Raw genomic sequence first — 55423 nt, forward strand, 5'->3', positions numbered from 1 at the left:
GCTCTGGTACGAGCCGCATCTGGAGCGCATCCACGAGGACGCGATCACGCGCCGGGCCGACCTGTTGCAGCTCGAGCAGATCGCGTCGGGCTATCCCTCGCGCGAGCGTTTCCTGACCGAGCTGACGCTCGACCCGCCCGACGCCACCAGCGACCAGGCCGGCCCGCCGCATCGCGACGAGGATTACCTGATCCTGTCCACGATCCATTCGGCCAAGGGCCAGGAGTGGAAGAACGTCTTCGTGCTCAACACGGTCGACGGCTGCATCCCGGCCGATCTCGGCGTCGGTACCAAGGAGGATATCGAGGAGGAGCGGCGGCTGCTCTATGTGGCGATGACGCGCGCCAAGGACAGCCTGCACCTGGTGGTGCCGCAGCGCTTTTATCCGCACAATCAGCCGGCCCGCGGCGACCGTCACGTCTATGCCTCGCGCACCCGCTTTATCCCGGCCTCGATGCTTTCGGCTTTCGAACAGTCATCCTGGGCGAGCGCGGCGATCACGGACGACCCGCGCCAAAAGCCGGGCGTCAAGGTCGATCTCGGCGCGCGCATGCGCGGCATGTGGAAATAGACGCCTACCCAAAGGCGGGACGACACTCCTACTCAGCCCCACCGCTGGTGAGGGCGCTCCGTTCCCTGCTGCGCGGGTTCGTTCAGTGGAACGTGCCGGCGGCCTCGCCGGATAGCCTGCTGCGCGGGCTTTCGAAGCTCACCTGGTCGCGTCCGTTCGACTTCGCCTTGTAAAGATGCCTGTCCGCGACCCGAAACATGTGGTGATAGGTGGTGGGCCCGCTGAACGCGACGCCGCCGATGCTGACCGAAAGCGGGCACGGCTGCCCGCCCGGCGCGAACTCGGCCTCGCGGATACGCAGTCTGATCGACTCGGCGACCAGGAAGGAGCGCGTCGCGTCGGCGCCCGGAAGGAAGACCGCGAATTCCTCGCCGCCGATGCGTCCGACGATGTCGGCGCCGTGGAGCTGGCTCCGGATCGTGCTCGCGATCAGCTTCAGCGCCTGGTCGCCGCAATCGTGGCCGAGCCGGTCGTTGATCGACTTGAAATGGTCGGCATCGACGATCAGCAGCGCGCCGGCTTCGGCGACCGCATGGCTGCGAGCCTTGTCGAGATAGGCCTCGACCAGCATCGAGAAAGCGCCGCGGTTGAAGACCGCCGTCAGGCTGTCGGTCGCGGCAATGATGCTGAGCTCCTTCTGGGCGATGGCCAGCTGGCGCATCTTCCACATCAGGAAGAACAGGAAGGAGCCGCCAAGGATGAGCGGCAGGAACAGGTCGGTGAGCTTGGCCCAGAGCAGCGCTTCGGGTGACAGCGAGGGAAAGTTGAAGGAATCGACGAAGAAGGCCGCGGCAATGAAGAATGCCGTGCCGGCAACGGTGACCAGCGCGACCCTGCCCCAACTGGTGGGGGACAAATCGATGCGCATGGCATTGCTCCCACTACAACTGGCCTATTGTGGAGCGCGAGCGCAAACGAAGTCCTAATATACTGGCTTCAATGGGAATGTGGTTAACCAGGCGTCGAGCACGCCGCACCGCGATACCAGCTGAAAGAAGGCCCGCCGACGCAGCGGCGGGCTTTGCAATTGGCCAGAGGCGCTCGTTGCGCGCCGTCAACGACGCGAAATCATCAGGCAGAGCGCCCTCAGATCACGATCATAGGTGCCTTCGCTGCTGAGCACATCGACGCAGCGCTTCTTCATCCGCGACAACTGGCTGCTCGACATTTGAGCGACGGCGGAAGACAGGTTCGTCGTTCCCGGCGTCGCGCCGACGGTTCCAGGAACGGCGGCGCCAGCGCCGAGGGCGACGCCAGCGCCGTTCGCGCCGCCCGTCGTCACGTTGAGCGCGCTATTGGTGCCGTTGCCCAAAGTCGCATCGGCTCCAGCCCCGTTTGTCCCGCCGATCGATGCCGTGGCCGTGGAACTGCTGCCGCCGATGGTGGCGGTTCCGCTGCCGCCGCTTGCGCCGCCGATCGAAACCCTGGCGCTGCTGTTGCTGCCGCCGAAGGATGCATTGCCGTCAGCCCCATTTGGGCCGCCCGCATTGGCGTCGGCGCTGTTGCCGCCTACGGATACGCCGCCGAGGCCGCCGACCCCGACGCTCTGGGCGTTCGCCGGCATGGCAAGAGCAACGACGATTGCACCACTCGCCAATGTGCTGGCGAACCTTTTTACGATACTGGCCATGACACTCTCCCTGTGGTTGTGTATTTCCGCCTTGCATCATTTGTTGCGCTTTTCTAGAGGTAGTTTTTGAGACAGAAATAGGCCGAGAGTGCCCTTTCGGTTTCTTTAGCTATTTCGCATATGACGAATTATAGTTTTCAAAAACGATGCTTCTGCTTTAAAAATATAGACGAAATTGTCGTGTTTTTTGTTTTCCGGAATTGGCCAACCGGAATCCCTGCAAGCTTCAGGCGTAGGCGCGGCCTTCTTCGGAGCGCTGGAACTGCATCAGGTCAAGCGACACCGAGGGTCTGCCGAGGACGGTAAGGCACATATGCGCCTGGCCGCGATGGTGGGTCTGGTGATTGAAGAGATGGCTGAGCGCCGGCGCCAGCCGCTGCGAAACGGTGCGCATGTCGGTGGTCATATAGGAAAATCGCCCGGTGAGCGCCTTATCGGTCATGCCGCCCATCCAGTCGACGATCCTCCTGTCCTCGGCCTCGCGTGCCAGGCGCAAGCCCGGGAAGGCGCGATAGAGGATCGTCGCAAGGTTTGAGGGCGCGTCCCCCTCGCCCGTAAAGCGCTTCATCCAGACGCGGTCGGTGACGAGCAGGTGATTGAGCGTGCCCAGCGTCGAGCCGAAGAAGGCGCCGACATCGCGGCCGAGTTCCTCTTCGCTGAGATCGGCGGCGGCATCATAGATGCGCGTGTTGGCCCATTGATTGTAGGCCGCAAACATCATGAAATGCTGTTTCATTCTTCCACCCGGCTCGCAACGAATCCCGGCTCTTCGTAACCCGCAGGAACCGTAATGACCATTCTGTTCTATGATCTCGTCGGCCACGACGCAAAACGCCCCTTCAGTCCGCATTGCTGGAAGACGAAGATGGCGCTGGCCCACAAAGGGCTCGATGCCACCAAGGTGCCGACGCGCTTTCTGGAAGTCCCCAAGGTGGAAGGCGGCGCGTCGAAGACGGTGCCGGTGATCCGCGATGGCGAGCGCGTGGTGGCCGATTCCTTCGCCATCGCCCTTTATCTCGACGAAGCCTACCCCGAGCGGCCGACGTTGTTCGGCGGCGAAGGCGGCAAGGCGACGGCGCGCTTCATCGAACGCTGGTCGCAGCTCACCATCCATCCTTACCTCATGACGGTGCTGCTCACCGATCTGCACAGCATGCAGGACGAGGCGAACCGCGCCTATTTCCGCGAGAGCCGCGAGCAGCGGCTCGGCAAGCGGCTCGAAGAGGTGGTGGCCGGCCGCGACGAGGGGCTTGCCGGCTTTCGTGCCTCGCTCGAGCCGCTGCGCTCGATGCTCAGCTATCAGCCTTTCATCGGCGGGACATCGCCGCTGTTTGCCGACTACATCGTGTTCGGGGCGCTGCAATGGGCGCGCGTCGCCTCGCCCTACCAGCTGCTCGAGACGGGCGACGGCGTTGCCGAATGGTTCGAACGCTGCCTCGACCTGCATGGCGGAATCGGCCGGCAGGTCGCCGCGGCGGCGTAAGCGCTAATCTTCCTCTTGTGGGAAGATGTCGCCGAAGGTGACAGAGTGGGCGCCTCAACAGCTGCGGCGCCTACTTGCGAAAGAAGAAGTCGGCGTTTCACGCGCGGCGCCCCGCTCTGTGCTGCCGGCCATCTCCCCCTCAAGGCGGGAATTTTCCGGCTTCATCCTTTTCGACCAGCCTGACGCAGATCGGATCGCCCTCTCCCATGCGGGCGCATTGCCATTCCGGGCCGAAGCCGAAATTCTGCTGTCCGGTTTGTGGAAAGAACAGCAGGACGAAGACGATCACGGCAAGGACCACGGCCATCAAGAAAATGCCGGCGATATCGTCGCGTTTGAGGTAGAGCCGGTTCATCGCCTCCTGCTCCGCTGCCGCGGCGCTCCGGACTGCACGCGAAGCGCGCTCTCAGCCGTCCAATTATCCCGCAAACAGCCGGCCTTGACCAGAAGCCGCCTCCCCTTGGCAAGCCGCCAAGCGGCTTGTATAGAGCCCGCCACTCCAATTTCCATTCCCAGAACAAGGACGACCCAATGGCGATCGAACGCACCTTCTCCATGATCAAGCCGGATGCCACCAAGCGCAATCTGACCGGCGCCATCACCAAGATGCTGGAAGACGCGGGCCTCAGCGTCGTCGCGTCGCGTCGCGTATGGATGAGCCGCCGCGAGGCCGAAGGCTTCTACGCCGTCCACAAGGATCGTCCTTTCTTCGGCGAGCTGGTCGAATTCATGTCGTCGGGCCCGACCGTCGTGCAGGTGCTGGAGGGCGAGAACGCCATCGCCAAGAACCGCGAAGTGATGGGCGCCACCAACCCGGCCAATGCGGCCGAGGGCACCATCCGCAAGGTGCATGCGCTGTCGATCGGCGAAAATTCGGTGCACGGCTCGGACGCGCCGGAGACCGCCGCGCAGGAGATCAGGTACTGGTTCTCCGACACCGAGATCGTCGGCTGAGACGCTTCGGTCCCGGCAAGGCGGCTCTCGGGCCGCCTTTTTGTTGGAGCGGGCCGGCCGTGCAGGCTTTAGGAACGGGCGATGCCCGCGGCTGCGCCGGAGGCCTCCGAGCCGGCGAGAAGTGCCATGCTCTCCTCCCTGATCACCTGGTGATCGGCAAGCGGTTGAACCTGGTCGCCATGAGATAGCCGAGCCAGGCCGACGCAAGCGACAGCACCACCACACTGACAAGATAGGTCGCCGCAAGGCCGAGGTCGCCCTCGAGAAGCAGGATGAAGGTGTCGAGGCTCATCGACGAAAAGGTGGTGAGACCGCCGCAGAAGCCGCCGGTCACGAACTGGCGGACGGCCGGGCCGACCATCAAGCGTCCATCCGGCCGGGTCAGCGTGGAAAAGAACATGATGACCCAGGAGCCGACGACGTTGACGAACGCCGTTGCAAGCAGCGCGCTCCAGCCCAGCAGCGAGACGACGACGTAGCCGCATAAAAAGCGCGCCAGCGAACCGATGGCCGCGCCGCAGCCCACCGCCAGATAAAGCCGCATGGCTGTCTGTCTATCGTTTCCAAACATGCGCCCTACCCCGCCATCCGCACGACGGTCCAAAACCCAAAGGCGACGGCAAGCACGCAGAGCGCCGCCGAAGCCACGATGTTGAGAGCGGCGAGCCGCCGCTCGCCGTCGAGCGCGAGGTTGAGCGTCTGCAGGCAGAAGGACGAAACCGTGGTGTAGCCGCCGAACAGACCGACCACGATCAGGTCGCGCACGAGTTCGGCGGAAAAGATGCCGCCGACGGCCCGCGCCGCGCCTGCGAAGGCGCCGATGGCAAGCGCGCCGGAGACGTTGACCACCAGCGTGCCCCAGGGAAAGGTCTCGCCGACGCTGCGGCCGAAAAGGCCCGACAGGAAGAAGCGGGAAACACCGCCGAGGAAGCCGCCGATCAGGACCAGGGCGCAGGCCGCAAGGCTCATCGCTTCTTTGCCTTTCCACAAAGCGATTCCTCGCGGGAATCGCGCCATCAAGACAGGCGTGTGCGAGCGGAAAAAGAAATCCTGCCGCGCGAAAGCACGCCTGGCAGGAGTCATCAGCCCAGATGCGAAAAGCTCGGGCGGTTTCGGGGGAACCCCATCCCCATTTGACGAGGGAAACTAGGTGGTCGCGGGGTCGCGGTCAATCGGGGCCACTATGGTTGCGACGCGCTTCTTCGCGCCCCGTTAACATTTGCCGAATCCGTTATGGTGGCGGACGCGGTGGCGGACGAGAGACCGGAACTCCCGGGGCTGACGCAGAAGCGGCCGCGATCCCTCGTCTCTATGCGTTTCCGGCGTGTCGGAAATTTTGCGAACCAGGCTACGACGTGACCTTCTTCAGCACGATGGTCTGCGGCTTGCCGTCCAGCGGATCGACCTGGTGGCGAGTGTCGGTGAGGAAGATCAGCCGGTCATCGACCGTTATGCGGGCCTGCAGCGCGTAGGCCCTGCCGGGCTGGATTGCCTTGGGATCGAAGCCGATCTCGAATTTGATCGGCACCTGGCCGGCCACGACGATCTTGCGCTGGCCGACGAGCGTCGCCGGCGCGCCGGCCAGCGAGATGTCGGCGAGTTCGACCGAAAGCACGGCATTGGGCGGCAGCGCGATGCGCTCGCGATAGGTCACCTCGCCGGCAATCGTCTTTTCGGCGGCACTGGTGAACTCCGGCACGGCAAGCACGCCGACCACCAGCGGCACAAGGCCGAAGATGAAAAATTCCGCGATCCTGTCCAGCATAAGATTGCTCCCGCCCAGCAAATCAAACCGATTTGCAAGGTCGGGAAGGATTGCGGTCGTTCGATGGCCTTGGGGAGGAAATTCGCCGGCTTGTCCCTCAGGCGGATTGCCAACCGAAATTGCGAAGAGCAGTTCGGGGCGACCCTCTTCTCCCCAAGGGGAGAAGGTGCTGCGAAGCGCGCCGGATGGGGCGATCGCCAAGGCAATGCCGTCCTGGCTTACTTGTCCGGGGTCTTCCAACGATCCGCGGCTTCGTCGTCGGCTTCCTTGGCCTCGACCCAGCCGCCTTCGGAGCCGTCGGCACGGTGCTCCTTCTTCCAGAAGGGCGCGCGCGACTTCAGGTAATCCATCAGGAAATTCGCCGCCTCGAAGGCCGCCTGGCGATGCGCGGAGGCCGCGACCACCAGCACGATGTTTTCGCCCGGCGCGATTTTTCCATGGCGGTGGACGACAGTGAGCCCCTGCAGCGGCCAACGCCCGATGGCCTCAGTGGCGATGCGGCCGATCTCGGCCTCGGCCATGCCGGGATAGTGCTCGAGCTCGAGGGCGGCGAGCGCGCCTTGCTCGTCACGGCAGAGGCCGGAGAAGGTGACCACGGCGCCGATGTCGGCACGGCCTTCGGTCAGCGCGGCAATCTCGGCGGCGACGTCGAAATCCTCCCGCTGGACGCGGATGGCCGGCACGACCGTGCTCGCCATCTCAGCCCCCGGTCATCGGCGGAAACAGCGCGATCTCGCGCGCGCCCGCGATTTTCTCGCGGTGGCCGACATGTTCCTGGTTGATGGCGACGCGGATGACGTCCGGATATTGCAGCGCGTTTTCGTATTCCTCGCCGCGCGACTTCAGCCAGCGCAACAGGTCGGCGACGGTCTCGACGCCGGCGGGCAGCTCGACATGCTCTTCCGGCTTGCCGATCCGCTCGCGCACCCAGGCGAAATAGATGAGCTTGGTCGACATCTCACTCGTCCATGATGTGTTTCAGGCCGGCCCGGAAATAGTCGTAGCCGGTGTAGAGGGTGACAAGTGCCGCGATCCACAAGAGCACCAGGCCGATTTGGGTGGTCAGCGGGAAGATCTTGTCGCCGGCCGGGCCGACGAGCAGGAAGGCGATGGCGACCATCTGGATGGTCGTCTTCCATTTGGCGAGTTGGGTCACCGGAACCGAGACCTTCAGCGCGGCCAAATATTCGCGCAGGCCCGAGACAAGAATCTCGCGGCACAGGATGATAATCGCCGCCCATAGCGACCAACCGGCAATGCCGGCATGGCGGTCGGTGTCGGCGGCGAGCAAGAGCAGGCAGGTGGCGACCAGGAGCTTGTCGGCGATCGGGTCCAGCATCTTGCCGATGTTGGAGGTCTGCTGCCAGGCGCGCGCGAAATAGCCGTCGAAATAGTCGGTGATGGAGGCGAGCAGGAAGATGGCGAGCGCCGACCAGCGGGCAAAGTCGGAGGACTTCAGATGGCCTTCGAGAAAAAAGCACAGCACCACCAGCGGCACCGCGATGATGCGGGCGTAGGTGAGGATGTTCGGCAGGTTGAAAGCGCGCTGGGCCATATCTGATCGGGATCTCTCTCCGCCTGCCTACTCAAATCAGAAGCCAATGTGGGGGGTCAACAGGCGAGATTCGATTGGTCAACCCAAAATAGGCGCAAGAATGGTCAGCTGTCATGAAAATGGTTGTAGACCAGCTTCGCCACGTGCTCGGAAATGCCATCGACCTTGACTAGGTCCTCGACCGCGGCGCGGCTGACCGCCTTGGCGGTGCCGAAATGGTGAAGCAGCGCCCGCTTGCGGCCTGGGCCGATGCCGACGATCTCGTCGAGCGGGCTCTTGACCATCTCCTTCTTGCGGCGGGCGCGGTGCGAGCCGATGGCGAAGCGATGCACCTCGTCGCGCAGGCGCTGGACGAAATAGAGCACCGGGTCGCGCACCGGCAGCGTGAAAGAGTCCCTGCCCTTGACGAAGAAGCGCTCGCGCCCGGCGTCGCGGTCCTGGCCCTTGGCGATGCCGATGGCGACGACCCGGTCCTCGATGCCGAGATCGGACAGGATCTTGCGCACCGCCGTCATTTGCCCCTGGCCGCCGTCGATCAGGATGACGTCCGGCCATGCCGGGAAGCTGCCGATTCCCTCGACAAGATCCTCGGCCGCATCGTCCTCGGCCTCCGCGCCCGCTCCGATTGAAGGCTGGACGTCGCCGTGCTCCCTGAGCAGCCGCGAGAAGCGGCGCTCCATCACCTCGCGCATCATGCCGAAATCGTCGCCGGGCGTGATCTCGGTCGAGCGGATGTTGAACTTTCGGTACTGGTTCTTCACAAAACCTTCCGGCCCGGCGACGACCATGGCGCCGACCGCATTGGTGCCCATGATGTGCGAGTTGTCGTAGACCTCGATGCGCACAGGCGGCCTTGGGAGGCCGAAGGTCTCGGCAAAACCTTGCAATAGCCGCACCTGCGTCGACGTTTCCGCCAGCCTGCGGCCGAGCGCCTCACGCGCGTTCTGCAGCGCGTGATCTGTGAGATCCTTCTTCTCGCCGCGCTGCGGCACCGAGATCGCTATCCTGCGCCCGGCACGGGTGGAGAGCGCCTCGGCGAGCAGCTCCTGCTCCTGCACCGCCTGGGAGAGAAGCAGCGTACGCGCCGGCAGCTTGTCGTCATAGAACTGCGCGAGGAAGGAGCCCAGCACCTCGGCCGGCTCCAGCGCCGGATCGGCCTTGGGAAAATAGGCGCGGTTGCCCCAGTTCTGGCCGGTGCGGAAGAAGAACACCTGGATGCAGGTCTGGCCGCCTTCCTGGTGGATGGCAAAGACATCCGCCTCTTCCACAGTCTGCGGGTTGATGCCCTGATGCGCCTGCACATGCGACAGCGCCGCCAGGCGATCCCGGTAGATAGCGGCCCGCTCGAAATCGAGCTCTTCGGAGGCTTGTTGCATAGCGGCCGAGATCTCGGTCTTCACCTTCTGGCTGCGGCCGGAGAGAAAATCCTTCGCCTCGGCAACCAGCTCGGCATAGCCACGATGCGATATCTCGCCGGTGCAGGGACCGGCGCAACGCTTGATCTGGTAGAGCAGGCAAGGTCGCGTGCGGTTCTCGTAGAAGGAATCCGTGCAGCTTCGCAGCAGGAAGGCGCGCTGCAGCGAATTGATGGTGCGCCCGACCGCGCCGGCGGAAGCGAAGGGCCCAAAATAGTCGCCCTTGCGCGAGCGCGCGCCGCGATGCTTGTAGATGCCGGGCGAAACATGGTCGCCGGTAACCAGGATGTAAGGGAACGACTTGTCGTCCCGCATCAGCACGTTGAAGCGGGGCCTCAGCCGCTTGATGAGGTTGGCCTCGAGCAGCAGCGCCTCGATCTCGGTGCGGGTGACGACGAATTCCATCGTCGCCGTCTCGCGCACCATGCGGCCGATGCGGGCGGTGTGGAAGCGCCCCTGCGCATAGTTGGTGACGCGCTTCTTCAGGCTGCGCGCCTTGCCGACATAGAGCACGTCGCCGGCGGCGTTCATCATTCGGTAGACGCCCGGCTGGTTGGGCAGCCGCTTGACCAAAGTCTGGATCACCTCGGCGCCGACCATGCCGTCGGCGTCGCCGGCATGCGGCGTCCAGTCGATAGCGGTGAAAGCGACGTCGGGACCGGCGGCAACCGCCTCCGGCTCGACGATTTCCTCCGACGCCTCGTCCTCGATGTCGAGATCGGGCGGCAAATCATCGGCGGCGCCGAGGGGGCTGTGTTTATGGGCAGGACTCATTCCACCATGCCTGTCACATCGGGCGTCTGCCATGCAAGATGCTGGCCGCCGTCGAGCGCGATCATCTGGCCGGTGACGGAGCGCGCTTCCCAAAGATAGCGGATGGTGGCGCCGAATTCCGGCAATTGCGGGCCGCGCTTCAGAATCAGTCCTTCGACCTGCCTGCCGAAATCATCGTCGTCCTGGCGCTTGTTCTTCAGCGTCGGGCCGGGGCCGATGGCATTGACGCGAATGCGCGGCCCCAGCGCCTGCGCCAGCATCTGGGTTTGCGTCCACAGGGCCGATTTCGACAGCGCGTAAGAGAAATAGCGCGGCGTCGGCCGCCAGACACGCTGGTCGATGACGTTGACGATCAGTCCCTCCGCGCCTTCCGGCAAGGCGCGAGCAAAGTTCTGCGCCAGCAGCGCCGGCGCCTTCAGATGAATGGCGAAATGGCGGTCCCAGGCCTGCCAGTCGAAATCCTCGATACGGTCGTCGACGAACAAGGAGGCGTTGTTGACGAGGAGCGTGACCGGGCCAAGGGCAGCTTCGGAGCGGCCAACCAGATCGCCGACGGCTTTCATATCGGTGAGGTCGGCGGCGAGCACGGCGGCACGGCCGCCCTGGTTCCTGATGCGGCTGGCCAGCGCCTCGGCCTCGGCTCCGGAACGATTGGCATGGATGGCCACGGCAAAGCCATGCGCGGCAAGGTCCTCGACGATCGCCTTGCCGATCCTTTTCGCTCCACCCGTCACCAGCACCACGCCAAAGGCTTCTTTCATGTCGTCAATCCTCTATCGGCTTCACGATTCCGGGAAGCCGGCACAATATGACGGGCCAAGCGTTAAATGCCATTTCTACCTGGGGCAGGAATGTGGCGAAGCGGCCCGTACGCACGCTGCCGACCCGGATTGCGGAAGTTTCATAATGCAATATATGTCCCCGAACCCCTTGACCCAAGCGGTGTGCAGCGCAACATGGCTAGCGTGCTGACATTCGCTGTTGCGAAGATGCAACGTCACCTTTTGGCCTCATTCGCGCCAGGGAATTACCCAAGTTCAGGTTCGCTTCAGCCGTATTTCAGCACGACATTTGGAACCGTTGAACGCCAGGCCCGTTTATCCCCCCGGACGGGCCGGGGGCATTCATGAACATAAAAAGCCTCGTGTCTTGTGGCTTAAGGAGTAAACAACAATGCAAGCTAATCTCAAGTTTGCGCGGCCGCTGGCGGTTGCGCTCGGGCTCTTCGCCCTCGGTGGTACCGCTTATGCCGCAGACGCCGTCACCGAAGAGCCGCCGGCACCGGCCCCGGTCGCCGAACTCCCCGTCGCTTCCTGGGCCGGCCCCTATGCCGGTATCAGCCTCGGCTACGGCTTCAGCGGCCATGCCGACGCCCGCGACATCGGCGTCAATGTGAAGACCAAGGGCTTCATCGGCGGCGTCTTCGGCGGCTACCAGTGGCAGCAGGACAACTTCGTCTACGGCGCTGAAGCCGATCTCGGCTACAATGGCGTCAAGGGCGACAGCGCGGGCATCGATGCGAAGGGCGGCCTCGAAGGCTCGCTGCGCGCTCGCCTCGGCTATGCCGTGACCCCGGAAATCCTGCTCTATGGCACCGGCGGTCTCGCCGCCAAGAACCAGAAGATCGACGACGGCGTCAGCAGCGACAGCAAGGCGATGCTGGGCTGGACGGCCGGTGTCGGCACCGACATCAAGATCACCGACAACGTGTTCGGTCGTGTCGAGTACCGCTACACCGACTACGGCGACAAGAATTTCGACAATGTCGGCAACGTCAAGTCGAAGGACAACCGCGTCCTCTTCGGCGTCGGTATGAAGTTCTAAGTCGTCCAAGCCACGACACGGAAAAAGCCGGGCCGCGCGCCCGGCTTTTTTTGTGGTTGGCGTTGCCCCAGGCCGACACGTTTGGCCACGCCTTCAACGCAACCCGGTGGATGGCGCCTGCTGGAAAGCCTCATGGGCTGAAATCGACTGCAGCTGGTCGAGCCAATTCGCGCGCGAGCGCGAGAAGACCTGGGCGTCCGGACGGTAGTCGGCCGGGTCGGTCATGGTCGCGGCGTGAACGTGGATCTCGCCGGGCCATCTGTCGGAGCGGAAGTAGAGCCTGGTGCCGCAGGACGGGCAGAACCCGCGAAAGGTGTTCGGGCTGCTTTCATAGTGCCTGATGACGCCGGCCCAGTTCAGCTGCTCCGGCCTCATGCCGAGGAAAGCAGTGAAGGGAGCGGACGTGGCGCGCTGGCAATCGGCGCAGTGACAGACAAGATTTCGCGTGAGCTCTCCGGAATAGATCCAGGTGACCGCGCCGAACATGCAACGTCCCGCCAGAGATGCCATCGCTTCCTCCGCCGACTGCGTGCCCGGGCCGACCCCCGCCGACACGGCCGATGTGAAGGATAGGCGGCGCGATCTGTTCAGGCTGGCCGCTTTGCGACCTTGGCGGGTTTGACCTTCGGCGGCAGTGTCTCGACGAAAGCCAGCGCACGATCGATCCACTCGGCGAGATCTGCCTCGGTTGCAGTGCCTTCCGGCGCGACGTGGATATAGCCTTCCATCGAACGCCCGCCCATTTCCATCGGCCGCGCATGGGGCCGTGCGGCTGCGGCCGCGTGCCCGTCCTTGCCGACACGCACCAGCAAGCCGCGCTTCGAGGTGCCGACCAGCATATTGCCGTTGATCATGAAGCAGGTGCCGCCGAACATTTTCTGTTCCGTGAAAGCGCGCCGGCCAAGGGCCGCGCGCAAGCGCTCGACCATCGGGTCGGGGGCGACGATTGTTTGGGTGACCGACTTCGCCATGCGAACCACTTCGTAATTGCACGGCCTATGCAATCACGAATCCGGGCGACAATTCAATATGGGGAGGCGCGGCGGCGAGGCTGCCGATCTCCCCCACAAGGGTGGAGATGAGCTGTTTACCCCGGCACGCAGCCCTTCAGTTCCGGAAACTTTTCGTCGAAGCGCGCGGCCCAACGTGTAAGCCGGCCGCGGCCCTTTTCCCACTGGCCGCCGAAACGCAGCGCGAGATAGCCGAGGGTGGCACGCAGCGCCAGCTGGCCGGCGGTGATCTTCTTGGGCAGTTTCGGCGGGTTGGCGTTGAGCAGGTCGAGCGCGGCGGTGATCTTCGCCCACTGGCGGTCGAGCCAGGGTTGATAAACCATGGCGTCGGGGCGCGTGCGCCGCTCATAGACCATCGACAGCGCGCAGTCGCAGATGCCGTCGGCCAGCGCCTCCAGCACCTCGGCCTCGAGCCGCTTGTCGGGGTTGCGCGGGAACAGCACGTTCTTCGACAGCCGGTTGAGATGCTGGGTGATCGCCCGGCTGTCGTGGATCGTGCGGCCGTCCTCCAGCACCAGCACCGGGATCTTGCCCAGCGGATTGGCCGAGATCAGCTCCGCCGGCTTGTCCTCCGTCTTGACCGGCACGAGGTCGATGGCGATGCCGGCATAGGCGGCGGCCATGCGGACCTTCGAACTATAGGGAGAGGTGGAGGCGTAGAGCAGCTTCGGCATGGATCGGGTTCCTGATTGTCCGCGCGCACTGTTGACCGAATGCTCTTGCCAGAGCAACGGCCAGCGTCGCCAAAACCTACCGCCAATTGGCCGCACCTTGTTCGAGCGGCGCGTGCCGCCGCTACTTCAGGGACCGCTCCATGATGATGGTTCGTTCGTCGTCGTGGAAGGAGTCCCGGAGCGCGCGGAAGCCAAGTCTGAAATAAAATCGCTCCGCGGTGACCGAGGACGGCACCGTCAGCACCGTCGCGCCGTTTGCCCGCGCTGCTTCCTCGATCTCCAGCATCAGCCGGCTGCCGACGCCGCGTCCCTGAAATTCAGGATCGACGAACACAGATCGAACCATTGTTCCGTCCAGCCCCGCGGTACCGACAATTTTGTCGCCGCAAACGGCGACAAAGACTTGGCGCTTCTTGAAAAGTTGCAGCACGGCCGAGGGGCTGAAGCTCTGCTCAACGCGGGCGATGATTTCCGGCCCGTAATCCCTGGCGTTGTTTTTCCGCAGAGCGGCAACAATGACCCGGCTTACCGCTTCGGCATCGCCTCGCCTGCCCGTCGAATTCCAAGCCACAAAGCCATGATCAACCCTTTCTACCTGATCGACGTGCGGCAGCAGCCGACATCGCCCGGACCAGAACGGATCGTGACGATGCGAGCCGGTCGCGCAATAAAAAAGCTCCCGGAAGTTTGCCGGGCGGCAAATTTCCAGGAGCTTTCAGGACAGGCCTTTACCGATCCACTTCGCCCGCTGTCACGCCGAACTGGCGAGAGGGGCGCCTCGACGGCACCCACCCTCGCCTGTTCAGGCTCGCGAGCGAAGTTACGCGATTACTTCTTGGCCGGCGCCTTCTTGGCAGGCGCTGCCTTCTTCACGGCTGCCGTCGACTTGGCGGCTGCTGCTTTCATCGGCGCCTTGGCGGCGGGCTTGGCCGCTGCCTTCGCTGCCGGCTTCTTGGCGGCGGGCTTCGCTGCCGCCTTCGCGGCGGGCTTGGCTGCCGCCTTCGCGGCCGGCTTAGCCGCAGCCTTCGCCGCAGGCTTTGCCGCTGCCTTGGCCGGAGCCTTGGCCGGAGCCTTGGCTGCTGCCTTCGGTGCCGCTGCCTTCTTCGCTGCTGCAGGTTTCGCGGCAGCCTTCGGTGCCGCTTTCTTTGCCGGCGCTTTCGCCGCCGGCGCCTTGGTTGTCGTCTTTGCCATGCGATGCCCCTTGCGTTTTGCCCAAGGTCGTGAGTGACCCGGCGTGCTCATGCATATCTGACTCGCGGCTATCTAGCCAGCGAAGCAACACAATGAATTTCAGTTATTGAATTTTGGTTACGCAAGACGCGTTGACAAGGGCATCGGCAAAAAAAACGACAGAGAATCTTTGCTCGTCGAAGTGAAATTGCGCCGTCGAGAATTCCCGATGCTCTCTATCGCCGGATCATCCAGACATCTTGATGCCGCGCAGAGCGTAGATGTGAGCGTATTGCTCATAATGGACAACGCACACCATACAAAGCACCTCATCTTGTCCAGCGGAAAGATTTACAAGTCAAGGCGGAGCAGAACCGAACCGGCGAAGGGGCAAAGCTTGCGCGGCAAAAAGCGAGCTTACAGCTCACATTCAAAAAACTGCCGCTGGAGAGCTTGATCCGCTCAGGCTCCACTGCAGACGGCGTGAGGACTCCGCCGTTCCATGCTCCTCGCAAGTTCGGAGGGGAGAAAACCGTTGCGCATAGTCCTGGAATTGCGGTTCTTCCTTGGTCGCAATTCCGGACGGAAAACCGCTTCGCACTTCCTGGAATTGCTCTCAGGCCAAATGTGAGTATCCTGCTTATATTCTCGGGAGGCAGGTTGGGGATGTCTACTCGCATTGCAAAGCCAGCCCCGCGCATGCGCAAGGAGCCGCGCCAGGCGCGCTCGGTCGCCACCGTCGAGGCGATAATCGAAGCAGGTGCCCGCGTTCTAAGCGAGATCGGCTGGGCGGGCTTCAGCACCAACAAGGTGGCCGAGACCGCGGGCGTGAGCATCGGGTCGCTCTATCAATATTTCCCCGACAAGCTTGCGCTGGTCGACGCCATCCGACGCCGCCACTTCGACCATGTGCTGTCCGTCATTCGCGAAGCCGCGGCCGAGGAGAAGCCGCTCAGGCAATTCGCGCGCGAACTGGTGCGCGGCATGATCGCCGCGCACAGCATTCACCCGACGCTGCATCAGGTGCTGCTCGACGAGACGCCGGGCGACCGCGGCTCGCGCGCCGCGCATGCCTCGTTCCAGGCCCACTATCTCGAGCACTATGCGGCGGCCGTCGCGCAATACCGCCGGCGCCTGAAAAATACCGAGACCGTGGCGCGCGTGCTCTCCTCAGCCGTCGAGGGCGTGATCCACAATGCGGCGCGCCGCAACATGCTCGATGCGCCGGAGCTGCAGAAGCAGCTCGGCGAGCTGATCTGCGCCTATCTGTCCGGCCAGGGCGCGCGAGCGTGACGATCGCGAGACCGACGCCGTCAGGGTCGATAGCCGAGGCAGATCGCGCCCAGCGCGACGACGGCACAGGCTCCGATACGGCGCGGCGTCAACTGCTCGCCGAGGAAAAAGCGGCCGATGAAGGCCGCGAAGACGACACTGGTCTCACGGATGGCGGTGATCGGCCCGGCCGGCCCCAGCGCGAAGGCGGCGACCACCGCGCCATAGGCCAGCAGCGCGAATAGACCGCCGCTCAAGGCCTTGCGTGTTTCCGGCGCACGCAGGTCGACAGTGAGCCTGCCGCGCAGGCCGACGAAAGCCGCCGGCAGCAGGGCACCGTAAATCAGCAGCACCCAGGCGGTGTAGGCGGCGCTGTCGCCGGCGACGCGCACGCCGATCGCGTCGACCGTCGCATAGACCGCGATGATGATGCCGGTGGCCAATGCGTAGAGGATCGATGTCACTGAGGCCCTGCCCCGCCCGACTGACAGAGCCATAATGCCGCAGGCGACCAGCGCGACGCCGATGAGTTCCGGCGCGGCGAGCCGCTGGCCGGCCAACAGGAAGCCGCCGAGCGCCACCAACGGCGGCACGCTGCCGCGCACGATCGGATAAACCTGCCCGAGCTCGCCATGGCGGTAGGCCGCAACCAGGAACACGCTGTAGCCGACCTGAAGGACGGCCGACAGCACGACATAGGGCCAGGCAGCCGCAGCCGGCAGCGGATGGAAGAGCGCCAGGACAATAGCAGCGGCAGTGCTCGAGAAGCTCATGACTGTGACCGTCCACAGCCTGTCGGCCCCGGTCCGTAGGAAGGCGTTCCAGCTGGCATGCAAAATGGCCGCGGACAGCGCGAGCCCGACGACCGTCGCGTTCATTGGGGGCCCCGCGCGCCGGCGAGGATGGCGGAAGCCGCCTTGCGCGCATTGGCGACGGCGGCATCAGCCTCCCCCATCTGGGCCATCAGCGTCGCGCCCTCGATCAGCATCAGCAGCGCCGTGGCGACGCCCTCGGCCCGCTCCGGCGGCATCTCTTCTTCCAGGATGGCGCGCAGGCGCGCCCGCAAACCCTTCTTCTGGCGGCTGGCTGCCTTGAACACCGGATGATCGGGATCGCCGAACTCGGCGAGCGCGTGCGCGAACAGGCAGCCGTGGAAAGCCGGATCGCGAAACCAGCGTTCGTGCCAGTCCAGTATCGTGAAGATCTTCGCTTCCGCCGTGTCCGCCGCCGCGGCCAGCCGGTCGAGCTGGCGTTCGAAACGCGCCGCGCGGTGCTCCAGCACCGCGACGATCAGATCGTCCTTCGCCGGGAAGTGGCGGTACATCGTCATCTTGGCGATGTCGGCCTCGGCGATAATGCGGTCGATGCCGGTGGCGTGGAAGCCGTCGCGCTTGAACAGCGAATACGCGGTGTCGACAACATGCTGGCGTTTGGCGGAGGGCGATGAGGGCATTCTGCTGCCTGGTGATGAGACAGGTTTGTCTCTTTAGGCGACAGTTCGACAGTTGTCAATTGGCGGCCGATTAGCCGATTTGCTTCCGGCGATAGCCGGCAAGCTCACAATATTCGCGATCGGACTGATGCGGTCGGCGGGCCGCACTGAGTGTCCTGGGGCCTGAAGGCCGCAGGCCGGGGAATGGATCGGCGGCTTCTTACCGAAGCACGCGGCAGCGGCCGTTATAAACCATCCAGCGGTCGAAGCCGGAGACGCAGAACTCGACATTGTCGCCGATCGAGGCGAAGCCCTGGCCTTCCTCGATCAGGTAGAAGATCGAGCGGTCGCGGCCGTCCGACAGGCTGACGGTGGCGCGGCAATAGTGCCGGCCGATCGGCCATCTCTCGCTCGACGGCAGATAACGATGCAGGCGGATGTTATGGAAATCGGTGATCGCGACATCCGGCAGGTGCGGCACATGATGAACCTGATAGCTGAAGCGGTCGGTGATCTTGCTCAGCACCCAGGCCTCGCCGCAGACGCTGCCGTCATCCTCGGTGTAAACGGCAAGGTCGGCGGCCTGCGCTGCCTGGGTGAAACCAAGCGACGTGCCAAGCGGCGTCAGAAGCGAAATCAGCGCGGCAAGGGCGGAACGGGCGAAGCGAGTCATGACAGCCTCTCAAGGTCGGTTGCGCGCACTGTGCGGATTCGCTTGGCGGCGGTCAAGCGGTTGTGAAGACAATGGTTTCCCAAATCATCGTTCCAGATGCGGTCCGGCTGTCAGACGGTTCCCGCCACCAGCAGTCCGCCGACGACGGCCAGGTTGATCAGCAAGGCGTTGCGCAGCACCTGCCGCTCCGGCTCTTCGGACTCCCAGAAGCGCAGCAGCGCGACGTTCGTCGACAGCGTGAACAGGACAAGCGCGCCGGCGGCGAAAGGCACGGCACGGCCGAGCGCAAGGATCAGGCCGGCGACGACTTCGAGGGCTGAGCCGGCTGCCAGCATGACAACGGGAGCCGGAAACTTCCGGCTCGCCAGATAGTCGCACATAGCCTTGAATTTCAGGAAGTGCTCGATGCCGGCGAAGACGAACACGCCGCCGATGAGAAGCGCGCCTATCGCCTGAATGGTATCGATCGACATGTCGACCTCCTGCAGGCTTCCGGGTCAATCCTTCGGGATGAAAGCGGGGTTGTAGACGACTTCCCAGAGATGATCGTCGGGATCCTGGAAATAGCCGGCATAGCCGCCCCAGAAGGTCTTTTGCGCCGGCTTGGCGACGCGCGCGCCGGCCTTGACGGCCTCGGCCATGGTCGCGTCGACCTCGGCCTCGCTCGCCACGTTGTGGCCGATGGTGAACTCGGTCGGGCTGCGGCCGCTCTGCGGCACGGTGGCGTCGAGGGCGATGTTCGCGCGCTCGAAGATCGCGAATTTCAAGCCGCCGGCAAGCTCGAAGAAGGCGACGGCGCCATGCTCGAACTCGCGGCCGATGATGCCTTCGGTCGGCAGGCCCAGGCCGTCGCGGTAGAATTTGAGCGACGCCTCCAGATCGTCGACGCCAAGGGTGAAGACGGTGATGCGAGCTTTCATTTCTCTCACTCCCTTCTATATTCGTCACCACATCCGCGACCGGATGCGGCGCAGTGAAGGCGCTGGACGCGCCAAGAGGCTGCATCTGTTTTGCCACGGCGGACGCGACCCGCATTGAAGATTTCGGCCAAAATGGCCGAAGCGGATCCGCCAGAGGACGCCGAAGCAGATCGGAGAAGATATGGAAGCGGTCCTGGCGCAGACCACCGGCTTCTTTCGGGAACGGCCCGTCCCGCGAGGCCTGGCCGGCGCCTTCTCCGTCGTCTGGGTGCATCGCATGGCGAAGCAGGACGTCCCGCCAATCGTCGTCACGCCGGACGCGACCATCGATCTGCAATGGATCGAAGGTCGCTTCCGCGTGGCCGGACCGGACAAGGAGCCGCAGATCGAGCGCCTTCCCCCCGGGTCGGTGATCATCGGCTTCCGTTTCCGGCCGGGCGCGGCCGCCGGGTGGCTCGGCCTGCCGGCCGGCGAAATCGTCGGCGGGCGGCTGAGCCTCCAGGACTTATGGGGTACGCGTGCCCGCGAACTGTCGGATCGCGTCAAGGCCGCGCCCGACCTCGCCGGCATGGTGCGGCAGTTGGAAAATGAAGTCGGCGCGCATACAGAGGGGCGCGATGCGCTCGATGCGCTGATGGGCAGGGCCTTCGACCTCATTGATGAAGGCCTGTCGCCGGAGATGCCGCTGGTTCCCTGTCTGCTCAACCGCCTCAACATGAGCGAGCGGACGCTGCGCCGGCGTTTCGAGGACGCTTTCGGCTATGGTCCGAAGACGCTCGACCGCATCCTGCGCTTCCACCGCTTCCGGCGCCTGCAGCGACGGCATAGCGATGCCTCGACCGCGCTGCTCGCCATCGAGGCCGGCTACGCCGACCAGGCGCATCTGATCCGCGAAACCCGGCGGCTGACCGGCGTGACACCCTCGGCGCTGGCGTAGGTCAGTCTTCGGCTGGTCCCGGTCTCACTCACCGGCCAGCCATTCGATCGTCCAGCGCGACGGCTGTTCGACGGCAAGCACTCCATGCAAGGCCGGCAGCATCAGCCGCAATTTCGGCCTCCAGCGTGAAGGGCGGGTTCACCACCACAAGGCCACTGCCGTCGAGGCTCGGTTCGCTCGAGGCAGGCCGGATCTCGAAGCCGATGTCGAGCAGTTTTGGAATGCCTGTCTCCTTCAGCGCGGCGCGGAAGGCGGCGACCGCCTTGCGATCCTTGATCGGATACCAGAGCGCGTAGATGCCGCCCGGCCAGCGCCGGTGCGCTCGGCGCAGGTTCTCGACGAGACGCTGGAACTCGCCCTCCTCCTCGAAGGGCGGATCGACAAGCACGAGCCCGCGCTTTTCCTTCGGCGGCAGATGCGCGCCGAGCGCCAACCAGCCGTCGAGCTCGATCACCCTGGTCTGGATGTCGCCGGCGAAGACGGCTTTGAGCCGCGCAGCGTCCTCGGAATGCAACTCGATCGCCGTAAGCCGATCCTGCTTGCGCAGGAGATGGCGCACGATCAGCGGTGAGCCGGGATAGCGGCGCAGACCGCCGTCGGGATTTTCCAAGCGCACCGCTTCCAGATAGGGCTGAAGCAGCGCCGCCGTCCGAGGCTCGAGCGCGGCCTCGGACACCCGGCCGATGCCGCCCTGCCATTCACCCGTCTTGCCGGCCTCCACCGACGCGAGATCGTAGCGGCCGATGCCGGCGTGAGTGTCGATAGCGCGAAAGGCCTTGTCCTTCTGCTTCAGATACTCGACCAGCCGGCTGAGCACCGCGTGCTTGACGACATCGGCGAAATTGCCGGCGTGGTAGGCGTGGCGATAATTCATGCCGCCTTCACCTTTGCGAACCGCCGCGGCCCCAGCGCGGCGGCGGGGGCTGCGAGTTGGGATTCTGCGGCGGCTTGTTGCCGCGCCCAAAGACCAGCGAAAGCACCAGTCCAGCCAAGCCGACTCCCATCAGCGTGTAACCGGCCGGCTGCGCGCGTTCGTCGACCGAGCCGGTGCCCGCACGCAAGATCAGGTCGACGGCGCGCATGTCGATCCCGTCCGCATCGCCCGGACCGACAGTGAAGACGTAAGCGCCCGGCGTGACCGTCTCTATCACACCGGCCTCGTCGCGAAAGATCTTGTCGGGCAGCTGCGGGCTCACCTGGCGTGGATTGTCGGTGTGGTTGAAGGAGAGCGTCGAGGCGAGCGCCGTGCGGCCGCCGCTTGCCGCGGTCAGCGTCAGCACCGTGTGCTGCTGCGAGGCGACGCGCTCGGCACGCGCGGTGAGGTCGACCAGCACGCGAACAGGCGCGTCGCGCGCAGCGAGCCGTACGGTCGCCGGCCGGAAGCGGCCGCCCTCGTAGACGCGCCAGGTGCCGATCGCATGGCCGGAGAAATTGCTCACCGCCCAGGGATAAAAGACCCCGATGGCAGCGCCGGCGATGAGGACAAGAACCGAGAGGAAGCGCATTGAAAGCCCTGGTTAGAGTTTCTTGCGGGCGCGATCGCCACTTTTGGCGGCCTCGTCCCGGGCAGCGTCGCGAATCCGCTCCATCTCGTCCAGAAACATCTCCAGGCCAAGCTCGAAAGTCTTGTCGAAACCGCTTGTGCCAAAATAAGCCGCGGCCGCCACGACACTGGGATAGTCGCGCTGCAATTCTTCGTCGCTGACCGTGGTGACCGCCGACGGCCCCTTGGCGTAGCCGGCGGTCTCGTCGAGGATCGCGCCCATCAGATAATAACCGGCGGCGCGGAACAGACGGGCGCTGAGCTCAGGTCCGAAGCCGCCATCGTCGAACAGGCCGATGATGGCGTTCAACTTGGCGAGGCAGGGCGGCGAGTTCATGCGATAGACGACGATGAACGGCGCGAAGGCCGGATGCTCGGTCGCCACACGCCGGAATTCCTGCATACCGATGCGCGCCCGCTCACGCCAAGGAAGGCTGTGATCGGGGATCACGAGCCCGCTCATCTGGCGATCGACCAGCGCCTCGTAGAGATGCGCCTGCGAGGGAAAGTGATGGTAGATGCTCATCGCCTCGCAGCCGAGCCTGGCGGCGAGCTTGCGCATCGAGAAGCCGGAGAGCCCTTCCCGCTCGATTACCTCAAAGGCCGCGTCCTCGATCATCTCGCGGGACAATTTTCCGCGGGTTCGGATTTTCTTGCTCGGTGAGTCCATGGCGCCGCTTGACAACTTACACTGTAAGGTTCATGTTCAAATCACCTTACACCGTAAGGCTAACAAAAACCAGAGGAGAACACCATGCCTGTCATTCGCATTATCTCAAGCGCGCATTCCTACCTTCGTTCCGCCTCGCTGCTCGCCGCTATCGCGTTCACCGCGGCCTTGACCGTGCCTGCCGGCGCCGACGACTATGACGCCGCCATCAAGGACATCCAGTCGACCATCGGGGGCGTACCCGGCTTCATGAAGCAGTTCCCGAAAGCCGGTCTGCCCGGCGCGTGGGCAGAGGTCAAGGCAATCGAGATCAGCGACAAGACGGCGCTGCCGCCGAAGGTGAAGTCGCTGATCTCGCTGGCGGTCGCGGCGCAAATCCCCTGCAATTATTGTGTTTGGTCGGACACCGAGAACGCCAAACGCGCCGGCGCCACCGACGAGGAGATCCAGGAGGCAGTCGCCTTGGCCGCCTTGACCCGCCACTGGAGCACCATCTTCAACGGCATGCAGGTCGACTTCGCCCAGTTCAAGAAGGAGATGGGCGGAGAATAAGGAGGGCAATGAGGAGTAGAAACGGGAATGCACGGCGTCCAGTTGTCCAACCTGCGCTACTCCTTGTGCTCCCCCTTTTTAAGCACCTCAGAGTGGTGGCGATGCCGGGAGGCCATCTCGGCGTGCCGGACAGCACGGCTGCGGAGCCGTCGTCACCACGGCCGCCTAGCCCCGATCAATTCGGAAAGCGCGTTTCGCGGACAGGGCCTACAGGCTCGCCAGATCTACCTGTTGGCGAACTAAGATATACTTGCGCAATTTTCTAGCCCGAAAGACCGGCCGCAAGAAATGCCAGAGGCCGAGAGACGGCGCCAGACGCGTTCCTTGTCTTCACCTTGAAGCCTTCCGCCCCTAACGCTCGACAAGCTTTGCGTAGGCCGCGGCACGCGATGCTTTACCGCGGGAAAACCGGCCGGAACCGACCCCTTCTATGACTCAAAGGCGCGCCTGCCTACGCTTACAGTTAACCAACCGCAAAAGACTGAAGTTAATGAATCCCTAAATTAGTTGACTATGCCGCGCACAGGTATATCTTTCTATACGTTGGGTGTGCAATTTGGGCGAGCAGTCCGCGGTGGTGGCAACCATGTTCGTGGATCGCGACTTAGGGGCAAAGGGACGCTGAGCGGCAGCACATAAGCCGTACGGCAACGACCCCGCTTACTCAGACAAAACACATCGTGTTTTTGGCGACTTCGCGCATGCGGAGGGGATCGCCATGATTTCACCTGGTCGGGCAACGCTGTTGCCCCGGCCCGGAACGACGATGCGTGGGTGTGTGCGAGTATGAGGTCGCCATGGGTAGGGTCATCAAAGTTCTGAAGCTGGACACCAAGCCGGGACGGAGGCGTGCCGATCAAGGACGCGCGCTGGTCGCCGGCGGAGCAGGATTTCTGGGTTCTCATCTGTGCCAAAGGCTGCTTGCCGATGGATATGAAGTTATCGCGCTGGACAATTTCCACACGGGCAAGCGCTACAACCTGTCAGCGATAGCGCGTGACGCGACTTTCACCTGCATCAGGCACGACATCGTCGAGGAACTGCCGACGGACCTTGCTGTCGACGAGATCTACAATCTCGCCTGCCCGGCTTCTCCGCCGCATTATCAGGCCGATCCGATCCACACCTTCAAGACCAGCGTGCTCGGCTCGATCAACCTTCTGGAGCTCGCGCGGCGACACAACGCCAAGATCTTCCAAGCCTCGACTTCGGAGGTCTATGGCGATCCGCTGGTGCATCCGCAACCCGAAGGTTACTTCGGCAATGTCAACACGCACGGTCCGCGCTCCTGCTACGACGAGGGCAAGCGCTCAGCCGAGACGCTGTTCTTCGATTACTCGCGGACATACGGCATCGATGTCCGCGTCGCGCGCATCTTCAACACCTACGGTCCGCGCATGCGGCCCGACGACGGCCGCGTGGTGTCGAACTTCATCGTCCAGGCCCTGCGCGGCGACGACATCACCGTCTACGGCAGCGGCGCGCAGACGCGCTCCTTCTGCTTCGTCGACGACCTGATCGAAGGCTTCGTGCGCCTGATGAACGCCGACGTGGCCCCCCAGCACCCGGTCAATCTCGGCAACCCCGTCGAGTTCACCGTCATGGAATTGGCCGAGCTGGTCATCGACTATACGAATTCACGCTCGCGCATCGTGCACCGGCCGCTGCCGGTCGACGACCCCAGGCAGCGCAAGCCCGATATCTCGTTTGCCAGGCAGCATCTCGGCTGGGAGCCGAAGGTTGCGCTGAGCGAAGGCCTCGCCCACACCACTGCCTATTTCGACGCCGTCCTGGGCGGACGCCGGTTCATCGCCCCGCGCGCCGTCCAGGCATCAACCGCCAGGGAGGCAACGGCATGATGACCCGCCGCCCCGTTCTGGTGACGGGTGGCGCCGGCTTCATCGGTAGCCATGCCTGCAAGCTGCTGTCGGCGGCGGGCTACTTGCCGGTGGTCTACGACAATTTGAGCCGCGGCAACGAGAAAGCCGTCGCCTGGGGGCCGCTGGTCGTCGGCGACATCCGCGACCCCGAAGCGTTGCGGCGGGCGATCGAGACTCACAGACCACAGGCGATCATCCATTTCGCCGCCCTTGCCTATGTCGGCGAGTCGGTCAGCGCGCCGGCGGATTACTATGCGACCAATGTCGGCGGCACCATCGCCGTACTGGACGCCGCGCGGGCAAGCGGCATCGACAAGGTGATCTTTTCCTCGAGCTGCGCGACCTATGGCGTGCCGGAAGCATTGCCGGTGAGCGAGGCCTCGCCGCAGAAGCCGATCAGCCCCTATGGCCGCAGCAAGCTGATGGGCGAAGAAATCATCAGGGACTATGCCGCTGCCTATGGAACGAGATACGCGATCCTTCGCTACTTCAACGCCTGCGGCGCCGATCCCGAAGGCGAGCTTGGCGAGTGGCATACACCCGAAACCCACCTCATTCCGAGGGTGCTGATGGCGGCGTCCGGCATGATCGAGGCGATCGAGGTCTTCGGCGCCGATTACGAGACGGCGGACGGCACATGCGTGCGCGACTACATCCACGTCAGCGACCTCGCGCGCGCGCATCTCATGGCATTGATGCATCTCGAGGCCGGCGGCGACAGCCTGTCCGTCAATCTCGGCACCGGCCGAGGCATCTCGATAAAGGAGATCCTCGAGGCCGTCGGCCGCGTCACCGGCCGGACGGTCCCGGTCGCCTATAAACCGCGCCGGCCCGGCGACCCGGCCGGGCTGTTCGCCGATCCCAGCCTAGCACAAGAGCAATTGGGCTTTGTGGCGGAACTTTCCGATCTAGACACCATCGTCAGGACGGCAGCGCCCTTCTTCGGGCTCCGACCGGCCCTGAAGCCGAAGGTTTTCAAAGCGTCCGCCGGCGTCTCGCGCGCGGAGCGCGCGCCGCGCGGCATGAACGCCGCGGAAAAACGCCAGCCTGCACGGCTGGCAGTCGTCCCTGTGAGTACTGTGTCGGGGCGTGGGCTCGCTGAGCTGGGTTGACGGCTTGTCTCAGCGAGCCTCTTAGATTTGATACGCCGGGACAATTCCGAGCGGAAACTGCTAGAGCAATTCCAGGACGTGTGCAGCGGTTTTCCGTCCGGAAATTGCGTGAGCAAAGAGATAGAGCGGGTCGGCGTTTCCGTGAAACGGCCAGCCGCTCTAGGCATTTTTCTGGACGTGCGCCAGCAGCGACTAACTCTTGGGATCGACCAACTTGCGGGCCTTTTCGAAATCGACGCTCCTGGTATCGCCCGCCTGAATTTTCTTGAACTCGTCGGCCGAATTGTCCGAAGCGTGCCTGAAGCTGTACCACCGGCCATCCGGATCCCTCCGTTGCTGGACGGTCCCGTTCAGGACGCGATGGCTGAAACAGGTGCGGATGGGCTGTGCCGTATAGGCCGTGGACCGCCAGACGAGCTCCATGCACATCTTGCCATCATTGCTGAGATGCCATGTACCTTCGGCGAAGGACGTTGAACCAGGCTTGGACGTCCAGGCACGCATGCGCCTGTCCTGGGCGAAATAGGCGGCTCCGTCCTCCCAGTTCCAGGTGCGGTCGGCATAGAACAACTGCAACTCAAATGCCGTCGGCGTGGTGCCTGCTTGTGCCGCTGCCGGAGACCCAGCGCCGGCTGCGTGAGCAACGCCGGACAGCGCCACTCCACCGCAGAAGAGCAGAAGCATCAGGTCCGCGCGCCGCGCAGAACGACGGCACCTCACGCTCCGCGCTGGTCTGGACGGCAATATTTTTCGAACTGCAGGAATGATGAGCGATAACATTTCGACGACGCCTTTCGATCTGGCGTCACTACCCAGATTGGGTATTCGATCCCAATGCGCAGCTACCGCCCCCACGTGATATTAACTGCCGCTCGAGGAATGGTGTCAACCTTCCCGTCGCAGCGAGCCAAGATCGCCCGCGGACGGTGATTGCGGCCGCGCCAAAGCTTGTGGATGGGCAAGCCGCTGGTTATAGGATCGGCCGCTTATGATGGAGCAGAAACGTTGAACGGGCCGGCGACCACGGAAGGGCTCGGAATCTTGGCGCCTCGCCAGGCCATTGGAAGCCGGCAAGGGAGCCGGCGGCCTGGAGCGGTCCCCTGCCGTGCGGCCGATTTGGAAATCGAAGCAATTACCCGGAATGCGGCGGTCGACGCCATTCGGAGAACTGGTTGAAAAGAGCATTCTCGATAATCGTCACACTGGCGCTGCTGGCCTGGCTTGCGGCAGACTCGCGCTGGAAGATGGTGGGCGACGCCTTCGCCAGCATCACGCCCGGCGCCTTCGCTGCGGTGACGCTGGCGCTGTTCGTCACTTATGTGCTGCGCGCGCTGCGGGTCTGCGACGAGTTCCGCGACGAGGTGAACGGCCGCTTCGGCGCCTGCCTGCGCGTCATCCTGATTCACAACGCCATGATCAACGTCGTGCCGTTCCGCGGCGGCGAGACCGCCTTCCCGCTGCTGTTGCGGCAGGTGTTCGGCATCTCGATCGTGCGCGCCGGCGCTTCGCTCCTGTGGTTCAGGCTGCAGGACGCCTTCGTCGTCGGCGTGCTCGCGTGCCTGGTGTGGCCCGGTCTTCACCCGGCGCTCAGGGCCGCGGGAATAGCAGCGCTGATTGCCTCCGCCTGGTATCTGCCGCGCTGGGCGCGCGCGCCGCATGACTGGGCCGGGCGCGGCAGCATCGTGTCGAAGCTCGGCAAGCTGCGCGATATCTTCACCGAGGCCACGGGGCGCTCTCGCTACGGCTGGTGGTGGACGGTCGCCAACTGGACGCTGAAGCTTGCCGTGCAGGGATGGCTGCTCGCCATGCTGCTCGGCACCTCCTTCCAGACTGCCTTTCCCGGCGCCGTCGGCGCCGAGGCCGCCGCCATCCTGCCGGTGCAGGGCGTCGCCGGCTTCGGTACCTACGAGGCGGGAGCCGCGGCCGCACTGCTTTATTCCGGCATCGCCATGAAGGACGGGCTGCAGGCGGCGCTGGCGCTGCATCTATTCATCCTCTTCTCGGCCGTTGCCACCGGTGCGATCGCCTGGCTGTTTCCCTCGAAATCGACGCTGCCGGAGACGCCGGCTGCGGGACCCGCAAGGAAATGACCGCCATGGACACGCTTCCCATTCCTCAGTCGGGGCTGCCTGCCGGTGCCGTCATGCCCGAGCACCAGCTTTCCATCGTCATCCCGATGTATAACGAGGCCGACAACGTCGAGCCGCTGATCGTGCGTATCCACCAGGCGATGGAGAACTACAGCCAGCCCTGGGAAGTGGTGCTGGTGGACGACGGCAGCACCGACGCCACGCCGAATGAAATTCGCCGCCTGGCGGCCGAATACGGTGCGCATGTGCACGCTGTGGAGCTGGTGCGCAACTTCAAGCAGACGGCGGCCATGCAGGCCGGCCTCGACGCTGCCCGCGGCGATGTCATAGCGACGCTCGACGGCGACCTGCAGAACGATCCGTTCGACATACCGCGCATGGTCTATCGACTGCTGACCGAGGACCTCGACCTCGTCGCCGGCTGGCGCAAGAACCGTCAGGAGGGTTTCTGGATGCGCCGGCTGCCGTCACGCATCGCCAACTCGCTGATCGCGCGCGTCACCGGGGTTCGGCTGAAGGACTATGGCTGCAGCCTCAAAGTGTTCCGCGGCAGCGTCATCCGCAGCGTCAGGCTCTATGGCGAAATGCACCGCTTCATCCCGGCCTGGCTGGCGACGGTGACGACGCCGCGCCGCATCGCCCAGGAGGTGGTGACGCATCACGCCCGCATCCACGGCCAGTCGAAATACGGCATCTCGCGCACCTTCCGCGTGGTGCTCGACCTGGTCTTCATGTTCTTCTTCATGCGCTACCGCACCAGGCCCGGCCATTTCTTCGGCGGCATCGGCATCGTGTTCGGCGTGCTCGGCTCGCTGATCCTTGCCTACCTGTTCAGCTTGAAGGTGTTTTTCGGACAGGACATTGGAACGCGCCCGATGCTGTTCACCGGCTTCTTCCTGGTCATCGCTGGCCTGCAGATGGTAACGTCGGGCGTACTCGCCGAGATGCTGTCGCGCGTCTATCTCGAGGCCAATGTTTCGCTCGCCTATGTGGCGCGCCCGCAGCCCGCGCCTGGCGAAGGTGATGGCTGGCGTTGGCCGAGCCCGCCGGCGCAAGCCAAGAAAGCCCCGAGACGGAAATGATCCCGCCCCTGCCCTCATCCGAGGTCCGCGCATGACCATCCTTGTGACCGGAGCCGCCGGCTTCATCGGCAGCCATGTCTGCGAGCGCCTGCTCGCCCGCGGCGACGCCGTTGTCGGCGTCGACAGCATGAACGCCTACTACGACCCGGCATTGAAGGCGGCACGGCTCGCCCGGCTTTCCGGCCGGCACGGATTTTCGTTCCAGCAACTCGACATAGCCGAGTCGGGCGCGCTGGCGGCGAACCTCAAGGGAACGCTGCTGAGCGGCATCGTGCATCTCGGCGCCCAGGCGGGCGTGCGCTATTCGCTCGAAAATCCGCGCGCCTATATCCACGCCAACATCGCCGGCCACCTGGAGGTGCTGGAGCTCTGCCGTGCATCGCCCGAGATCAAGCATCTGGTCTATGCCTCGTCGAGCTCGGTCTATGGCGGCAACACCAAGGTGCCGTTCGTGGAAAGCGACCGCGTCGACAATCCGGTGTCGATCTACGCGGCGACCAAGAAGGCGGACGAGCTGATCAGCTCGACCTATTCGCATCTCTTTGGGCTGCCGCAGACGGGCCTGCGCTTCTTCACCGTCTATGGCCCCTGGGGACGACCGGACATGGCGGCCTGGATCTTCACCGAGGCGATGCTCTCCGGCAAGCCGATCCGCGTCTTCAACCATGGCGAGATGTGGCGCGATTTCACCTATGTCGACGACGTTGTCGAGGGCGTGATTGCGGTTCTCGACAAGCCGCCGGCGGCCGGCCGCGAGCGCCACCGCATCTACAACATCGGCAACAGCCAGCCGGTGCATCTCGGCCGCTTCATCGAGACGCTGGAAGGGCTGCTCGGCGTGAAGGCCATCCGTGAGGATCTGCCCATGCAGCCCGGCGATGTCGAAAAGACCTTTGCCGACACCAGCGCGCTAGAGCGCGACATCGGCTTCAAGCCGAAAGTGCCGATCGAGGAAGGACTGGCGAAATTCGTCGACTGGTACCGGCGGGAATGGCGGCCGGAGGGTAAGCTGTAAAGCGAAGCGCTGCCGCCGATGCGCTGCCCTACATGCATCCTTCGATAAACGGACCGCTGACCCATAGCGAGCCGTTGGTATACATGGCGGTTCCGCTGTCGTCGGTGTAGCCATGGGATTGCTCGTCCACGTGCAGCTTGCTGTTGGGCACAAGCTGCCCGTTCACTTTTATGCTCTTGATGAAAAGGTTGCGATCGCCGGGCCGGCCGTCTCCGGCCCACTCGTCGTTGACATAACGAATTTCGATCGTCTTTGGATTGGGCACGCCGCTAAGGTCGATGTGGAACGGTTGCGCCTCGACGGCCGCCTCCGTCAGTTCCGCTCCGCCACGCGCTGCTCGCCTGTCGAGGCCTTGCTCTCCTTGCCCTGGACGGCGATCTCGCCAAGGCGCTTGCCGTCGGCGAAGACGTCGAAGCGAGGCTGACCCTGGTAGTCGGTGCCGGCCGCGTCGATCTCCAAGCTTGTGGCTGTGCAGTGCCCCGCGTCTCCGGCCGCGTTGGCGACAAGTGTGGCTATGCGCCGCTTTTGCGATTGCACCCAGCCGGCAATCGGCTGCAGCAGCGCCGTTCGATCGCTCAAGCCTTCTTCGAATAGGTTCGTCTTTTCGCCGGGATCGGCCTTAAGGTCGTATTCCTCGACCTTGCCGGTGGTAGCGTTGAAAATCACCTTTCGATCATTATCGCGATAACCGAGCAAGGAGCCGGCCCACGGATTGAAGAAGAAGGTCCTGTTTGGCCGTTGCTCGCTGAACAGGCTGCGGCCCTGCCACTGCTCGGGTAATGGCAGTCCCAGTATGTCCATGATCGTCGGAGCGATGTCGACGATGCCGCCGACCGGATGCGCGACTTCGTCATGGAAAAGGTGCTTGTTGATCATTATCAGCGGAATGTGGACGTTCTCGTCGTAAATCGCGGTGGCATGGACGTAGTCGCCATGTTCTCCGAACGCCTCGCCATGATCGCCAAGGACGACAACCAGCGTCGAATCGAGCTTGCCGGACTGCTTCAGTGAATCGAGGATTTCACCGAACGCTGCGTCGCCGACCTTCAGGGCGTTGAGATAGGCATTGAATTTTTCGTCATCGACGTAGTGCACCGGCCCGATGTCTTTAGCGGAAGGCACCATCTTCGAGAACATCGGGCTGCCGGTGATGTACGGATAATGCGTCATCGCCGTGAACATGATGCCGAAGAAGGGCTTCTGCGGATCCTTCTTCATCCAGTCGATGATCGTTTGGGCCGTGCAGAGGTCACTGTTGTAGTCCATGTTCTTCCACTGCTCGGTACTGAGCTTGAAGGTCGGGGTGGCGCATTTCTGCCCCCGATAGTCCTGGATGACGTCCAGTCCCTTGTTGAACAGGAACTCGTCCACACGCTGGAAACGGGAATCGGCGCTCCAGAAGAACCCGGTGCGAAAATTGTGCTTGGACAGGGTGTTGGAGATCGTCTCCAGCGGCAGGTACGGATATTTGGCGGTCATCCCGTAGAATGAGATGTCGTTGTACATCGAGGTCAGCAGCGAGAAGATCGAGTAGTGCGTGGACGGCGCATGCGCATAGATCTTGTCGAACCGAATGGAATCTCCGGCATAGCTCTTTATGTTCGGCGTGATTGGATACTGGCCGCCAAAGGTCTCGATGTATTTCGACGGCACCGACTCCATCATGAAAATCAGCACGTTCTTGATGGGATTTGGCGTCGGCGCCTTGAAGCTTGAGGTTTCCGCCGGACGCTCCCCGACGCTGGCGAAATCGGGATCATTGCCGCCGGCGCTCATCGCAAAAGTCACCGGCGTCGAACTGAACCACGCCGACTGAGCGAAATACACGATAGGATTGTCGACCTTGGATGCTGGCAGCGACTGAGCGCGCACATGATAGCCGCTGCCGACCAGGGCCGCGCCAACGCACAGAACCACAGCGATGAGAAACCTCTTGCGGCCTGCGGAACTCAGCCGCTGGCACAAACTGCCCGCGGCGTAGCCGAGGGCCAGCACCAGAACGATGGACCCGAAAAGGATCGCGGCATCCCTCACGTTGAGGGCATCGCCCATCGCGCTCTTGGCGTCGGCATTCTGCAGGAAGTCGCCATAGACCAGCCACTGGAAGGTGAAAGGCTCACCCAGCATCTTGACGAGATTGATGTTGGCAAATCCCCAGCCGAGCGACACCAGGACCACGAGATAGAAAAGGGAGGCGACGGCCGCGGATGCGAGCCGGCTTGACTTTGTAAGGAAGAGCAGGATCAGCGTTGCCGCCGTCGCCGATGTGATGAGGATCAGGTCGTAATAGCTTGCCGCCAATCCCATGGGAATGGACGCCAGAGCCCCTTGAAATGTCGTTTGCGGATCGACGATGACGGCCCGGTAGATGCCCAGCAGAAGCCATAACCACAGGCTGGTGCAAATGACGCGCAAGGACATCCGCGTGAAGCGAAGTTCCTGCGTCAATGCAGGTTTCGTCCTCGATCCCGTCTGGCCGCCCTCGGACCGGCTCGCCGAGCCCATACCGCCGCCGATACTCATGAGATTGCCCACCGCCAGTTTGTGCTCCGGCCAGAAACCACGGCCGGCAGCTTTCAAACCCCGTGCGCAAAATCGGTTCGGGGCAGGAAAGAGTCAATAAAATCAAGTGTGCGTTAACGACGTCTCTTCAGAACTGGTTAACCGCAAAGATTGAAAGACGATGGGTTTGCCAGAGCGCCGATCGGCATGGAAGCGGCCAACTTGCGGCAGCGAAGAAGGCTGAGACCGTGGTGCGGGCCGGCCCGGCTTCATTCCGACGTCAGCCGAACGCGTACAGATCGTCCGTCGAGACTGCCCTGAAATAGGTCACGAATTCCCAGTAGTTCTCGATGCGGTCGACGAAAGGCCGCTGCGGCGGCTTCAGGATCTCGGTCTCGAAGTGGTCCAGTCGCTGGGAACCGCCGAGATAGGCAATGATTGCATTGCCAACCAGTGGATCGCCGATGTCGCTATAGTGGATCGGGAAATACGGCTGTCGGGTCTCGAACAGCACCGATCTGATCTTTGCGCGAAACAGATTCAGCTCGCGCAGAAACGCGTTGAAACGTTCTATGTCGAAATGCACTTTCTTTCTGGGGCTGTCGGCTGCGAACCGGTCGGCGGCATGGACTGTCCATACTCCGGATGCTTCCGCTTCGAGCAACGAGACGAAGGACGCGATCGGATTCCTGACAAGCCAGAGCTTCTTGACGCTTTCATCTTCCAGCACGGGGAGTATGGCCGCGCGCGTCTGGTCGGGAAATATATGAAAACCGATGAAGCGAGCCGACTGATCGTCGAAGATGCGCGCGATGAACTGCTCCGGCTCGACATCTCGCAAATCGACCCGATCGCGCGGCAGATCGATTTTCTCGTGATAGTCATGGCGCAAGCCGACGAAGCTCGGATTGAAGATTTCGCCGTGCAGCACCATTCCGTCATACTGGTTGAGATGGCGATTGAGCGCTTGAGAACCGGTTCGTGGCGAAGCGATCAGCACGAACTTCTGACAAGACTGCATTCACGCCACACCCGTTGGAGTTTGCCCGAACATACACAAACGACCTCTCCGTTCAAATGTGAGCGGCCGCTTGAAACGGCAACGGCAGGCGCCCTGAAGCACCCGCCGTCGTCGGTGTCCCAGCACTTGCTGCGGGGTTCAACCGCCGCGCAGGCGCGTTGGGCTGAGGCTCGCAATGGTCGAACGCTGTTCGGCGGGACAAGTCGGCAGGAACCGGCTCGCATCCGCATAGGTCATGGTGGTGACGGAGTTCTTCAGGCCGCCGCGCTTGGCGATCCAGCCGCGAACCCAGCCAGGGTAGTTCTTCATCATGAAGTCGGCCGCGACCTGGTTGCCGCGCACCCCGGCGCCATACGGCAGGTGGAAGCCGAACGATGCGTTGCGCGTGACGCAGACCTTGCTCTTGGGCATCGCCAGGTAAAGCGTGCAGGCCGAATCGCACGCACCGTTGAAGCGCACGAAACCGCCGCTGCGGCGCATCTTCAGCATGCGGATGGCATAGTCGATTACATAGCCGCCGCGGTCGCCGCTGATCGTCTTGACGTAGCCCTTGCCGAGATTCATGCGCGGACGCAGCAATTGGTCTGCCGAGCTCGTCGAGATCATCGCGCCCGTCAAGGCGAGCGCAGCGAGAAACTTCAATATCGTTTTCATTCGCGCCTCCTGCTATGCCGTGAACGGTTAGCCGGGACGCGTAAAGATTGGTTATGCCGTGTCGATAAACTTGTAACAATCGCTTGATTGCACAGTCTTTTTAGGGGCCGCTTGATTGCATTGGTTTATCAACGGCGCAGAAGGATGATCACTGAAAAGTAAATCCGGCATGGTCAAAGACCAGAGAAGCGTGGAAGCCTTGCCGGTCGATTTGGGTCAGAGGAACGTTCAATGACCGCTGCAAGCAAGCCGAAGCCGGAAGGCGGTCGTCGCCGCATCTGCGTGGTCACGCCTGCGATCCGGCGCGACGCCGATAAAGACGATGCCTCGGCGCCCGGCGAACTTGCCAGGCTCTTCGCCGAAGACGGAGACGACGTCACGCTGCTGTGGGTTGCCGGCCGGGACGTGCCATCCACGGACGAGGTCGCGGCCCGCCGGGCGGAGTTCGGGGCCGCCTCGGTCAAACTGGAGGTTCTCGACCGGTCCGACCAGCTGCTTCCCTCGCTGGCGACGCCCGAAAGCCGCTCCGCTGCGCTGCTGCATTATCTCGAGCGGTGCAGTTACGATCTGGTCTACGCGCCGCTGGAGGGTGGCCTGCCCTACTTCACCCTGCTCGCGGCTGAGACCGATGCCTTCGCCACGCCGCCGATCGTCCTCCTTGCCCGCGCTCCGCAAGAATGGGCGCATGAAGCCGACAAAACATTCATGGGCAGCACCGAGGCGATCGCCACGGCCTACATGGAAAAGTACTGCGCCGAGATGGCCGACAGGACGGTCTGTGCATCCGCCGCCCTGCGCCAATGGCTGCTGTCGAGAGGCTGGAAGGTGAGAAAGGCGACGGTGCTGCCGCCACCGCTTCGGGCCGTCCGGACCGAAGCGCCGCAGCCACCCATCGCGAGCAAGGCGCGTGAGCTTGCCGCCCTGGCCGGATCGCGCTTTCGTGACGGGCTGACGCTGCTCTGCGACGCGCTCGACATCCTCGCGCAATCGGCGCCCGAAGGGCTGACCCTCACCGCGTTCGGTCCATTCGGCAAGATCATGGGCGAGCACAGCGGCGGACTGCTTCTGCGGCGCGCCGAACGTTGGCCGTTCCGGCTCAAGCTGTTGCCGCGCGCGACCCTCGAGGAGAGGCTCGACTACCTCGCACGCAGCGGCGCCTTGGCCGTTGTCCCAAGCCTTGCCGCATCGACCGGCGAGGCCGTTGGCGCATGCACCGCGGCAGGGCTGCCCTTCGTCGCAACCAATGCCGGCGCGAATGCCGAAGCCTGGAAGGCTGAAGCCGGCCAGCCGCCGCTGGTCGAGCCCGACGCGGCGCAATTGGCGGCCGCCATGCTGGCGGCGCTCGAGAAGCCGCCCCGGCCACGGCGGATCGATATGACGGGGCCCGGCCGCAAGGCATGGCTGCATACGCGCCCTCTGCCCGCTGCCCGGAAGCGCATTCGCAAGCGGCCCCAACCGGCGCCCCTGGTTTCGGTGGTGATGGCGCATCGCAACCGGCCGCTCTATCTCAAACAGGCCATCGAAGCGGTCGAGGCGCAAACCTACGGCAATCTTGAACTGGTGCTGGTCGACGACGGAAGCGATCTGGAAGAAGCCAGGCAATTGCTGGATACGTTGGAACCAGGCTTCCGTAAGCGCGGATGGAGGATCCTGCGCCGGCCGCACAAGCATCTTGGCGCCGCCCGCAATGCCGGAGTGCGCGCCGCGCGCGGCGAGTTGGTCCTGTTTGTCGACGACGACAATGCGCTTTTTCCGGAAGCCGTCGAGCATTTCGTCCGTGGCATGGCGGCATCGGGCGCGGACATCTGCACGGCCTTCCAATTGCTCTTCTATGAGGATTTCGTGCCCGAGGACCGGGCCGACGGCCTGATCCAGTATCTGCCGCTTGGCGGCCCCGACGCGCTGGGCCTGATCCACAACGTCTATGGCGACGCCAATGCGATGGTGCGCCGGTCTGTTTTCTCGCAGATCGGATTTTGGCTTGAGGATCCCGGCTATGCCATGCACGACTGGGAGTTCTTCGCGCGGGCCTCACTCGCCGGGCTCAAGCTCAGGCCCATTCCAAAGCCGCTCTACTGGTACCGGTCGAAGCCGGACGGCATGTTCCGCACGTCGAATTGGTACGACAACCGCTTGCCTGTCCTGGAGGCGTTGCGGACGCTGCGATCCGATGACACCCGGCTGCTCCACCAAATGGCCATCGCGCAGAACACGGCGCGTTCCGAAGTCGACAGCGCGCGCGAGAACCTGAAATATAAGCCTGCCGATCGCAAATATTTGGCTCTCAGCGACCTCGAGCCGAACGGCGAGGCAGCGATCGAGACGCTCGCCGGCATCGCCGCTTCGGTCGGCCGCCACGATACTGCCACCGCCTTGCTTGGAGACGGTCTCGGCAGGCCGCAGCCAGACGCATCAGGCAGAGCCGTGGCGGCCGGCGCTTCAGGCGCGCTCGCTTACGACGTGCTGAGGAGCGCAAGGCTGCTTACGCCGCGCACTGCAGCGCTGCCGTTGTTGCTGGTGGCGCCCGACGGCGGCGGCGTGTTCCTGCGCCCGCATGCGGAGGGTGCGGTCGCAGCATCGATCGATCATCAATTCCCGCCCTTCTTTCGCAGAATAGAGGCCGCCATCGAACTCGCCCATGCCGAGGCTCCGGCAATCGCGTTCGGCCTGGCGCTCGCCCGCCCGGACCGGCCTATAGACTGGCAGCAGGATGTCGGCGCGCAGACAATCGGCTTTTCCGGCTGGATGACGGTCCGCGACAGATTCGTGCGCCACGCCTTGGCGGCGACGGTCAATGTCAGGCGCAAGATGCCGCTTTCGATCGTGCTCGCGGTGCGCTTCGTGGAAGGACCGAACGGTGCTCCGAGCAACGCCTTCTTTCGGACGCTGACGGTGTTCAGCGACTAAAGCAGGACGTTCGAAATCTGAACTCGACATGCTGCCGGTTCGCCTGTTTTTCGGCGCCGCATTTCTGCGGCCACGACGCGATTCAGCCCCGTCGGCGAGAAATAGCCTTCACAGGCCCAAGCAGCCGCTCAAAGTTAACCATCTCTCAAGCCGATTTCTTCCGAAATGGTTGACAAATTGCTAACAAATCAATAGTATCAACAGCCTATGGGGTATGTAGTGGCAAGGGTGGGCGTAATGCGTAAGATACAGTCGCTACTTCTGGGCGGACTCAGTCTGCTCGGGTTGAGCGTCGCGTTTTCGAATGCGGCGCAAGCGCAAATCGAAGTTGCTCCAATCAAGGAAGCCGAGCTCGCCTGCGAGCAGGCCCTCAAGATCGGCACCATCGAGGCGCTAGAGGACTACCTGCATCGTTATCCGAATGCGCCAACGGCCTGCAAAGCGCTTGCTTTGAACAGCTTGTCGCAGTTTGCCGGGGGCGGTGGGAACGGCAATGGCGGGGATGGCGGCGGCCGCTACGGCGGATAATTGCCGGCGGCATTTCGCCAATAGATCGTCAGATCAGCTGGCCGCGGTTTCCTGTAACCGCGGCCAGCCCGTCGCGACGAATTCGGCGTAGCGATCCGAGGTTTTCATCCAGCCGAGTTCCACGAGCTGGGCAGTGTCGCCGCTATAGCGCACGGACCGGTCGTTGCGAAGCGAGAGTTTCGGATTGCGCTCCAAGGCCTCCATATAGGCGGCGCGCTCTTCGAGCGTCTTTTCTTTCAGTTGCGCATTCTCGCCTAGCGAGGATGCCGATTTCTGCTGGAAGCCCCAAACAAATTTGAAGTGCAGCAGCGCGACGCGGAGTTCGCTGAACCGCACCTTGCTGATGGTGTGCTGCGCCGCGTGATAATGTGTGTCCCTGCTCCACCGCACGATCGGCACCTTGGTCAGGCACGGTGGAAAGGTCTGCTTGAAGCGGCCGCGCCAGAAAACGCGCTCGCGCACCCCGCCGAACATTTGCTCGGGAGGATAAAGTCCATCCCGCGCGCGCAGCCATCCCGGCTCCGGATCGAAATAGGAGGATGCGTCCACCAAAGGGATGCTGCCGTCGTAGCTGCACTCCGCCAACGGTCCGTCCGCGTACATGTCGATCATGGATCCGATCACAGCTTCGGCGCCGGTCGACTCGAGATAATTGAAAAGCCGGCGCAGGCTCACGCGCTCGAGATCGGGATAGACAAGAAGCTCGTCGGCATCGACGGACAGACACCAGTGGCCGGAACCGAACACGCGCATCAATGTGTTGATCCATCGCGGCGGGGTGATGTTCTCGGCGAAATGCGACCCCTCCGTGTGGAAACAATGGCTGTCCGGCTGCTCCAGGACTAGTTCTCGCGTCCCGTCCGTCGAGCCGTTGTCCAGGAAGAAGAACCGGTCGACTCCGAGCCTTCGATAATGTTCGAGAAGATGCGGCAGCAACGTCCTCTCGTTGCGCAGCGCAACGAAGCACAGAATCTCGTCCTTGCGCACGTCAAGCGGCCTATGGTCCAGCCGCTCAAGGTGTTTTGGAGGTCGATGGGCAAGCATGCGAACGCCAATCAATACGGTTTGCGCGAGGAGCCTGGACAGGCTTGCGATGATTATCCCGGTCAGACGATTATCAAAGTGTTATCCACCTGTTGGCAAGACTGCTGCGGCTGAGGATCGAGGGGGACCGATTGAAGGTTGGTTCGAAGACGGGCGCAATCTCTACGCCTAAGCGGCAGTCAAGCCACAAACCCCGCAGGGTGTGTGTCGTTTCCGAAGTCGAGTTCGGCTCTACGGTTACCGCTGATCCAGGGTCGGCGACGTATGCGCTGGCGCAGCATCTGGCGAAAATCGGCGACACGGTCACGCTGCTATGGGTGCCGAGCCCGCTCGGCAGCCAGCCCGACGAGCAGGAGATCGACAGGCTCGCCAAATGGAGCTTCGATAATTTCCTGGTGCGCCTCGAGCTGCTGCCGCGGTCACCCGAATTGCTGCGTGGCCTGGAGTCCAGCGACAAGAATTCCGTAGCCGTCTACCACTACCTCAAACAGAACCCCTTCGATGTCGTCTATTTCGCGCTTGAAGGCGGGCTGGCGCATTTCCCCACCGTCGCCAAGCGCACGGGTGTCTTTGCCGACCCTCCCATCCTCGTGGTGCTCGCGCATGGGCCGCTCATGTGGGATCTGGAGGCTAACGCCAGGGCGATCGAACGCAAGGAGCAGATGACCGTCGCCCATATGGAGAGGACCTCCGCCGAGACCTGCGACCATCTCGTCGTCACAGGCCAGTTCCTGCTCGACTGGATGACCAAGGCGGGGTGGAGACTGCCGGCCAGCCAGCACATCGCGACGCCGTTGCAGCCGGAGGAGTGGCGTTCGAACTTCGCCGTCGATCACTACCGGCCCCGGGAAAAACCGGCCGCCGAGGTGGTTCATTTCTCGGGCACCAAGACGCGAAGCGGACTGACGCTGTTTTGCGACGCACTGGATCGCCTGGCCGAGATTGGCGTGACGGACCTGGCCGTGACGATCGTCGGCGCATTTGGTCATGTGCTCGGCGAACATTCGGGCGGCATGATCCTGCGGCGCGCCCGGCATTGGCCCTTCAAGCTGAAACTGCTGCCCATCCGGGACGAGCCCGAGATCTTTCGTTACCTGCGGCAAAGCCATGCGCTGGTGGCAATCACGCACTCGGCCGCGCAGCTCCCGCTGGATGTGGTGACTTGCCTTGACGAGAAGATCCCGTTCGTCACGACGGACGTCGGCAGCATGCGCGGGCTGCTTCAGCCGGAGTCCGCCGAGGCGGTCATGGTGGAGGCATCCCCCTCCGCGATCGCGGCCAAGATCCAATCCGTGCTCGAGAGCCGCTCGTTCGGTCCGGCAAAACCGTTGCTTGACCGGGAAGCGCGCGAGAAGGCCTGGAGCAAACTGCACGTCAAATTGTGCCGACATCCGGCCAGAGCCGACGGCCCAAGCCGGAACCGCAGCCGACCGCCGCTGGTATCCATCATCACGGCGCACTACAATCGGGCGCGGCTGTTGCCGCAGGCGATTGCCTCGGTCCGGCGCCAGGACTACCCCAATATCGAACTGATCGTCGTCGATGACGGCAGCACGGATCCGGATGCAATTCGGCTGCTCAATGACATCGAGCCCGAGTTCGAGCAGCGCGGCTGGCGGATCATCCGGCAGAAGAACGGCTTCCTCGGCAAAGCGCGCAACACCGGTATTCGCGCCGCCAAGGGGTCCTTTATCCTGTTCCTGGACGACGACAACGCTCTCTTCCCCAACGCGGTCAGCACGTTCGTGGCCGGCATGCAAAAGTCCGGCGCCGATATCTGCACGACTTTCGCCAAATGGCTCAACGAGCCTTTCGTGCCGCCGGACACCAAGAGCGGCTATATGCTCTACTTTCCGGTCGGCGGTCCGCCGGACATCGCGCTGATTACCAATCCGTATGGCGACGCCAACGCGATGTTCCGGCGCGAGGTGTTCGACAAGGTTGGCTACCTCAACGAGGAGCGCGGCTTTTCGGCGAGCGATTGGGAATTCTTCCTGCGCGCCGATCTCGCGGGTCTGGAAATCGCCACCGTGCCGGAGCCGCTGTACTGGTACCGGTCTTCGCCGGCCGGCATGAACCGCAATGCCGAGTGGCTGAGGAATCGCCGGCCGATCATCGATGTGTTTCGAAAGCACAAGTTCGCGCACACCGACATGTTCGTGCAGCTCGGCATCAGCTCGAACACTGCCGATCATGAGAAGGACCTCAACCTCTGGAACCTTGAACTGCGCGTCAAGGACGAACGGTATCTGCGGCTGAGCGCAGCCTCCCCCAACTCCGCGGACGCAGTGCAGTTGCTGGCCGAGATTGCGGCGCGAGAAGGCAGGGCCGATACGGCCATTTCGCTGCTCGCTCACGCCGGACGGTCCGACTTCACGCTGGGCGTCGTCGAACTGCTCAACGCCGCCGCTGAAGAAACAGTGCCGGAACTCCATTCCTCGCTCTACAGCGAGCGCTACCTCCCGGTCGAAGCCCTGCGCCGCGCCTATGTTGGCTCGCATCCGGCTGCCGATGCGGATCTCTTGAGCTATGTCGAGCAGTCGCCGGACCAGCTGTTTGTCCAAGCCACCGCCGGCACCGTCTCAATGGCGCTGCTGAAGGGCGTCTGTCCGGCGGGGACGATCAGCGCCAGCTGCTGGGTCTATCTCGATGAGGCACTGACCGGACCGGCGCAGTTCCAGATCGCGATCGTGGACGCGGAAAACCAGACCTTTGACCAGCTCGCCCGGCTCCTCGAGGATGGCGACGGGAACGGTTGGGCCGATGTCAGCCGCCCGCACGAACCACGCGAGATCGCAACGGGCGTCCACTCGCCTGCTCCCGGCAGACGCGACCTGCTGCTCGCCGTCAGATGCGGTGGCAATCGGCCGGACGCTCGGGTGCTCGGGGGCTTTTCAAGCATTCAGGTCCGAAATGTGGTTTCGACCGGTGGTAAGCACCCGCGTCTCAACGCGCCGCAAGAACGTCAACGCATGCGGCGGCTGACCGGCGAGGAGCTGAAGCGCGCAGCGCTTGTAACGAACTATCCGTCCGAGTTGCCGGCATTGCTGGTCGCCGGGGACAATGGCGGTATCTTTTTGCGGCCGAGCATCCATGGCCCGGTTGTCGCCGCCCTCAATTCGACTTTCCCGACCTTTGCCCGCAGTGTCATCGCCACGGTGGAGATCGCCCACGAGGATGCCTCGCCGTTCGAATTCGCCATGGCGCTGGGCCGGCCGGAAGAAAAACTGGTCTGGAAAAACGACACGCCGGTCGGCGCGCTGGCATTCTCCGGATGGACGCGGATTTCGAAACCTTTCGAGTTGCACGATTTGAAGGTTTCCGTCCGGGAGATCGACCGCAAATGGCTGACCATCTATCTGGCCATCAAACTGCCGCGCGGTTCGAAGCCGATGCCGTCCAACGCCTTCTGGCGCAAATTGCTGCTCGTCTGGGACTGAAGGCGGGAGCCCGCCAATCGCGCGAACGTGACCTTTCATGGGTGCGAATCAGAGGTGCGAAGTGCGATAAGAACAGATCGGGTCAGTTTGGAAGGGCGCCAAAGAAATGAAAAGTATTGTCGGCCTTGTCCTGGGCCTTTTCATCATTCCCGTCAGTACCGCATTTTTCACAGCCGCCGCCCAGGAGCGCGACGTCGGGCCGAAGTGCACCCAGTGGAACTCGTACCGCGTCCTGTTCAAAAAGGGCGACAGCAAGATTTCCGACGAAACCGCGAAAGGGCTGGCGGCATTCGTCAAGGACGCCGGTCGCGATTGCGGCTACCGGGTCTACGCGACGGCCAGCAAGGAAGGCGCGTACGACAAGGCGGACGGCATTGCCGGCCAAAGGCTGAACGCCACACGCGCGTTTTTGAAAGCGCAGGGCGTCAAGCCCGAAATGGTGCTGGCGCTTTCTCATTGGGTCGACGATAGCGCCAGCGATAAGAACCAGGCGCGGAGCGCTATCCTGTATACCTTGCCGAAGCAAGGGATCTCCTGCCGGCAGTATGAAAAGCGAAGCCCTGCCCAGGTCGCCCTCTTCTTCGACAGCAGATCCTCGGTGATTTCACCCCCGGTCAAACGCGACCTCGAGAAGTTCGCCAACAGCATCAAGGATACGCGTTGCAACGTGGAACTGACGGCATTGGCCGCCAAGGAGATCACGGGCGCCAATGCGGCAAAGACGAACAAGGACCTGGCCAAGCAACGGATCAAGGCGATCATGGACATCATGACCGCGATTGGCATCGACAGCGACCGCCTCATCGATACGAATGTTGAGTATGTCGGCGACAAGAAGCCGAATACCGCCAAAAATCGCATGGCCACCGCATCGCTGATGTAGCGCGCCTGCCGCCGACGAATGTTACGACTTTGAAACGCCACCCGTGCTCGGTGGGGAATGTCCGTCGAGCAAATCAAGAAGACTTGTCTTCGGGGTTAAAGTGCATATCGCCGGCCAAATCCACCGACAGGTGAAGGACCTTCCGCCCAGCACGAAAATCAACAAGACGACGATCAGCGACCGCTGATCACTCTCACGCCTTGCGCTCCCAGCGACGGTCGGGCGTCTGCTGCCAGTAGGTCACCGCGTGGCCGGCTTCCTTCATCGTCTTCCAGTGGCTGCGCGCGCCTTCGAGCTGCGCTGCGTCGTGGCCGTCGAACAGGAAGACGGCGCGCTCGTAGCCCGAAAGCTCGGGCGGGTGCGCACCATCGACCAGGAAGCGGATCTGGGCAGCGTTGGGGTTGCCCTCCCCCGTGGTGAGCAGGATCGGCTGCTCGGCCGGATAGGCTTCGCGGTCGGTGGCGTGCGCGAGGAAGGAGTCGTCGCGAAACGTCCACAAATGCTGGTCGAGCGCGTCCCGCCGTTCCTCCGTGCCGGTCTGCACGACCGCGCGCCAGCCGCGCTCGACACTGCGCTCGAGCAGGCCCGGCAGGGCTTCCTCAAGCGTCGATTCGGTCAGGTGGTAGAACAGGATGTCGGCCACGACAGCCTTATCCTTCGTAATGGTCGCGCACCAGCCTGTCGAGCAGCCGTACGCCAAAGCCGGAGCCCCAGGACTGGTTGATCTCGCTCGCCGGCGCGCCCATCGCGGTGCCGGCGATGTCGAGATGCGCCCAGGGCGTGTCCTTGACGAAACGCTGCAGGAACTGCGCGGCGATGATGGCGCCGCCATAGCGGCCGCCGATGTTCTTCATGTCGGCGTTCTTGGACTCGATCAGCTTGTCGTATTCGGCGCCAAGCGGCATGCGCCACAGCCGCTCCTGCGTCGCTTGGCCGGCGCCGAAAAGCCTGCCGGCCAGCTCGTCATTGTTGGAAAACAGGCCGGCATAGTGCTGGCCAAGCGCGACCATGATGGCGCCGGTCAGCGTCGCCAGATTGATCATGAATTTCGGCTTGAAGCGATCGTTGGTGTACCAGAGCGCATCGGCGAGCACCAAGCGGCCTTCTGCGTCGGTGTTCAAGACCTCGATCGTCTGGCCCGACATCGAGGTGACGATGTCGCCCGGGCGTTGAGCATGGCCGTCGACGGCGTTCTCGACCAGGCCGATGACGCCGACGATATTGGCCTTGGCCTTGCGGGCGGCCAACGCACGGATCAGCCCGGTGACCGCGGCGGCTCCGCCCATGTCGCCCTTCATGTCCTCCATGCCGGAGGCCGGCTTCATTGAATTGCCGCCCGTGTCGAAGGTGACGCCCTTGCCGATGAAGGCGATCGGCGCGTCCTTGGCCTTGCCGCCCTTCCATTGCATGACGGCCATGCGGGCGCCACGCGGCGAGCCCTGCGCGACGCCAAGCAGCGAGCCCATGCCGAGCCTTTTCATCTCCTTTTCGGTGAGGATCTCGACCTCGACGCCGAGCCCTTCCAGTTCCTTCGCGCGAGCGGCGAACTCGACCGGACCGAGCGTATTGGCCGGCTCGTTGACGAGATCGCGCGCAAGCAGCACGCCTTCGATAACCGCCTCTTCCGCGGCGAAGGCCTTCTTGGCGGCGGAAGGGTCGGCGCAGTGGATGGTTATCTTGGCCGGCTTTGCGGTTTCGGCCTTTTTGCTCTCCGCCCCCTTCGCGTCGGATTGGCCGTCTTCCTTGTCCTTCCTGGTCTTGTATTTGTCGAAGCCGTAGCTGCGCAGGAGGATGCCGGCGGCAAGGTGCGCCGCCTGCCTGCCGTCCGGCTGGAGGTCCGGAAGATCGAGGATGACAGCGACTTCCACAGCCTTGCGCAGCGCGGCGGCAACCGCGCCGCCGAGCTTCAGCCAGGCGTAGTCGTCGAGGCTTGCGACCTTGCCGGCGCCGGCGGCCACCAGCCGGTCGACAGAGGTTCCCTCCGGTGCCAGCACTTCCACCGAGCTCGCGAACTTGCCGGAGAAATCGGCGACCGGAAACGCGCGCGCCAATGCGCCAGCCGGGTCGCAGGCCTTCGCGGCATCGCCAAGGCCGCCGCCGTCGGCCGCAAGCACGAAGACGCTGCCTTTTTTGGGCGCGGCGAATTTGGCGAAGGCAATCGAAGGTCTCGAAGTCATCAGATCCTGCTTCCGGGGTGAGGCGCCGCGAACCGGCTTTTAAGCGTGCGCGACATTTGGTCGTTTTCGGCCATTTGGCAAGACTTTGGCCGAAATCGCTGTCTATATCGGCGCCGAAACCAACCAAGGATTCGTCGCGGCGGAACGCAAGCTTTATGCCGCAACCTGTTGTTAACCATCAATGTTTCGCATTTCTTATTCATTGACGCGGAGACTCCGCCGCGCCGGGCGCGTGGCGTGGAGAGGACAAACCAGATGAGCCGCCTATGGACCCGGTTGTGCAGGCGTCGGCGGATGACTACCTTGTCGGCGGGCATGATGCCGTTCGGCACAATCGAGAAAAGCCTTCATGAAGGTCGTTGAACGCTACATCATGCGTCGCGCTACCGCGATGTTCCTGGCGGCGCTGGCGTGGACACTGGCGATCGTGTGGACGACGCAGGTGCTCGCCAAGATCGACTTGGTCACCGACAGCGGCCAGTCGGCGTTGACCTTCTTCGAAGTCGCAGCCCTGATCATCCCCTCGATCGTCCCGATCGTGGTGCCGTTCGCGCTTGTGGTCGCGGTGGCGCAGACGCTGAGCGCCATGAACACGGATTCGGAGCTGGCGGTGATCAACGCCGCGGGCGCCTCGCGTTGGGCGATCGCGCGGCCGATCCTTCTGCTGGCGCTGGCGGCCAGCGTCTTTTCCTTTGCCGTCGATAACGGCGTCGATCCCTATGCCAGGCAGAAGAACCGGCAGCTGGTGGCGGCCTCGCGCGCCGACCTTCTGTCACTGATCATCCAGGAAGGCACCTTCCGTAAGATCGACGACGGCCTGTTCCTGCAGATCGGCGAACGGCTCCCCGACAACAAGCTCGGTGGCATCTTCGTCGCCGATTCGCGCGAGGAAGGCGCCAACCTCACCTATTACGCAAAGACCGGCAGCATCGTCGAAAAAGGCGACGAGAAGGTGCTGATGATGAATGACGGCGTCATCAACCGCAAATCGGTGACCGGCGACCTTTCCGTCATCCGTTTCACCTCCTACGCCTTCGACCTGTCGGCCTTCATGTCGGCGGCGAACGAGATCACGCTGCTGCCCAAGGACCGGACGACGCCATACCTGCTCGACCCGGATCCCAACGACAAGATGTACCAGCGCAATCCGGGCAGCTATACGGCCGAGGTCAACCAGCGCTTCTCCGAATGGTCCTATTCGCTGGTCTTCGCGCTGATCGCGCTTGCGGTCGCAGGCGACGCGCGCTCGCACCGCGAGGCGCGCATCCATCCGCTGATCACCGCAATCGCAATCGCCCTTTTCGTCCGCTGGCTTGGCTTCTTCGCCGCCGGCAAGGCCGACAAGGTCTGGTACTACGCTTATATGGTCTACGCCGTTCCGATCGTGGCGTCGGCGGTCTCCGCCTGGTTTATCGTCTCGTCGCGGAGCATGGAACTGCCCGCCGCCTGGGCCGACTGGATGACGAATCTCGCCGGCCGCGTCAGCGAGGGCTGGACGGCGCTCAAGCTGTGGCTCGCCCGGCGCGGCACCTCCGGCCAGGGAGCCTGACGATGGGCTGGACGCTGGGCCGCTATTTCTTCTTCCGCTACGTGTCGATCACCATCTGGTTCTTCCTCGGCCTTTTGGCGCTGGTGTTCCTGATCGATTTCACCGAACTCTCGGGCCGCACGACCGGACTGCCGGGCTTCACCTACGGCACCGCCTTCGCCATTTCGGCGCTCAGGATGCCGATGATCATGCTGCAGACGGTGCCTTTCGTCGGGCTGTTTTCGGCGATGGCAACGCTGGTGTCGCTCAACCGCCGCTACGAGCTTGTCATCGCGCGCTCGGCCGGGGTTTCGGCCTGGCAGTTCCTGTTCCCGTGCTGCGTCGGCGCGCTGATGTTCGGCCTGTTGTCGGTCGGCGTGCTCAACCCGATCGCCGCGCACGGCTTTTCCTGGTCGGAGCAGATGGAAAACCAGCTGCGCGCCGGCAAGTCTAACGCCGTCACGGAGGACACGACGCCCTGGCTGAGGCAAAAGACCAACTCCGGCGACACCATCATCGGCGCCCGCGCCATCCTCAACCAGGGGCTGGAAATGGCGGACGCGGTATTCTTCGTCCTCGACCAGCAGGGCAACATCGTCGAGCGCAAGGACGCCGCGCGCGCCTTCCTGCGCGACGGCTACTGGGAATTGCAGGACGTCAAGCTGTTCAAGGACGGCAACATCCGTGCCGAGACCTCCGACCGCGTGGCCACCAACCTCAAGCCGGAATTCGTGCAGGAACGCCTGGCGCGCCCGGAAACCATCCCGTTCTACGATCTGCCGGCAAAGATCGAGGTTGCCCGCTCCTTCGGCCTCAAGGCAAATGCCTTCGCCATGCAGTTTGATTCGCTGGTGGCGCTGCCGTTCCTCCTCGTCGCCATGACGCTGATTGCGGCAACAGTTTCGATGCGATTTGCGCGGATGGGGCAGTCGGCGACGATGATTCTGGGTGGCGTCCTGGCCGGCTTTCTGCTTTATGTCGTTTCGGTACTGGTCAAGGCATTCGGGGTCGCCGGATTCGTGCCTACAATGGTGGCTGCATGGGTTCCGGTTGTCGTGGCTATGTTCTTCGGGGTGACTTTTCTGCTATACAAGGAAGACGGCTAGTGAGGGAGGCTGGTTTGCGCAGCCATAGGCAGGCCGGCCTGGCACGCCTTTATGGGGCGACAGCCTTGGCATGTTTGTTCGCTTGCGTGGTACCGACGGTGCCGGCGCTGGCGCAGACCATCACGGCGAAGCCTGTTCCCTCCGGCACACAGATGCTGCTGGCCGCCGATACGCTCGTCTATGACAACGACAAGCACACGGTGACGGCCGTCGGCGGCGTGCAGATCGACTATGGCGGCAACAAGCTCGTCGCCCAGCGAGTGGTGTACAACCGCGATACCAAGCGCCTCGTCGCCAGCGGCGCCGTCGAGCTCATCAACAGCGACGGCACCAAGATCAATTCCGAGCATATCGACATCACCGACGATTTCGCCGACGGCTTCGTCAACGCGCTGCGCGTCGAGACGGTCGAGAAGGCCTATTTCGCCGCCGAAAGCGCCGAACGCATGGGCGGCGTGCTGACGACATTCCACAACGGCATCTACACCGCTTGCGAGCCTTGCGAGGACAAGCCCGACTCGGCGCCGACATGGCGCGTCAAGGCGAGGAAGATCATCTGGAACGGCGAGAAGAAGACGGTTCGGTTCGAGAATGCGAATTTCGAGTTCTTCGGCTATCCGCTTGCCTATTTGCCAGCCTTCGAGATCGCCGACCCGACGGTCAAGCGCAAGAGCGGCTTCCTGATCCCCGGCATCGTCTACAACAACAACCTCGGCGTCGGCCTCAAAGTACCCTACTATTTCGCGCTCTCGCCGACCTATGACCTGACCGTCACCGGCAGCGGCTACACCAAGCAGGGCTTCCTCGGCGAGGCCGAATGGCGGCAGCGCTTCAACAATGGCGAATACAGCCTGAAAATCGCCGGCATCAATCAGCAGGATCCGGACGCCTTCATCGGCACGGGCAATCGCTTTACCGTCGATTCGGGAGAGCCAAACGATCCCAACAAGTTCCGCGGCATGATGGGCACCAAAGGCCAGTTCGCCATCAACGAGCGCTGGAACTTCGGCTGGGACGTGCTGCTGCAGACCGACAAGAATTTTTCGCGCACCTATAACATCGACGGCTACAACGACCTCGTCCACCAGTCGTCGATCTATCTGACGGGCCTGAGCGACCGTAATTATTTCGACGTCAGGGCAATGCGATTCGAGGTGCAGGAAGACACGCTGTCCAGCGACCCGACGGCGCGCTCCGCCAAGCAGCCCTGGGTGCTGCCGTCGTTCGACTACGCCTATATTCCCGACATGTCGGTGGCGGGCGGGCAGTTGTCGCTCAATGTCAATGCGCGCGTCATCAGCCGGGACCGGCTGGACGCGGTGCTGGCCAATCCGCTCGACGACACTTCCATTAACAACGTGCGCGGCCTCGAGGGCCAGTCCAGCCGGTTGACGGCGGAGGCCGAATGGAAGCGCACCTTCACCACCGATGACGGACTGCAGCTGACGCCGCTGCTCGCCTTCCGTGGCGACGCCGGCTATGTGTCGACCACATCCGAATCGCTGGCGGCGGTCAACCAGATGGCGGCGAATCTCGGCGAGGATGTCGACATGCGCTCCTCGCTCGCCCGCTACATGGCCACGCTCGGCCTGGAGATGCGCTGGCCACTCCTGTTCTCGATGTCGAACTCCAGTCATGTCCTGGAACCGACAGCGCAGATCTTCGTGCGGCCGAACGAGCAATATGTCGGCGGGCTGGCCATTCCGAACGAGGACGCGCAGAGCTTCGTCTTCGACGCCACGACCCTGTTCGAGCGCGACAAGTTCTCCGGCTACGATCGCATCGAAGGCGGCACGCGCGCCAATGTCGGCTTCCGCTACTCCGGCGCCTATGGAAACGGCTGGGGCACCAACGCCATCTTCGGCCAATCCTACCAACTGGGCGGCGAGAACTCCTTCGACGCGCCGGACCTCGTCAATGTCGGCGCCTATTCGGGCCTGCAGACCGCCAAGTCCGACTATGTCGGCCTCATCGGCTTCAACAGCCCGAGCGGCTTCTCCGGCTCGCTCAGCGGCCGGTTCGACGAGCAGACATTCGAGGTCAGGCGCGCGGAGATCAAGGCGGCCTATTCCGGCCTGCCGGTTTCGCTCAGCGCCAAATATGCCTTCATCCAGGCGCAGCCGCTCTACGGCTTCGCCACGGACCGCCACGAGGTCACGCTCGGAGCCTCTACGCACCTGGCCGAGAGCTGGCGGGTCTTCGGCACCGGCACCTACGACCTGGAGACAAGCGTCCTGGTTAAGGACGGCGTCGGCTTCGCCTATAACGATTCCTGCTTCACCTATGTGATGACGTTCTCGCAGACGCGCGATACGGTCACCAAGGAGGTGTCGCAGAATATCGGCTTCAACCTGTCGTTCCGCACGCTCGGCGATTTCGGCTCGTCGACCAGCGGCGTCGACACGATCCAGTAAGCGGAGGCAGCGCCGGTCACGGCGTGCGCCGTCGCTGGCGTGAAGCTTGGTTTGGCGCGTGATCCTTCGAAAGTGGGGCCCATTCTCGGGGTCATGCGCCGGCGACATTGTTTCGCCGCATAGGACGGGCATGGGGTCGACCACATAGCGCATGCGTTCGGAGGACGTGCGGCGCCGTCGTGGCGGATAGGAATTGGGAAGGTGAGATGAGGAAATACCTGTTTTCGGCAGGATTCGCGCTGCTGGTGGCGGCGACCTCGGTTTCGATCGCGGCAATGACGCCGCCGGCATTCGCCAGCCAGATCAAATATGTCGTCAACAACATACCGATCACCACCGGCGACATCGCCCATCGCGCCGCATTCTTCAAGCTGCAGCGCAAGAAAGGCGACGCGGCCAAGGAAATGATCGACCAGACGCTGCGGCTTGCCGAGGCCAAGCGGCTCGGCATCCGCATCACCGACCAGCAGGTCGACGCCGCCTATCAGCGTTTTGCCTCCAACAACAAGATGCCGCTCGCGAAGCTCGACGCCGTCATGGCGCAGTCGGGCGTCACCAAGGAGCATTTCAAGGAGTTCATCCGCGCGCAGATGGCCTGGAACCAGGCGCTTGGCGCGCGCTACCGCTCCGGCGAGGGTGGCTCGGTGACTGAGCAGGATGCGGTCCGCCGCATGCTCGACAAGGGCGGCTCCAAGCCGAGCGCCACGGAATATATGCTGCAGCAGGTCATCTTCGTGGTGCCCGCTTCCGAGCGCTCGGCCACGCTTGCCAAGCGCAAGCGCGAGGCCGACGCCATGCGTGCCCGCTTCAACGGCTGCAACACCACGCGCGAATTCGCCAAAGGGCTGATCGACGTCACGGTGCGCGATCTCGGCCGCGTGCTGGCGCCGCAATTGCCGTCGGACTGGGCCGAACAGATCAAGGCGACCAAGGTCGGAGGGGCGACGCCGACGCGCGAGACCGAACGCGGCGTCGAGTTCATCGGTATCTGTTCCTCGCGCGAGGTTTCCGACGACAAGGCCGCCCAGATGGTGTTCCAGGCCGAAGGCGGCAGCAACGACAAGGACGCCGACGAGCTCAGCAAGAAATATGTCGAGGAACTGCGCAAGAAGGCCACCATCGTCGAGCGATAGGCCGTTGCGGCGCATGACAGAACAAGGCTCGAGCCACCCGCCCTGCTTCGAAGCAGGTATGGCGCCCCACGTGACGCCATGAGCGCAAGTAGGACCGACGCGCCGCTGGCGCTCAGCGTCGGCGATCCATCCGGCATCGGGCCCGAGATCGCCATCACCGCCTGGCAGGCGGGCGACAGCGCCGGCGTGCCGCCCTTCTACCTGCTCGCCGACCCTGCCCTGATCAAGGCGCGGGCGCGTCAGATCGGGGCCAACGTGGCGATCATGGAGACCTTGCCGGGGCAAGCGGCACACCACTTTCCCCGCGCATTGCCCGTCGTGCCACTCTACGCCCGGCATCTGGACAGTCCCGGAAAGCCGAATTCGGCCAATGCCGCGGGCACCATCGAAGCGATCGACCGCGCCGTCGCCGACTGCCTCGCCGGCCGCGCCGCAGCGGTGGTCACCTGTCCCATCGCCAAGAAGCCGCTCTACGACGCCGGCTTTCGCTTTCCCGGCCACACCGAATACCTGGCGCATCTGGCCTCGCGCCACACCGGCGCCGAGGTGACGCCGGTGATGCTGCTTGCCGGGCCCGAATTGCGCACCGTTCCGGTCACCATCCACATCGCGCTTGCCGAGGTGCCGAAGGTTCTGACGAGCGAGCTGATCGTGGCCACAGGACGCATCACCGCGGCCGACCTCGAGAGCCGCTTCGGCATCGCGCGGCCCAGGCTCGCCATCGCCGGGCTCAATCCGCATGCCGGCGAAGGCGGCGCGATGGGCGCGGAGGATCTGTCGATCGTCCTGCCTGCCGTTGAGGCGCTTCAGGCCGAGGGCATCGACGCCGTCGGGCCGCTGCCGGCCGACACGATGTTCCATCCGCAGGCACGCGCCGGCTATGACGCAGCCCTTTGCATGTATCACGACCAGGCGCTGATCCCAGCCAAGACGCTGGGCTTCGACGAGGCCGTCAATGTGACGCTCGGCCTGCCCTTCATCCGCACCTCGCCGGACCACGGCACGGCGTTCGACATCGCCGGCAGGGGCATTGCACGCGCCGACAGCCTGATCGCGGCGCTGAGGCTGGCGCGCCGCCTCGCCGACAGCGGCCGCCGGACTGCGGCGGCATGAGGCTCGATTTGAGCGGGGGGCGCACGACCATCGACGGATTGCCGCCACTGCGCGAGGTGATCGAGCGCCACGGTTTGCAGGCGAAGAAAGCGCTCGGCCAGAACTTCCTGCTCGACCTCAATCTGACGAGCAAGATCGCGCGCGCGGCCGGCGACCTCAGCGAGACGACCGTGATCGAGGTCGGGCCCGGCCCAGGCGGGCTGACCCGGGCGCTGCTCTTCAACGGCGCCAAACGGGTGATCGCCATCGAGCGCGACGAGCGCTGTCTAGAAGCGTTGGCGCAGGTGTCCGGCCATTATCCAGGCCGGCTCGAGGTCATTCCCGGCGATGCGCTGAAGACGGATTTTGCCGCGCTTGCCGGCACGACGGACGGCAGCCCGGTGAAGATCGCCGCCAACCTGCCCTACAACATCGGCACGGAGCTTCTGATCCGCTGGCTGACGACGGCAGACTGGCCGCCCTTCTATCAATCGATGACGCTGATGTTCCAGCGCGAGGTGGCCGAGCGCATCACCGCAAGCCCGGGCAGCGGCGCCTATGGCCGGCTCGGCGTGCTTGCCGGCTGGCGCACCGAGGCAAAGATCGTCTTCGACGTGCCGCCGCAGGCTTTCACTCCGCCGCCGAAGGTCACGTCCTCGGTGGTGCATCTGGTGCCGCGTGCATCTCCCCTGCCCACCGACGGCAAGAGGCTGGGCCGCATCACCGAAGCCGCCTTCGGCCAGCGCCGCAAGATGCTGCGGCAAAGCGTGAAGAGCTTGGGCGGAGAAGCCCTGCTCACTCGCGCCGGCATCGACCCGACGCGCCGGGCCGAGACGCTGAGTGTGGAAGAGTTCGTAAGGTTGACGAACGCGGTGTAGCCTGCCGGCCTCCTGCTCCCCTTGTGGGAGAAGGGGAGGCACTGCCTCTCACTCCGTCTTCTCGTCCAGCAAGCCCGAGATGAAATCGAACAGGCCCGGCCGACGGTCGCGGCGCAGGCGCTCGGCTGTAACGATTGCACGCACCTCGGCAAAGGCGCGGTCGAGATCGTCGTTGACGATGACGAAGTCATATTCCTTCCAGTGCTCGATCTCGACGCGGGCATTCTTCAGCCTGGTCTCGATGACCTGCTCCTGGTCCTCGGCGCGGCGCTTCAGGCGCGCCTTCAACTCCTTCATCGAAGGCGGCAGGATGAAGATCGAGACAATGTCGGCGCGCATCTTCTCCTTGAGCTGCTGGGCGCCCTGCCAGTCGATGTCGAACAGCATGTCGCGGCCTTCGGCAAGTGCTGCCTCGGCCGGCTCGCGCGGCGTCGCATAGAAATTGCCGTGCACCTCGGCCCATTCGAGCAGCGCGTCGGAATCGCGCAGCCGTTCGAACTCGCGCATGGTGCGGAAAAGATAATGGACGCCCTCGATCTCCGAGCCGCGACGCGGCCTGGTGGTGACGGAGACCGACAGCTCCAGGCTCGAATCGCTTTCCAGAAGATTGCGCGCAATCGTCGACTTGCCGGCGCCCGACGGCGACGACAGCACCAGCATCAGCCCGCGGCGGCGGATGCGGGACCCCAGATCCCTGGCGGCCGTAGGCTCCTTGGCAACCATCCCCGTCACTCCAGATTCTGAACCTGCTCGCGAAACTGGTCGACCACCGCCTTGAGCTCCAGCCCGATCGCGGTGACCGCGGCGGCATTCGACTTGGAACACAAGGTATTCGATTCGCGATTGAATTCCTGCGCCAGAAAATCGAGCTTGCGGCCGACGGCGCCGCCGCTGGAAAGCAGCGCGCGGCCCGATGCGACATGCGTCTTCAGCCGGTCGATCTCCTCGCGGATATCGGCCTTGGTGGCGAGGAAGGCCGCTTCCTGATGCAGACGGACCGCGTCGAGATTGGCCGACGCATCCATCAGCAGGCGGACCTGTTCGGTGATGCGCTCGCGGATCGCCGCCGGCTCGCGCGACGGGTCGGCCTCGGCCTTCAGCGTCAGCGCCTCGATGGCGTCGATATGGCCGGACAACAACTTGCGCAGCGCGGCACCTTCGCTCTGCCTTGCCTGCTCCAATCCGGCCAGCGCCATGTCCAGCGCCGACAGGATCGTCGCGTCGAGGGCGGCGCGCTCCTCCTCGGTCTCGACCGTCTCCAGGATGTCGAGCACGCCGCGCAGCGCCAGCAGACCGTCAGCCGTCGCCGGCGCGGTGCCGAACTGCTCCTGGAGGCGCTTGGCCAGTCCCGCCAGGTCCTTCAGGAACGCCTCATTGACCACCGGCTGCGCCTGCTGGGCGGCGGCGCGCGCGACAGTCAGCGTTGCCTGGAAATTGCCGCGCGCGAAGCGCTTCTGCACGGTCTGCCTTACAGCGGGCTCCAGCCGGTCGAAACCCTGCGGCAGCCTCAGCCTGACCTCGACGCTCTTGCCGTTGACCGATTTGACTTCCCAGGCGATCGACGTGCCGTCGAGCTCAGCGACGGCTCGCGCGAAACCGGTCATGCTCTGCACGTTCATGATGCGTGTCACCCCTTGACGCAGGCCCGGCGCGATTGCCCGAGCATGCGCCCCTAGCAAGACGCCGGACCTCTGGCCAGCGTCGGATGTCCCCTCAAAACATGAATACGGCCCGGCGTCAAAGGAGGCGGGCCAGATCCGGCAATCAGCGCGGCCTACTGGGCCGCGTCGCCATTTTCGCCGCTGGCGCCTGCACTGGCACCGTCGTCGGGAGTGGCCGGCGCCGTCGTCTGGCCGGAGGCCTTGGCCGCCGCATCGGCCTGCTTCTTCTGCACCGCCCGATAGCGGGCGACGTTCTGGTTGTGCTCTTCCAACGTCGCGGCAAAGACATGGCCGCCATTGCCGTCGGCGACGAAATAAAGGTCGTCGGTCTTCGACGGATTGGCCACCGCCTCGAGTGCGGCGCGGCCCGGATTGGCGATCGGCGTCGGCGGCAGGCCCTTGATCAGATAGGTGTTATACGGCGTCTGCTTCTCGATGTCGGACTGATAGAT

Annotated in this window: 57 protein-coding genes, 1 pseudogene and 1 riboswitch (2 of these 59 cut by a window edge); of the genes and pseudogenes, 22 read left to right on the plus strand and 36 right to left on the minus strand. The window is 63.7% G+C overall.

Annotation, left to right across the window (positions count from 1 at the left end):
- Window positions 1-571: the final stretch of an ATP-dependent helicase gene (locus P9217_RS02915; protein ID WP_127216509.1), read on the plus strand. It extends 1511 nt beyond the left edge of the window; 571 of the gene's 2082 nt are visible here — the last part of the coding sequence; its start codon lies beyond the left edge, outside the window; the stop codon is at window positions 569-571.
- An 82-nt stretch (window positions 572-653) separates the two neighbouring features.
- Here P9217_RS02915 and P9217_RS02920 read toward each other — a convergent pair whose 3' ends face one another.
- The 3 genes from P9217_RS02920 to P9217_RS02930 all read right to left on the minus strand — a co-directional run bounded on the left by P9217_RS02920 (window position 654) and on the right by P9217_RS02930 (window position 2937).
- A complete protein-coding gene (locus P9217_RS02920; RefSeq protein WP_095800041.1) occupies window positions 654-1439 on the minus strand; it encodes a GGDEF domain-containing protein in 786 nt (261 codons plus the stop codon).
- Between the two features lie 186 nt (window positions 1440-1625).
- A complete protein-coding gene (locus P9217_RS02925) occupies window positions 1626-2201 on the minus strand; it encodes a hypothetical protein (protein ID WP_278086687.1) in 576 nt (191 codons plus the stop codon).
- 226 nt (window positions 2202-2427) lie between these two features.
- Complete coding sequence (locus P9217_RS02930) at window positions 2428-2937, minus strand: DinB family protein (protein WP_067330402.1); 510 nt, start codon at window positions 2935-2937, stop codon at window positions 2428-2430.
- Window positions 2938-2991: 54 nt separating this feature from the next.
- Between P9217_RS02930 and P9217_RS02935 the strand changes: the two genes are divergently transcribed.
- The gene (locus P9217_RS02935; RefSeq protein WP_095800044.1) at window positions 2992-3684 is read left to right on the plus strand and encodes a glutathione S-transferase family protein; all 693 of its coding nucleotides are present in this window, start codon (window positions 2992-2994) and stop codon (window positions 3682-3684) included.
- 139 nt (window positions 3685-3823) lie between these two features.
- On the opposite strand, the gene P9217_RS02940 is transcribed toward P9217_RS02935, so the two are convergent.
- Window positions 3824-4039 (minus strand): hypothetical protein, encoded by a 216-nt coding sequence (locus P9217_RS02940; RefSeq protein ID WP_067330396.1) that lies wholly within the window; start codon window positions 4037-4039, stop codon window positions 3824-3826.
- 176 nt (window positions 4040-4215) lie between these two features.
- On the opposite strand from P9217_RS02940, the gene ndk reads away from it, so the two are divergent.
- Window positions 4216-4638: a nucleoside-diphosphate kinase gene (gene ndk / locus P9217_RS02945; protein WP_095823617.1), complete on the plus strand. Its 423-nt coding sequence runs from the start codon at window positions 4216-4218 to the stop codon at window positions 4636-4638.
- Window positions 4639-4780: 142 nt separating this feature from the next.
- Here ndk and crcB (P9217_RS02950) read toward each other — a convergent pair whose 3' ends face one another.
- The 8 genes from crcB (P9217_RS02950) to P9217_RS02985 form a co-directional block, all read right to left on the minus strand.
- Window positions 4781-5182, minus strand: a complete 402-nt coding sequence (gene crcB, locus P9217_RS02950) for a fluoride efflux transporter CrcB (RefSeq protein ID WP_278086686.1) — start codon at window positions 5180-5182, stop codon at window positions 4781-4783.
- Between the two features lie 32 nt (window positions 5183-5214).
- Window positions 5215-5607, minus strand: a complete 393-nt coding sequence (gene crcB / locus P9217_RS02955) for a fluoride efflux transporter CrcB (protein ID WP_095823910.1) — start codon at window positions 5605-5607, stop codon at window positions 5215-5217.
- A 97-nt stretch (window positions 5608-5704) separates the two neighbouring features.
- Window positions 5705-5778: riboswitch (Fluoride riboswitch) on the minus strand.
- Window positions 5779-5986: 208 nt separating this feature from the next.
- Window positions 5987-6403 carry a YbaY family lipoprotein gene (locus P9217_RS02960; RefSeq protein WP_095800047.1) on the minus strand — a complete coding sequence of 139 codons (417 nt, stop codon included), beginning with the start codon at window positions 6401-6403 and terminating at the stop codon, window positions 5987-5989.
- A gap of 218 nt (window positions 6404-6621) precedes the next feature.
- Complete coding sequence (locus P9217_RS02965) at window positions 6622-7101, minus strand: molybdenum cofactor biosynthesis protein MoaE (RefSeq protein ID WP_095823619.1); 480 nt, start codon at window positions 7099-7101, stop codon at window positions 6622-6624.
- Window position 7102: 1 nt separating this feature from the next.
- A complete protein-coding gene (moaD, locus tag P9217_RS02970; RefSeq protein WP_067330385.1) occupies window positions 7103-7360 on the minus strand; it encodes a molybdopterin converting factor subunit 1 in 258 nt (85 codons plus the stop codon).
- A 1-nt stretch (window position 7361) separates the two neighbouring features.
- Window positions 7362-7958, minus strand: a complete 597-nt coding sequence (gene pgsA / locus P9217_RS02975) for a CDP-diacylglycerol--glycerol-3-phosphate 3-phosphatidyltransferase (RefSeq protein WP_067330383.1) — start codon at window positions 7956-7958, stop codon at window positions 7362-7364.
- Window positions 7959-8062: 104 nt separating this feature from the next.
- The gene (gene uvrC / locus P9217_RS02980; protein WP_278086685.1) at window positions 8063-10147 is read right to left on the minus strand and encodes an excinuclease ABC subunit UvrC; all 2085 of its coding nucleotides are present in this window, start codon (window positions 10145-10147) and stop codon (window positions 8063-8065) included.
- Window positions 10144-10908, minus strand: a complete 765-nt coding sequence (locus P9217_RS02985) for an SDR family oxidoreductase (protein ID WP_127246187.1) — start codon at window positions 10906-10908, stop codon at window positions 10144-10146. Before P9217_RS02985 ends, uvrC begins: the two co-directional genes overlap by 4 nt.
- A 412-nt stretch (window positions 10909-11320) precedes the next feature.
- Between P9217_RS02985 and P9217_RS02990 the strand changes: the two genes are divergently transcribed.
- Entirely contained in the window at window positions 11321-11971 is a 651-nt protein-coding gene (locus tag P9217_RS02990) for an outer membrane protein (protein WP_066995784.1), read from the plus strand.
- Between the two features lie 93 nt (window positions 11972-12064).
- Here the strand turns inward: P9217_RS02990 and P9217_RS02995 are convergent, their stop codons facing one another.
- From P9217_RS02995 to P9217_RS03015, 5 genes are all read right to left on the minus strand, one after another.
- A complete protein-coding gene (locus P9217_RS02995; protein ID WP_278086684.1) occupies window positions 12065-12481 on the minus strand; it encodes a GFA family protein in 417 nt (138 codons plus the stop codon).
- A gap of 77 nt (window positions 12482-12558) precedes the next feature.
- The gene (locus tag P9217_RS03000) at window positions 12559-12942 is read right to left on the minus strand and encodes a TfoX/Sxy family protein (RefSeq protein WP_164748505.1); all 384 of its coding nucleotides are present in this window, start codon (window positions 12940-12942) and stop codon (window positions 12559-12561) included.
- A gap of 116 nt (window positions 12943-13058) precedes the next feature.
- On the minus strand, window positions 13059-13655 hold the full coding sequence (locus P9217_RS03005) for a glutathione S-transferase (protein ID WP_095800053.1): 597 nt from the start codon (window positions 13653-13655) through the stop codon (window positions 13059-13061).
- A gap of 121 nt (window positions 13656-13776) precedes the next feature.
- Window positions 13777-14226 carry a GNAT family N-acetyltransferase gene (locus tag P9217_RS03010; RefSeq protein WP_278088267.1) on the minus strand — a complete coding sequence of 150 codons (450 nt, stop codon included), beginning with the start codon at window positions 14224-14226 and terminating at the stop codon, window positions 13777-13779.
- Between the two features lie 257 nt (window positions 14227-14483).
- Window positions 14484-14846 (minus strand): hypothetical protein, encoded by a 363-nt coding sequence (locus tag P9217_RS03015; protein ID WP_067330367.1) that lies wholly within the window; start codon window positions 14844-14846, stop codon window positions 14484-14486.
- A gap of 678 nt (window positions 14847-15524) precedes the next feature.
- Between P9217_RS03015 and P9217_RS03020 the strand changes: the two genes are divergently transcribed.
- Window positions 15525-16118 (plus strand): TetR/AcrR family transcriptional regulator, encoded by a 594-nt coding sequence (locus P9217_RS03020; protein ID WP_278056469.1) that lies wholly within the window; start codon window positions 15525-15527, stop codon window positions 16116-16118.
- A gap of 20 nt (window positions 16119-16138) precedes the next feature.
- On the opposite strand, the gene P9217_RS03025 is transcribed toward P9217_RS03020, so the two are convergent.
- From P9217_RS03025 to P9217_RS03045, 5 genes are all read right to left on the minus strand, one after another.
- On the minus strand, window positions 16139-16975 hold the full coding sequence (locus P9217_RS03025) for a DMT family transporter (RefSeq protein ID WP_278086683.1): 837 nt from the start codon (window positions 16973-16975) through the stop codon (window positions 16139-16141).
- Window positions 16972-17550 carry a TetR/AcrR family transcriptional regulator gene (locus P9217_RS03030; RefSeq protein ID WP_278056437.1) on the minus strand — a complete coding sequence of 193 codons (579 nt, stop codon included), beginning with the start codon at window positions 17548-17550 and terminating at the stop codon, window positions 16972-16974. The genes P9217_RS03025 and P9217_RS03030 overlap by 4 nt, the downstream gene beginning before the upstream one ends.
- 199 nt (window positions 17551-17749) lie before the next feature.
- Entirely contained in the window at window positions 17750-18202 is a 453-nt protein-coding gene (locus P9217_RS03035) for a hypothetical protein (RefSeq protein WP_278086682.1), read from the minus strand.
- 110 nt (window positions 18203-18312) lie between these two features.
- A complete protein-coding gene (locus tag P9217_RS03040; protein ID WP_278086681.1) occupies window positions 18313-18675 on the minus strand; it encodes a DoxX family protein in 363 nt (120 codons plus the stop codon).
- Between the two features lie 24 nt (window positions 18676-18699).
- Window positions 18700-19122, minus strand: coding sequence for a VOC family protein (locus P9217_RS03045; RefSeq protein WP_095800059.1), 423 nt, complete (start codon window positions 19120-19122; stop codon window positions 18700-18702).
- 181 nt (window positions 19123-19303) lie between these two features.
- Here P9217_RS03045 and P9217_RS03050 point away from each other — a divergent pair, with 181 nt between their 5' ends.
- On the plus strand, window positions 19304-20059 hold the full coding sequence (locus tag P9217_RS03050; RefSeq protein ID WP_127246195.1) for a helix-turn-helix domain-containing protein: 756 nt from the start codon (window positions 19304-19306) through the stop codon (window positions 20057-20059).
- A gap of 24 nt (window positions 20060-20083) precedes the next feature.
- On the opposite strand, the pseudogene P9217_RS03055 reads toward P9217_RS03050, so the two are convergent.
- The 3 genes and pseudogenes from P9217_RS03055 to P9217_RS03065 all read right to left on the minus strand — a co-directional run bounded on the left by P9217_RS03055 (window position 20084) and on the right by P9217_RS03065 (window position 22221).
- Window positions 20084-20933, minus strand: a pseudogene (locus tag P9217_RS03055) (23S rRNA (adenine(2030)-N(6))-methyltransferase RlmJ).
- 7 nt (window positions 20934-20940) lie between these two features.
- Window positions 20941-21564, minus strand: coding sequence for a hypothetical protein (locus P9217_RS03060; protein ID WP_095823631.1), 624 nt, complete (start codon window positions 21562-21564; stop codon window positions 20941-20943).
- A 12-nt stretch (window positions 21565-21576) separates the two neighbouring features.
- Window positions 21577-22221, minus strand: coding sequence for a TetR/AcrR family transcriptional regulator (locus tag P9217_RS03065; protein ID WP_278086680.1), 645 nt, complete (start codon window positions 22219-22221; stop codon window positions 21577-21579).
- A gap of 135 nt (window positions 22222-22356) precedes the next feature.
- Here P9217_RS03065 and P9217_RS03070 point away from each other — a divergent pair, with 135 nt between their 5' ends.
- The 3 genes from P9217_RS03070 (at window position 22357) to galE (ending at window position 25816) form a co-directional block, all read left to right on the plus strand.
- A complete protein-coding gene (locus P9217_RS03070) occupies window positions 22357-22824 on the plus strand; it encodes a carboxymuconolactone decarboxylase family protein (RefSeq protein ID WP_127246197.1) in 468 nt (155 codons plus the stop codon).
- A 797-nt stretch (window positions 22825-23621) separates the two neighbouring features.
- Entirely contained in the window at window positions 23622-24683 is a 1062-nt protein-coding gene (locus tag P9217_RS03075) for a UDP-glucuronic acid decarboxylase family protein (protein ID WP_278086679.1), read from the plus strand.
- Window positions 24683-25816: a UDP-glucose 4-epimerase GalE gene (gene galE, locus P9217_RS03080; protein ID WP_278088286.1), complete on the plus strand. Its 1134-nt coding sequence runs from the start codon at window positions 24683-24685 to the stop codon at window positions 25814-25816. The genes P9217_RS03075 and galE overlap by 1 nt, the downstream gene beginning before the upstream one ends.
- A 192-nt stretch (window positions 25817-26008) precedes the next feature.
- Here galE and P9217_RS03085 read toward each other — a convergent pair whose 3' ends face one another.
- On the minus strand, window positions 26009-26500 hold the full coding sequence (locus P9217_RS03085; RefSeq protein WP_245495619.1) for a DUF995 domain-containing protein: 492 nt from the start codon (window positions 26498-26500) through the stop codon (window positions 26009-26011).
- A gap of 488 nt (window positions 26501-26988) precedes the next feature.
- Between P9217_RS03085 and P9217_RS03090 the strand changes: the two genes are divergently transcribed.
- Genes P9217_RS03090 through P9217_RS03100 form a run of 3 tightly spaced genes read left to right on the plus strand, consistent with a single transcriptional unit; the run spans window position 26989 to window position 30003 of the window.
- Window positions 26989-27906, plus strand: a complete 918-nt coding sequence (locus P9217_RS03090) for a lysylphosphatidylglycerol synthase domain-containing protein (RefSeq protein ID WP_278086678.1) — start codon at window positions 26989-26991, stop codon at window positions 27904-27906.
- Between the two features lie 5 nt (window positions 27907-27911).
- On the plus strand, window positions 27912-28988 hold the full coding sequence (locus P9217_RS03095) for a glycosyltransferase family 2 protein (RefSeq protein WP_278086677.1): 1077 nt from the start codon (window positions 27912-27914) through the stop codon (window positions 28986-28988).
- 31 nt (window positions 28989-29019) lie between these two features.
- Window positions 29020-30003 carry an NAD-dependent epimerase/dehydratase family protein gene (locus tag P9217_RS03100; RefSeq protein WP_095800066.1) on the plus strand — a complete coding sequence of 328 codons (984 nt, stop codon included), beginning with the start codon at window positions 29020-29022 and terminating at the stop codon, window positions 30001-30003.
- Window positions 30004-30031: 28 nt separating this feature from the next.
- Here P9217_RS03100 and P9217_RS03105 read toward each other — a convergent pair whose 3' ends face one another.
- The 4 genes from P9217_RS03105 to P9217_RS03120 all read right to left on the minus strand — a co-directional run bounded on the left by P9217_RS03105 (window position 30032) and on the right by P9217_RS03120 (window position 34180).
- Window positions 30032-30319: a carbohydrate-binding domain-containing protein gene (locus P9217_RS03105; RefSeq protein WP_278086959.1), complete on the minus strand. Its 288-nt coding sequence runs from the start codon at window positions 30317-30319 to the stop codon at window positions 30032-30034.
- Window positions 30316-32451: a sulfatase gene (locus P9217_RS03110; RefSeq protein ID WP_278086676.1), complete on the minus strand. Its 2136-nt coding sequence runs from the start codon at window positions 32449-32451 to the stop codon at window positions 30316-30318. The genes P9217_RS03105 and P9217_RS03110 overlap by 4 nt, the downstream gene beginning before the upstream one ends.
- Window positions 32452-32785: 334 nt before the next feature.
- Window positions 32786-33526 carry a sulfotransferase domain-containing protein gene (locus P9217_RS03115; RefSeq protein WP_278086675.1) on the minus strand — a complete coding sequence of 247 codons (741 nt, stop codon included), beginning with the start codon at window positions 33524-33526 and terminating at the stop codon, window positions 32786-32788.
- A 138-nt stretch (window positions 33527-33664) separates the two neighbouring features.
- On the minus strand, window positions 33665-34180 hold the full coding sequence (locus tag P9217_RS03120) for a hypothetical protein (protein WP_245307730.1): 516 nt from the start codon (window positions 34178-34180) through the stop codon (window positions 33665-33667).
- 231 nt (window positions 34181-34411) lie between these two features.
- On the opposite strand from P9217_RS03120, the gene P9217_RS03125 reads away from it, so the two are divergent.
- On the plus strand, window positions 34412-37087 hold the full coding sequence (locus P9217_RS03125) for a DUF6212 domain-containing protein (RefSeq protein ID WP_278086674.1): 2676 nt from the start codon (window positions 34412-34414) through the stop codon (window positions 37085-37087).
- Window positions 37088-37324: 237 nt separating this feature from the next.
- Entirely contained in the window at window positions 37325-37615 is a 291-nt protein-coding gene (locus P9217_RS03130) for a hypothetical protein (RefSeq protein ID WP_127215833.1), read from the plus strand.
- A gap of 33 nt (window positions 37616-37648) precedes the next feature.
- On the opposite strand, the gene P9217_RS03135 is transcribed toward P9217_RS03130, so the two are convergent.
- Window positions 37649-38602 carry a glycosyltransferase family 2 protein gene (locus P9217_RS03135; protein WP_278086673.1) on the minus strand — a complete coding sequence of 318 codons (954 nt, stop codon included), beginning with the start codon at window positions 38600-38602 and terminating at the stop codon, window positions 37649-37651.
- A gap of 257 nt (window positions 38603-38859) precedes the next feature.
- On the opposite strand from P9217_RS03135, the gene P9217_RS03140 reads away from it, so the two are divergent.
- Window positions 38860-42099, plus strand: coding sequence for a DUF6212 domain-containing protein (locus P9217_RS03140; RefSeq protein WP_278086672.1), 3240 nt, complete (start codon window positions 38860-38862; stop codon window positions 42097-42099).
- 106 nt (window positions 42100-42205) lie between these two features.
- Window positions 42206-42982 (plus strand): OmpA family protein, encoded by a 777-nt coding sequence (locus P9217_RS03145; RefSeq protein ID WP_278086671.1) that lies wholly within the window; start codon window positions 42206-42208, stop codon window positions 42980-42982.
- Window positions 42983-43175: 193 nt separating this feature from the next.
- On the opposite strand, the gene P9217_RS03150 is transcribed toward P9217_RS03145, so the two are convergent.
- The gene (locus tag P9217_RS03150; RefSeq protein ID WP_066995722.1) at window positions 43176-43625 is read right to left on the minus strand and encodes a DNA polymerase III subunit chi; all 450 of its coding nucleotides are present in this window, start codon (window positions 43623-43625) and stop codon (window positions 43176-43178) included.
- Between the two features lie 7 nt (window positions 43626-43632).
- A complete protein-coding gene (locus P9217_RS03155) occupies window positions 43633-45159 on the minus strand; it encodes a leucyl aminopeptidase (protein WP_278086670.1) in 1527 nt (508 codons plus the stop codon).
- Window positions 45160-45508: 349 nt separating this feature from the next.
- Between P9217_RS03155 and lptF the strand changes: the two genes are divergently transcribed.
- From lptF to rsmA, 6 genes are all read left to right on the plus strand, one after another.
- Entirely contained in the window at window positions 45509-46708 is a 1200-nt protein-coding gene (gene lptF, locus P9217_RS03160; RefSeq protein ID WP_095779171.1) for an LPS export ABC transporter permease LptF, read from the plus strand.
- Between the two features lie 2 nt (window positions 46709-46710).
- Window positions 46711-47793, plus strand: coding sequence for an LPS export ABC transporter permease LptG (gene lptG / locus P9217_RS03165; RefSeq protein WP_127246208.1), 1083 nt, complete (start codon window positions 46711-46713; stop codon window positions 47791-47793).
- Window positions 47793-50207, plus strand: coding sequence for an LPS-assembly protein LptD (locus P9217_RS03170; protein WP_066995713.1), 2415 nt, complete (start codon window positions 47793-47795; stop codon window positions 50205-50207). The genes lptG and P9217_RS03170 overlap by 1 nt, the downstream gene beginning before the upstream one ends.
- A gap of 206 nt (window positions 50208-50413) precedes the next feature.
- Window positions 50414-51340 carry a peptidylprolyl isomerase gene (locus P9217_RS03175; protein ID WP_066995711.1) on the plus strand — a complete coding sequence of 309 codons (927 nt, stop codon included), beginning with the start codon at window positions 50414-50416 and terminating at the stop codon, window positions 51338-51340.
- 78 nt (window positions 51341-51418) lie between these two features.
- Window positions 51419-52453 carry a 4-hydroxythreonine-4-phosphate dehydrogenase PdxA gene (gene pdxA, locus P9217_RS03180; RefSeq protein WP_095823644.1) on the plus strand — a complete coding sequence of 345 codons (1035 nt, stop codon included), beginning with the start codon at window positions 51419-51421 and terminating at the stop codon, window positions 52451-52453.
- Window positions 52450-53310 (plus strand): 16S rRNA (adenine(1518)-N(6)/adenine(1519)-N(6))-dimethyltransferase RsmA, encoded by an 861-nt coding sequence (gene rsmA, locus P9217_RS03185; RefSeq protein WP_067330290.1) that lies wholly within the window; start codon window positions 52450-52452, stop codon window positions 53308-53310. The genes pdxA and rsmA overlap by 4 nt, the downstream gene beginning before the upstream one ends.
- A 48-nt stretch (window positions 53311-53358) precedes the next feature.
- Here the strand turns inward: rsmA and gmk are convergent, their stop codons facing one another.
- The 3 genes from gmk to mltG form a co-directional block, all read right to left on the minus strand.
- Window positions 53359-54033, minus strand: a complete 675-nt coding sequence (gmk, locus tag P9217_RS03190) for a guanylate kinase (protein ID WP_066995702.1) — start codon at window positions 54031-54033, stop codon at window positions 53359-53361.
- A gap of 5 nt (window positions 54034-54038) precedes the next feature.
- Window positions 54039-54929, minus strand: coding sequence for a YicC/YloC family endoribonuclease (locus P9217_RS03195; RefSeq protein WP_127242093.1), 891 nt, complete (start codon window positions 54927-54929; stop codon window positions 54039-54041).
- 155 nt (window positions 54930-55084) lie between these two features.
- Window positions 55085-55423 carry the end of an endolytic transglycosylase MltG gene (gene mltG, locus P9217_RS03200; RefSeq protein ID WP_127216282.1) on the minus strand. 891 nt of this gene lie beyond the right edge of the window, so the window shows 339 of its 1230 coding nt (coding positions 892-1230); its start codon lies off the right edge, out of view; the stop codon is at window positions 55085-55087.

The sequence above is a fragment of the Mesorhizobium sp. WSM4989 genome, assembly GCF_029625795.1.
Taxonomy (GTDB): domain Bacteria; phylum Pseudomonadota; class Alphaproteobacteria; order Rhizobiales; family Rhizobiaceae; genus Mesorhizobium.

Coding starts and splice junctions, on each gene's coding strand:
- P9217_RS02920 (WP_095800041.1), bottom strand. CDS start 1,439: ATGCGCATCGATTTGTCCCCCACCAGTTGGGGCAGGGTCGCGCTGGTC.
- P9217_RS02925 (WP_278086687.1), bottom strand. CDS start 2,201: ATGGCCAGTATCGTAAAAAGGTTCGCCAGCACATTGGCGAGTGGTGCA.
- P9217_RS02930 (WP_067330402.1), bottom strand. CDS start 2,937: ATGAAACAGCATTTCATGATGTTTGCGGCCTACAATCAATGGGCCAAC.
- P9217_RS02935 (WP_095800044.1), top strand. CDS start 2,992: ATGACCATTCTGTTCTATGATCTCGTCGGCCACGACGCAAAACGCCCC.
- P9217_RS02940 (WP_067330396.1), bottom strand. CDS start 4,039: ATGAACCGGCTCTACCTCAAACGCGACGATATCGCCGGCATTTTCTTG.
- ndk (WP_095823617.1), top strand. CDS start 4,216: ATGGCGATCGAACGCACCTTCTCCATGATCAAGCCGGATGCCACCAAG.
- crcB (WP_278086686.1), bottom strand. CDS start 5,182: ATGCGGCTTTATCTGGCGGTGGGCTGCGGCGCGGCCATCGGTTCGCTG.
- crcB (WP_095823910.1), bottom strand. CDS start 5,607: ATGAGCCTTGCGGCCTGCGCCCTGGTCCTGATCGGCGGCTTCCTCGGC.
- P9217_RS02960 (WP_095800047.1), bottom strand. CDS start 6,403: ATGCTGGACAGGATCGCGGAATTTTTCATCTTCGGCCTTGTGCCGCTG.
- P9217_RS02965 (WP_095823619.1), bottom strand. CDS start 7,101: ATGGCGAGCACGGTCGTGCCGGCCATCCGCGTCCAGCGGGAGGATTTC.
- moaD (WP_067330385.1), bottom strand. CDS start 7,360: ATGTCGACCAAGCTCATCTATTTCGCCTGGGTGCGCGAGCGGATCGGC.
- pgsA (WP_067330383.1), bottom strand. CDS start 7,958: ATGGCCCAGCGCGCTTTCAACCTGCCGAACATCCTCACCTACGCCCGC.
- uvrC (WP_278086685.1), bottom strand. CDS start 10,147: ATGAGTCCTGCCCATAAACACAGCCCCCTCGGCGCCGCCGATGATTTG.
- P9217_RS02985 (WP_127246187.1), bottom strand. CDS start 10,908: ATGAAAGAAGCCTTTGGCGTGGTGCTGGTGACGGGTGGAGCGAAAAGG.
- P9217_RS02990 (WP_066995784.1), top strand. CDS start 11,321: ATGCAAGCTAATCTCAAGTTTGCGCGGCCGCTGGCGGTTGCGCTCGGG.
- P9217_RS02995 (WP_278086684.1), bottom strand. CDS start 12,481: ATGGCATCTCTGGCGGGACGTTGCATGTTCGGCGCGGTCACCTGGATC.
- P9217_RS03000 (WP_164748505.1), bottom strand. CDS start 12,942: ATGGCGAAGTCGGTCACCCAAACAATCGTCGCCCCCGACCCGATGGTC.
- P9217_RS03005 (WP_095800053.1), bottom strand. CDS start 13,655: ATGCCGAAGCTGCTCTACGCCTCCACCTCTCCCTATAGTTCGAAGGTC.
- P9217_RS03015 (WP_067330367.1), bottom strand. CDS start 14,846: ATGGCAAAGACGACAACCAAGGCGCCGGCGGCGAAAGCGCCGGCAAAG.
- P9217_RS03020 (WP_278056469.1), top strand. CDS start 15,525: ATGCGCAAGGAGCCGCGCCAGGCGCGCTCGGTCGCCACCGTCGAGGCG.
- P9217_RS03025 (WP_278086683.1), bottom strand. CDS start 16,975: ATGAACGCGACGGTCGTCGGGCTCGCGCTGTCCGCGGCCATTTTGCAT.
- P9217_RS03030 (WP_278056437.1), bottom strand. CDS start 17,550: ATGCCCTCATCGCCCTCCGCCAAACGCCAGCATGTTGTCGACACCGCG.
- P9217_RS03035 (WP_278086682.1), bottom strand. CDS start 18,202: ATGACTCGCTTCGCCCGTTCCGCCCTTGCCGCGCTGATTTCGCTTCTG.
- P9217_RS03040 (WP_278086681.1), bottom strand. CDS start 18,675: ATGTCGATCGATACCATTCAGGCGATAGGCGCGCTTCTCATCGGCGGC.
- P9217_RS03045 (WP_095800059.1), bottom strand. CDS start 19,122: ATGAAAGCTCGCATCACCGTCTTCACCCTTGGCGTCGACGATCTGGAG.
- P9217_RS03050 (WP_127246195.1), top strand. CDS start 19,304: ATGGAAGCGGTCCTGGCGCAGACCACCGGCTTCTTTCGGGAACGGCCC.
- P9217_RS03060 (WP_095823631.1), bottom strand. CDS start 21,564: ATGCGCTTCCTCTCGGTTCTTGTCCTCATCGCCGGCGCTGCCATCGGG.
- P9217_RS03065 (WP_278086680.1), bottom strand. CDS start 22,221: ATGATCGAGGACGCGGCCTTTGAGGTAATCGAGCGGGAAGGGCTCTCC.
- P9217_RS03070 (WP_127246197.1), top strand. CDS start 22,357: ATGCCTGTCATTCGCATTATCTCAAGCGCGCATTCCTACCTTCGTTCC.
- P9217_RS03075 (WP_278086679.1), top strand. CDS start 23,622: ATGGGTAGGGTCATCAAAGTTCTGAAGCTGGACACCAAGCCGGGACGG.
- galE (WP_278088286.1), top strand. CDS start 24,683: ATGACCCGCCGCCCCGTTCTGGTGACGGGTGGCGCCGGCTTCATCGGT.
- P9217_RS03085 (WP_245495619.1), bottom strand. CDS start 26,500: ATGCTTCTGCTCTTCTGCGGTGGAGTGGCGCTGTCCGGCGTTGCTCAC.
- P9217_RS03095 (WP_278086677.1), top strand. CDS start 27,912: ATGGACACGCTTCCCATTCCTCAGTCGGGGCTGCCTGCCGGTGCCGTC.
- P9217_RS03100 (WP_095800066.1), top strand. CDS start 29,020: ATGACCATCCTTGTGACCGGAGCCGCCGGCTTCATCGGCAGCCATGTC.
- P9217_RS03115 (WP_278086675.1), bottom strand. CDS start 33,526: ATGCAGTCTTGTCAGAAGTTCGTGCTGATCGCTTCGCCACGAACCGGT.
- P9217_RS03120 (WP_245307730.1), bottom strand. CDS start 34,180: ATGAAAACGATATTGAAGTTTCTCGCTGCGCTCGCCTTGACGGGCGCG.
- P9217_RS03125 (WP_278086674.1), top strand. CDS start 34,412: ATGACCGCTGCAAGCAAGCCGAAGCCGGAAGGCGGTCGTCGCCGCATC.
- P9217_RS03130 (WP_127215833.1), top strand. CDS start 37,325: ATGCGTAAGATACAGTCGCTACTTCTGGGCGGACTCAGTCTGCTCGGG.
- P9217_RS03145 (WP_278086671.1), top strand. CDS start 42,206: ATGAAAAGTATTGTCGGCCTTGTCCTGGGCCTTTTCATCATTCCCGTC.
- P9217_RS03155 (WP_278086670.1), bottom strand. CDS start 45,159: ATGACTTCGAGACCTTCGATTGCCTTCGCCAAATTCGCCGCGCCCAAA.
- lptF (WP_095779171.1), top strand. CDS start 45,509: ATGAAGGTCGTTGAACGCTACATCATGCGTCGCGCTACCGCGATGTTC.
- lptG (WP_127246208.1), top strand. CDS start 46,711: ATGGGCTGGACGCTGGGCCGCTATTTCTTCTTCCGCTACGTGTCGATC.
- P9217_RS03175 (WP_066995711.1), top strand. CDS start 50,414: ATGAGGAAATACCTGTTTTCGGCAGGATTCGCGCTGCTGGTGGCGGCG.
- pdxA (WP_095823644.1), top strand. CDS start 51,419: ATGAGCGCAAGTAGGACCGACGCGCCGCTGGCGCTCAGCGTCGGCGAT.
- rsmA (WP_067330290.1), top strand. CDS start 52,450: ATGAGGCTCGATTTGAGCGGGGGGCGCACGACCATCGACGGATTGCCG.
- gmk (WP_066995702.1), bottom strand. CDS start 54,033: ATGGTTGCCAAGGAGCCTACGGCCGCCAGGGATCTGGGGTCCCGCATC.
- P9217_RS03195 (WP_127242093.1), bottom strand. CDS start 54,929: ATGAACGTGCAGAGCATGACCGGTTTCGCGCGAGCCGTCGCTGAGCTC.